Annotated in this window: 57 protein-coding genes (1 of these 57 running past the window's edge); 38 read left to right on the top strand and 19 right to left on the bottom strand. The window is 66.3% G+C overall.

Annotated elements, in window-relative coordinates; all coding sequences use genetic code 11:
- The first annotated feature begins 274 nt into the window (after positions 1–274).
- The 3 genes from L284_RS47075 to L284_RS45850 are packed head-to-tail and all read left to right on the top strand — an operon-like array spanning position 275 to position 1,313.
- Positions 275–544: a hypothetical protein gene (locus L284_RS47075; RefSeq protein WP_152524786.1), complete on the top strand. Its 270-nt coding sequence runs from the start codon at positions 275–277 to the stop codon at positions 542–544.
- Between the two features lie 20 nt (positions 545–564).
- Entirely contained in the window at positions 565–1,047 is a 483-nt protein-coding gene (locus tag L284_RS47080) for a class I SAM-dependent methyltransferase (protein WP_160172164.1), read from the top strand.
- Positions 1,044–1,313 (top strand): hypothetical protein, encoded by a 270-nt coding sequence (locus tag L284_RS45850; RefSeq protein ID WP_021236173.1) that lies wholly within the window; start codon positions 1,044–1,046, stop codon positions 1,311–1,313. The genes L284_RS47080 and L284_RS45850 overlap by 4 nt, the downstream gene beginning before the upstream one ends.
- 100 nt (positions 1,314–1,413) lie before the next feature.
- Here L284_RS45850 and L284_RS45855 read toward each other — a convergent pair whose 3' ends face one another.
- Both L284_RS45855 and L284_RS47790 read right to left on the bottom strand, forming a co-directional pair.
- Complete coding sequence (locus L284_RS45855) at positions 1,414–2,058, bottom strand: alpha/beta hydrolase (protein WP_021236174.1); 645 nt, start codon at positions 2,056–2,058, stop codon at positions 1,414–1,416.
- A 135-nt stretch (positions 2,059–2,193) separates the two neighbouring features.
- Positions 2,194–4,983: a PAS domain-containing hybrid sensor histidine kinase/response regulator gene (locus tag L284_RS47790; RefSeq protein ID WP_081674261.1), complete on the bottom strand. Its 2,790-nt coding sequence runs from the start codon at positions 4,981–4,983 to the stop codon at positions 2,194–2,196.
- A gap of 307 nt (positions 4,984–5,290) precedes the next feature.
- On the opposite strand from L284_RS47790, the gene L284_RS45860 reads away from it, so the two are divergent.
- The 12 genes from L284_RS45860 (at position 5,291) to L284_RS45905 (ending at position 16,313) form a co-directional block, all read left to right on the top strand.
- On the top strand, positions 5,291–5,476 hold the full coding sequence (locus L284_RS45860) for a hypothetical protein (RefSeq protein ID WP_021236176.1): 186 nt from the start codon (positions 5,291–5,293) through the stop codon (positions 5,474–5,476).
- Between the two features lie 227 nt (positions 5,477–5,703).
- Positions 5,704–6,942 carry an OpgC domain-containing protein gene (gene opgC, locus L284_RS47085; RefSeq protein WP_021236177.1) on the top strand — a complete coding sequence of 413 codons (1,239 nt, stop codon included), beginning with the start codon at positions 5,704–5,706 and terminating at the stop codon, positions 6,940–6,942.
- 164 nt (positions 6,943–7,106) lie between these two features.
- Positions 7,107–8,042, top strand: coding sequence for a glycosyltransferase family 2 protein (locus tag L284_RS0125085; RefSeq protein ID WP_021236178.1), 936 nt, complete (start codon positions 7,107–7,109; stop codon positions 8,040–8,042).
- Entirely contained in the window at positions 8,032–9,528 is a 1,497-nt protein-coding gene (locus L284_RS45865; protein WP_152524788.1) for a lipopolysaccharide biosynthesis protein, read from the top strand. The genes L284_RS0125085 and L284_RS45865 overlap by 11 nt, the downstream gene beginning before the upstream one ends.
- A 95-nt stretch (positions 9,529–9,623) precedes the next feature.
- Positions 9,624–9,968, top strand: coding sequence for a DUF2322 family protein (locus L284_RS45870; protein WP_021236180.1), 345 nt, complete (start codon positions 9,624–9,626; stop codon positions 9,966–9,968).
- A gap of 487 nt (positions 9,969–10,455) precedes the next feature.
- Positions 10,456–11,256, top strand: a complete 801-nt coding sequence (locus L284_RS45875; protein ID WP_021236181.1) for a hypothetical protein — start codon at positions 10,456–10,458, stop codon at positions 11,254–11,256.
- A gap of 9 nt (positions 11,257–11,265) precedes the next feature.
- Complete coding sequence (locus L284_RS45880; RefSeq protein WP_021236182.1) at positions 11,266–12,279, top strand: 2-hydroxyacid dehydrogenase; 1,014 nt, start codon at positions 11,266–11,268, stop codon at positions 12,277–12,279.
- Positions 12,276–12,944 carry a hypothetical protein gene (locus tag L284_RS45885; protein WP_021236183.1) on the top strand — a complete coding sequence of 223 codons (669 nt, stop codon included), beginning with the start codon at positions 12,276–12,278 and terminating at the stop codon, positions 12,942–12,944. Before L284_RS45880 ends, L284_RS45885 begins: the two co-directional genes overlap by 4 nt.
- Positions 12,945–12,996: 52 nt before the next feature.
- Positions 12,997–13,974, top strand: a complete 978-nt coding sequence (locus L284_RS45890; protein WP_040714414.1) for a L,D-transpeptidase — start codon at positions 12,997–12,999, stop codon at positions 13,972–13,974.
- A gap of 93 nt (positions 13,975–14,067) precedes the next feature.
- On the top strand, positions 14,068–15,060 hold the full coding sequence (locus L284_RS45895) for an NAD(P)/FAD-dependent oxidoreductase (RefSeq protein WP_021236185.1): 993 nt from the start codon (positions 14,068–14,070) through the stop codon (positions 15,058–15,060).
- The gene (locus L284_RS45900) at positions 15,057–15,644 is read left to right on the top strand and encodes a PRC-barrel domain-containing protein (RefSeq protein ID WP_021236186.1); all 588 of its coding nucleotides are present in this window, start codon (positions 15,057–15,059) and stop codon (positions 15,642–15,644) included. Before L284_RS45895 ends, L284_RS45900 begins: the two co-directional genes overlap by 4 nt.
- A gap of 168 nt (positions 15,645–15,812) precedes the next feature.
- Entirely contained in the window at positions 15,813–16,313 is a 501-nt protein-coding gene (locus L284_RS45905) for a hypothetical protein (protein ID WP_021236187.1), read from the top strand.
- Here L284_RS45905 and L284_RS45910 read toward each other — a convergent pair.
- Positions 16,304–16,561 carry a hypothetical protein gene (locus L284_RS45910; RefSeq protein ID WP_021236188.1) on the bottom strand — a complete coding sequence of 86 codons (258 nt, stop codon included), beginning with the start codon at positions 16,559–16,561 and terminating at the stop codon, positions 16,304–16,306. The genes L284_RS45905 and L284_RS45910 overlap by 10 nt on opposite strands.
- 177 nt (positions 16,562–16,738) lie before the next feature.
- Between L284_RS45910 and L284_RS45915 the strand changes: the two genes are divergently transcribed.
- Positions 16,739–17,407, top strand: coding sequence for a DUF488 domain-containing protein (locus L284_RS45915; protein WP_021236189.1), 669 nt, complete (start codon positions 16,739–16,741; stop codon positions 17,405–17,407).
- Between the two features lie 75 nt (positions 17,408–17,482).
- Here the strand turns inward: L284_RS45915 and L284_RS45920 are convergent, their stop codons facing one another.
- A complete protein-coding gene (locus L284_RS45920) occupies positions 17,483–17,884 on the bottom strand; it encodes a hypothetical protein (RefSeq protein ID WP_021236190.1) in 402 nt (133 codons plus the stop codon).
- A gap of 119 nt (positions 17,885–18,003) precedes the next feature.
- On the opposite strand from L284_RS45920, the gene L284_RS0125090 reads away from it, so the two are divergent.
- Both L284_RS0125090 and L284_RS45925 read left to right on the top strand, forming a co-directional pair.
- Entirely contained in the window at positions 18,004–18,765 is a 762-nt protein-coding gene (locus L284_RS0125090; RefSeq protein WP_021236191.1) for a Crp/Fnr family transcriptional regulator, read from the top strand.
- A 180-nt stretch (positions 18,766–18,945) separates the two neighbouring features.
- Positions 18,946–21,519: an HWE histidine kinase domain-containing protein gene (locus L284_RS45925; protein WP_021236192.1), complete on the top strand. Its 2,574-nt coding sequence runs from the start codon at positions 18,946–18,948 to the stop codon at positions 21,517–21,519.
- On the opposite strand, the gene L284_RS45930 is transcribed toward L284_RS45925, so the two are convergent.
- Positions 21,516–21,935, bottom strand: coding sequence for a ribonuclease HI (locus L284_RS45930; RefSeq protein ID WP_021236193.1), 420 nt, complete (start codon positions 21,933–21,935; stop codon positions 21,516–21,518). The two genes, L284_RS45925 and L284_RS45930, sit on opposite strands and share 4 nt — an antisense overlap.
- Positions 21,936–22,028: 93 nt before the next feature.
- On the opposite strand from L284_RS45930, the gene L284_RS48480 reads away from it, so the two are divergent.
- On the top strand, positions 22,029–22,205 hold the full coding sequence (locus L284_RS48480) for a hypothetical protein (RefSeq protein WP_021236194.1): 177 nt from the start codon (positions 22,029–22,031) through the stop codon (positions 22,203–22,205).
- A gap of 33 nt (positions 22,206–22,238) precedes the next feature.
- Here L284_RS48480 and L284_RS45935 read toward each other — a convergent pair whose 3' ends face one another.
- The gene (locus tag L284_RS45935) at positions 22,239–23,444 is read right to left on the bottom strand and encodes an MFS transporter (protein WP_031343270.1); all 1,206 of its coding nucleotides are present in this window, start codon (positions 23,442–23,444) and stop codon (positions 22,239–22,241) included.
- 92 nt (positions 23,445–23,536) lie between these two features.
- Here L284_RS45935 and L284_RS45940 point away from each other — a divergent pair, with 92 nt between their 5' ends.
- From L284_RS45940 to L284_RS45950, 3 genes are all read left to right on the top strand, one after another.
- Complete coding sequence (locus L284_RS45940; protein ID WP_021236196.1) at positions 23,537–24,313, top strand: AraC family transcriptional regulator; 777 nt, start codon at positions 23,537–23,539, stop codon at positions 24,311–24,313.
- A gap of 129 nt (positions 24,314–24,442) precedes the next feature.
- Positions 24,443–24,817, top strand: a complete 375-nt coding sequence (locus L284_RS45945; RefSeq protein ID WP_021236197.1) for a hypothetical protein — start codon at positions 24,443–24,445, stop codon at positions 24,815–24,817.
- 87 nt (positions 24,818–24,904) lie between these two features.
- Positions 24,905–25,087 (top strand): hypothetical protein, encoded by a 183-nt coding sequence (locus L284_RS45950; RefSeq protein WP_021236198.1) that lies wholly within the window; start codon positions 24,905–24,907, stop codon positions 25,085–25,087.
- Here L284_RS45950 and L284_RS45955 read toward each other — a convergent pair.
- The 7 genes from L284_RS45955 to L284_RS45985 all read right to left on the bottom strand — a co-directional run bounded on the left by L284_RS45955 (position 25,084) and on the right by L284_RS45985 (position 31,552).
- Complete coding sequence (locus L284_RS45955) at positions 25,084–25,635, bottom strand: DUF924 family protein (RefSeq protein ID WP_031343271.1); 552 nt, start codon at positions 25,633–25,635, stop codon at positions 25,084–25,086. The genes L284_RS45950 and L284_RS45955 overlap by 4 nt on opposite strands.
- A 24-nt stretch (positions 25,636–25,659) precedes the next feature.
- Entirely contained in the window at positions 25,660–26,700 is a 1,041-nt protein-coding gene (locus L284_RS45960; RefSeq protein WP_021236200.1) for a c-type cytochrome, read from the bottom strand.
- Complete coding sequence (locus tag L284_RS45965) at positions 26,697–27,317, bottom strand: cytochrome c oxidase assembly protein (RefSeq protein WP_021236201.1); 621 nt, start codon at positions 27,315–27,317, stop codon at positions 26,697–26,699. The genes L284_RS45960 and L284_RS45965 overlap by 4 nt, the downstream gene beginning before the upstream one ends.
- Positions 27,314–27,694, bottom strand: coding sequence for a membrane protein (locus L284_RS45970; protein WP_021236202.1), 381 nt, complete (start codon positions 27,692–27,694; stop codon positions 27,314–27,316). The genes L284_RS45965 and L284_RS45970 overlap by 4 nt, the downstream gene beginning before the upstream one ends.
- Positions 27,691–30,213 carry a cytochrome c oxidase subunit I gene (gene ctaD / locus L284_RS45975; RefSeq protein ID WP_021236203.1) on the bottom strand — a complete coding sequence of 841 codons (2,523 nt, stop codon included), beginning with the start codon at positions 30,211–30,213 and terminating at the stop codon, positions 27,691–27,693. Before ctaD ends, L284_RS45970 begins: the two co-directional genes overlap by 4 nt.
- Complete coding sequence (gene coxB / locus L284_RS45980) at positions 30,210–31,181, bottom strand: cytochrome c oxidase subunit II (RefSeq protein WP_021236204.1); 972 nt, start codon at positions 31,179–31,181, stop codon at positions 30,210–30,212. The genes ctaD and coxB overlap by 4 nt, the downstream gene beginning before the upstream one ends.
- A 137-nt stretch (positions 31,182–31,318) precedes the next feature.
- The gene (locus tag L284_RS45985) at positions 31,319–31,552 is read right to left on the bottom strand and encodes a hypothetical protein (RefSeq protein WP_021236205.1); all 234 of its coding nucleotides are present in this window, start codon (positions 31,550–31,552) and stop codon (positions 31,319–31,321) included.
- Positions 31,553–31,769: 217 nt separating this feature from the next.
- Here L284_RS45985 and L284_RS48325 point away from each other — a divergent pair, with 217 nt between their 5' ends.
- The gene (locus L284_RS48325) at positions 31,770–31,943 is read left to right on the top strand and encodes a hypothetical protein (RefSeq protein WP_021236206.1); all 174 of its coding nucleotides are present in this window, start codon (positions 31,770–31,772) and stop codon (positions 31,941–31,943) included.
- Positions 31,944–32,119: 176 nt separating this feature from the next.
- Here the strand turns inward: L284_RS48325 and L284_RS45990 are convergent, their stop codons facing one another.
- Complete coding sequence (locus L284_RS45990; RefSeq protein WP_021236207.1) at positions 32,120–32,542, bottom strand: DUF3597 family protein; 423 nt, start codon at positions 32,540–32,542, stop codon at positions 32,120–32,122.
- 120 nt (positions 32,543–32,662) lie between these two features.
- Here L284_RS45990 and L284_RS45995 point away from each other — a divergent pair, with 120 nt between their 5' ends.
- The 3 genes from L284_RS45995 (at position 32,663) to L284_RS46005 (ending at position 34,257) form a co-directional block, all read left to right on the top strand.
- Positions 32,663–33,244: a DUF4142 domain-containing protein gene (locus L284_RS45995; protein WP_031343273.1), complete on the top strand. Its 582-nt coding sequence runs from the start codon at positions 32,663–32,665 to the stop codon at positions 33,242–33,244.
- Between the two features lie 147 nt (positions 33,245–33,391).
- A complete protein-coding gene (locus L284_RS46000; RefSeq protein ID WP_021236209.1) occupies positions 33,392–33,796 on the top strand; it encodes an acyl-CoA thioesterase in 405 nt (134 codons plus the stop codon).
- 53 nt (positions 33,797–33,849) lie between these two features.
- Positions 33,850–34,257: a hypothetical protein gene (locus L284_RS46005; RefSeq protein WP_021236210.1), complete on the top strand. Its 408-nt coding sequence runs from the start codon at positions 33,850–33,852 to the stop codon at positions 34,255–34,257.
- A 20-nt stretch (positions 34,258–34,277) separates the two neighbouring features.
- On the opposite strand, the gene L284_RS46010 is transcribed toward L284_RS46005, so the two are convergent.
- The 5 genes from L284_RS46010 to L284_RS46030 form a co-directional block, all read right to left on the bottom strand.
- A complete protein-coding gene (locus tag L284_RS46010; RefSeq protein ID WP_021236211.1) occupies positions 34,278–36,128 on the bottom strand; it encodes an acetyl-CoA hydrolase/transferase C-terminal domain-containing protein in 1,851 nt (616 codons plus the stop codon).
- Positions 36,115–38,259: a 3-hydroxyacyl-CoA dehydrogenase NAD-binding domain-containing protein gene (locus L284_RS46015; protein WP_052018466.1), complete on the bottom strand. Its 2,145-nt coding sequence runs from the start codon at positions 38,257–38,259 to the stop codon at positions 36,115–36,117. The genes L284_RS46010 and L284_RS46015 overlap by 14 nt, the downstream gene beginning before the upstream one ends.
- Positions 38,260–38,270: 11 nt before the next feature.
- Entirely contained in the window at positions 38,271–39,557 is a 1,287-nt protein-coding gene (locus L284_RS46020) for an acetyl-CoA C-acetyltransferase (RefSeq protein ID WP_021236213.1), read from the bottom strand.
- Positions 39,554–41,857 carry an acyl-CoA dehydrogenase gene (locus L284_RS46025; protein ID WP_021236214.1) on the bottom strand — a complete coding sequence of 768 codons (2,304 nt, stop codon included), beginning with the start codon at positions 41,855–41,857 and terminating at the stop codon, positions 39,554–39,556. Before L284_RS46025 ends, L284_RS46020 begins: the two co-directional genes overlap by 4 nt.
- A 108-nt stretch (positions 41,858–41,965) precedes the next feature.
- Positions 41,966–42,175 (bottom strand): hypervirulence associated TUDOR domain-containing protein, encoded by a 210-nt coding sequence (locus L284_RS46030; RefSeq protein ID WP_021236215.1) that lies wholly within the window; start codon positions 42,173–42,175, stop codon positions 41,966–41,968.
- Between the two features lie 179 nt (positions 42,176–42,354).
- Here L284_RS46030 and L284_RS46035 point away from each other — a divergent pair, with 179 nt between their 5' ends.
- From L284_RS46035 to L284_RS46090, 12 genes are all read left to right on the top strand, one after another.
- Positions 42,355–44,334, top strand: coding sequence for a methyl-accepting chemotaxis protein (locus L284_RS46035; protein WP_021236216.1), 1,980 nt, complete (start codon positions 42,355–42,357; stop codon positions 44,332–44,334).
- Positions 44,335–44,341: 7 nt separating this feature from the next.
- A complete protein-coding gene (locus tag L284_RS46040) occupies positions 44,342–45,751 on the top strand; it encodes a chemotaxis protein CheW (RefSeq protein ID WP_021236217.1) in 1,410 nt (469 codons plus the stop codon).
- Entirely contained in the window at positions 45,748–46,869 is a 1,122-nt protein-coding gene (cheB, locus tag L284_RS46045; protein WP_021236218.1) for a chemotaxis-specific protein-glutamate methyltransferase CheB, read from the top strand. The genes L284_RS46040 and cheB overlap by 4 nt, the downstream gene beginning before the upstream one ends.
- A complete protein-coding gene (locus L284_RS46050) occupies positions 46,866–47,714 on the top strand; it encodes a CheR family methyltransferase (protein WP_052018467.1) in 849 nt (282 codons plus the stop codon). The genes cheB and L284_RS46050 overlap by 4 nt, the downstream gene beginning before the upstream one ends.
- Positions 47,714–49,666, top strand: a complete 1,953-nt coding sequence (locus L284_RS46055; RefSeq protein ID WP_021236220.1) for a chemotaxis protein CheA — start codon at positions 47,714–47,716, stop codon at positions 49,664–49,666. Before L284_RS46050 ends, L284_RS46055 begins: the two co-directional genes overlap by 1 nt.
- Entirely contained in the window at positions 49,663–49,923 is a 261-nt protein-coding gene (locus L284_RS46060) for a hypothetical protein (RefSeq protein ID WP_021236221.1), read from the top strand. Before L284_RS46055 ends, L284_RS46060 begins: the two co-directional genes overlap by 4 nt.
- Positions 49,924–50,004: 81 nt before the next feature.
- Positions 50,005–50,388, top strand: coding sequence for a response regulator (locus L284_RS46065; protein ID WP_031343284.1), 384 nt, complete (start codon positions 50,005–50,007; stop codon positions 50,386–50,388).
- Positions 50,385–51,023 carry a chemotaxis protein CheX gene (locus tag L284_RS46070; protein WP_021236223.1) on the top strand — a complete coding sequence of 213 codons (639 nt, stop codon included), beginning with the start codon at positions 50,385–50,387 and terminating at the stop codon, positions 51,021–51,023. The genes L284_RS46065 and L284_RS46070 overlap by 4 nt, the downstream gene beginning before the upstream one ends.
- Positions 51,024–51,123: 100 nt before the next feature.
- On the top strand, positions 51,124–53,070 hold the full coding sequence (locus L284_RS46075; protein ID WP_235054617.1) for a hybrid sensor histidine kinase/response regulator: 1,947 nt from the start codon (positions 51,124–51,126) through the stop codon (positions 53,068–53,070).
- Positions 53,071–53,167: 97 nt separating this feature from the next.
- Positions 53,168–53,629, top strand: coding sequence for a pyridoxamine 5'-phosphate oxidase family protein (locus L284_RS46080; protein WP_021236225.1), 462 nt, complete (start codon positions 53,168–53,170; stop codon positions 53,627–53,629).
- 43 nt (positions 53,630–53,672) lie between these two features.
- Positions 53,673–54,236, top strand: coding sequence for a 3'-5' exonuclease (locus L284_RS46085; protein ID WP_021236226.1), 564 nt, complete (start codon positions 53,673–53,675; stop codon positions 54,234–54,236).
- A gap of 218 nt (positions 54,237–54,454) precedes the next feature.
- Positions 54,455–55,138, top strand: the 5' portion of a protein-coding gene (locus tag L284_RS46090; RefSeq protein WP_021236227.1) for an MFS transporter. The gene runs 546 nt beyond the window's last position; only the first 684 of its 1,230 coding nucleotides appear in the window; the start codon lies at positions 54,455–54,457; its stop codon lies beyond the right edge, outside the window.

Here is a 55,138-nt window from a genome sequence, read left to right on the forward strand (position 1 = left end):
ACGGGCGGACGCGTGTCCAGCCGGAGAACCCGGATGCGGCTGTCGGACGGGCATTCCTTCGCGAACGAGCAGCACTTCGCCGGCGATGCCCTTTCACGCCCTAGCGTCGTAAGCGCAAACCGGGTGGGCGTCGACGCGGGGTGGGACCGCCTTATGCAATTTCAATGATCCAGAGCAGATGACGATCTGGATTCATCACGCCCATCCGGTCGATCTCTGCGGCATCGACCTTTCTCGGAAAGTCGATGAAAACGCAGTGGCAAGGAGCTTTTTCATGGCCGAATCTTCCAACATCCCGGAGCCCGACCAAGACAATTCCGTGCTCTATGTCGGCCAGGATCGGGCCGGACATTGGCTAGTTCAGGAGAATCACGGCCGCCTGGAAGGCCGGTTCATCTCGGGACAATCCGCCTATCGCTTCGCTCGAAGCGAGGTTCACGCATTTCCGGGCGCCACCCTCGTCGTCACCAGGGAATGGATTGAGCCCATCATCCCCTTCGACCTTGCGCCCGTTGCTCGCGCAAGTTCCGAGCAGACGACGTGACGGGAGGAGAGGAGAAGCCGATGCTCTTTGCCATGTCCCTGCCGGGAAGAGCGCCTGCGCCGCTCGTTTCGGTCGTGCTTTCTGCATGCGAAGATCCCCGTTGGCCTCGGCTGAAGGCGAGGCTGCAGGCTTTGCGCTCGAAAGGCCGGAGATCGGTCCGCATCGTCGATGTGAATTGCGGCGACGGCGGCTTGCTGATTCGGGCTGCCAGCCATGCTCGATCCCTGGGCTTCCTGGCGATCGAAGCGGTCGGGCTGGACAGTAGCACATGCCATATCGAGGATGCGCGTCAAAGGGCACGATCTCTGGACGATCTGGCGATCGGCCTTCGTTTCGATGTCGGAGAGCCTGGGCCGCAACTGGAGGCAGAGGCGGAGTTTCCCGCAGATATCCTCCTGTTCGAGGCGCCGACACGCTTATCGCCAAGGCTGCGCGGTGCGGTGAGGCGTGCCGGGAATATTGCCCTGCGTATCAGCCCTTCTCAAAGGCAGGCGTGCACATGACGCGCCGCGATCTTCTCTGGAGAGGAGGGGGGGCGAGTCTGTTCGTCTGCGGCCCTACCGCTGCTCTACTCACGCCCAACGGCGCCGCTGGATTGCAGGAGATCATGACGCTGACCGGCATTGGGGTCACGATCCTGGGTCTGGTCTTGATCGTGCAGGGAAAGAAGGCGGCACTGGCGCTTCGGGTCGAGAGGAGTTCGCACCGCATGCTTCCAACGCTTATCCGCACGCGTCGACGGGAACGGCGCGCAAAGCGCCAAGGCTGACATCGCCTTTCAGGGACAGCTCCGATGAAGCACTTTCACGGCCTCGCCGGCAAGGTAAGCGGGCAAGTGGCTTGAAAGAGCTGCGCTACACGGCGTCGATTCAGGAGAGAACGCGCCGGACGAAGCTGATCGCCGCTTTCAAGCCATCCGGCGCTACACTGTGGTTGGTGCCTGGCGAGACATGGGTTTCCACCGTGACGCCGGCCTCCGCGAGCGCGGCTGCGGCCAGCTCTAGCGACCGGAAGGGCACGACCTCGTCCTCGGTGCCATGGATCAGCAGCACCGGCGGGCGGCTTGCGATTTCCGATTTCAGCCGTTCCGGGGCGACCAGCATGCCGGAGATACCGATGATGCCTGCGACGGCGTCCGCCCGCCGCAGCCCGACATGTAGCGCCATCATCGTCCCCTGGCTGAAACCAAGGAGGATCAAGCGGTCGCCGGTCAGGCCCAAGGCTTCCAACTCCGCGCTGACGAACGCATCGAGCCCTGACGCGGCCGCGTCGGCGCCGGCAGCGCGTTCGGCCATCGAGAACGTCTCGATGGCCCACCACTGGTGAGCGGCAGCCAGGGACGGGATCCGTCCAGGAGCGTTGGGGGCGACGAAGGCTGTCTCCGGAAGCGCGGGCTGCATCAAGGCAGCGAGCGAAATGAGGTCGTCGCCGTTCGACCCGTAGCCATGGATCAGGACGACGAGCGCATCAGGCTTGCCGCCGGACAACGGCGAGAGGCGAGGACCGTCGAGCAAGTTGATGGTTCCTTTGCGATTTGGGACAGCTGCATGGGCAGGGTACACCGTCGGTGGAATAGCGGAAGGGGTGCAGCGCTCCCCGTCGCACCGGATTCCGGGTGACTTGACTGACAGGATTACCTGCACGCCTTCTCAGAAGTCCAGGATCGCGCGCAGCTTTGCCGCAAGCTGGCCGACGGTGAAAGGTTTGCCGATCAGTTCGACGCCCGAATCCACGACCCCGTCGTGGACGACCGCGTTGCGGGTATAGCCGCTCGTATAGAGGACCTTCAGATCCGGCCGCCGCCGCAGTGCTTCTTCCGCAAGCTTGCGGCCGTTGATGTCGGGCATGACGATATCGGTGAAGAGCAGCGTGATCTCGGGGTGGCCGTCGAGCAGCCGCAAAGCCGCGAGGCCGCCGTCGGCTTCCAGCACGCGGTAGCCCAGGTCGGTCAGCGCATCGACGCTGAACTGACGGACGGCGGCTTCATCGTCGACCACCAGGACCACCTCCTGATCCCCGCCCGGCCGCAGGTCTTGCTGAGGCTCGGCAGCGGCATCGCAGGCATCCCCGGTGAATCGCGGCAGATAGAGCTTGATGATCGTGCCTTCACCCGGTGCCGAGCTGATCCTCACTTGGCCGCCGGATTGCCGGACGAAGCCGTAGACCTGGCTGAGGCCGAGCCCGGTGCCCTTGCCGACCTGCTTCGTTGTGAAGAACGGGTCGAACGCCTTGGCCTTCACTTCCGGCGACATGCCCGCTCCGGTGTCCGACACCGCGATCAGGACGTAGTCTCCCCCCGGTATGGCAGCGCTGTCCTGCTCCTGCATGGAGGCATTCCGGGTTTCGATCGTGAGCCTGCCGCCCTCCGGCATGGCATCGCGCGCATTCACCGCGAGATTGAGGATGGCGTTTTCCAACTGGTTGCGGTCGGCATGGGTACGCCACAGCCCAGCAGCCAATCTGGTTTCCAGGCGTACGTCGGCGCCGAGCGAGTGGCGGAGAAGCTCCGACATGTCGGGAACGAGCTGGTTCGCATCGACCACTTCCGGGTTCAGCGGTTGCTGGCGGGAGAAGGCCAGAAGCCGCTGCGTCAGAGTCGCGGCTCGCTGCGCGCCCTCGGCGGCCGCGTCGATGTAGCGCCGGATCTTGGGATCGCTGGCATCCACCCGGCGGCTCAGCAGATCGAGCGAACCGATCACCACCGCCAGCATGTTGTTGAAATCGTGAGCGATGCCCCCGGTCAGCTGCCCCACCGCCTCCATCTTCTGGGCCTGTCGCAAGGCTTCCTGGGCGGCCGATCGCTCGGCGACCTCGGCCGCGACGCGGGCCTCCAGCGTCTCGTTGAGTTCGCGCAGGGTGGCTTCGGTGCGCTTGAGTTCGGTGATGTCGACGAGGGTGCCGATGAAATGAAGCGGCGCGCCTGCATCCGTGAAGATCGTGCGCCCCCTGGCGGCAACCCAGCGGACCACCCCGTCTTCGATGCCGAGGGTGCGGTACTCGATATGGTAATGGCCCGCTCCCCCCGGCGCTATCGCGGCCGCCACAGCCGCTTCGGTCGCGGCGCGGTCGTCAGGATGGAGCCCGCGCAGGAAAGTGTCTTCGTAGGTCACGGAGGCTTTCGCCGAAAGTCCGAACAGCGCCTTGGTCCGCGCGTCCCAGCGCAGTTCGCCCGTGCGCAAGTCGAGATCCCAGGTGCCGATTGCCGCGGCCTCGGTGGCCAGTCGCGCCCGCTCCTCGCTTTGCCGGACGGCCGCTTCCCGCACGCGCCGCTCGGTAAGATCCTGCATGGCACCGATCATGCGCAGCGCCGTGCCGTCTTCGGCGCGAAGCAGGAAACCCCGGTCCAACACGTCGGCGTAAGCGCCGTCGGCCCGGCGGAAGCGGTACTCGGCCGTCCAAGCCGTACCGCCGCCGTAGATGACGGCATGGATGTCCTGGTCCACACGGTCGCGATCGTCCGGATGGATGTGATCGAGCCACCACTGCGCTCCGCTTTCGGCAAGCGCGTGACCGTACCGCCGTTCGAGCGCCTCGTTCCAGACCACATGGCCGTCGGCGATGCGCCAGTCCCAGACGGCGTCGTTGGTCGCACGCGATGCGAGACGGTAGCGTTCCTCGGTTTCGCGCAGTTCGGCTTCCGTCGATCGCCGCTCGGTTATGTCCACCGAAGAACCGATCAGCCCGACCACCTGGCCCTCTTCATCGCGGAACGGAGCCTTGGTCGAAAGCCAGATCGCCTCGCGGCCATCGGGATAGGAGACCTGCTCCTCGATCTGCACGACCTCTCCGCCCGCCATGATCGCGGCATCGCGTTCCATGATCCCGGCCGCTTCCGCCGAATTGCCCAGCGTTTCCAGGTCGGTCTTGCCGATGATCTCGGCCATCGGCTTGCCCACCAGTTCCGAGGCGCCGCGATTGGCGACCAGCATCCGCCCTTCACGGTCCTTGGCGTAGACCACGCCGGGCACGGCTTCGATGAACGCTTCGAGCAGGCGCATCGCGCGGTCCCGCTCTTCCATGAGGCTGTGGCGTTCGTCGATGTCGATGAGAACGCCGGGAAAGGTCACGGTGCCGCTCTGGGGGTCCTTGTCGACGCGGCCGTTGGCCTCGATCCAATGCCAGGTGCCATCGCGCCTTTTTACGCGGTAATGGTGGGCATAGGCGCCGCCACGCGCAAGGGCATCTTCGATCGCGGCCGAGAGGCCTTCGCGGTCGTCCGGGTGGACGGTCGCCACGATCTGCTCGAGGCCGAGGCCGGAACCGCCCAGCGCCGGATCGATGCCGAAAGCATCGGCGAACTGCCGGTCGAAGGTGAACTTGTCGGTCGTGACGTCCCAGAACCAGGTCCCGACGATCGCGCCTGCCGCCAGCGCGAGACGGACACGGTCGGTATCGGAGAGGCCTTCCACCTGAGGGGCGGCAGCATCGGCGCCGTTCATGCGGCGATCGTCTTCGTGTTTTTTGATCGTTTCATCTGCGCCATCGCCCCTGCCAGCGTCCACCCGCGCCATGCCGGAAGAACGCGCGCCTGATGTTCCGCTCTATTCCATTTGTCCGGAAGCTCAAGGCGCCAGAAACGCTCAGACGGACGCAAGGTTGCGGCATGAATCGGAGGGAGGCCGAGTGGCGGTGGGAAAAGCTACCTTTCAGTAGCCTTGCGGGATCATCCGAGCTTCTCATGCGTATCCTTCTTCCTGTCGCCGTGCCGCCCGCACATGCGATCTCCTCATAGCGGAATTTTCATTGATGAAGGCCGAAATCCGAGACTGTTTCGACAAGCATGCCCGCGTACAGATCGTCGTCCCCACGCGGCACAAGGCCTTTTCCTACCAGATCCTGGCCTGCCCGACACTTGCCAGGCACCTGGCGAATTTGCCGGGCCTGCCGATCTCCGTGATCTGCGAGCCGGAGAATGCCGGTTCCTTCTCCTGAAGCGGCTCGTGATGCTGGGTTTTAGGCCGGTCCTCTGAAACCGCTCCGGTCCGTCGAGCAGCCTCTTGCCGCTCCCGATCCGGACTGGCCGAGCGATGGTCCGTAGAGGCTCATCGCTTCTGGAAGAAGGCAAAAAAGAAGCGCGGCGTCACTCTTTTTAGAAAGCCCCCTGTCGGTCCATGCGGGATAATGTGCCGCCCGGACGACCGGACAGGGAGTATGCTGCGATGCCGCCAGGTCGAAAGATCCTGGGACTTGATATAGCTCGGACCATCGCGATCGCTCTGGCGATGCTCAATCATTCCTTCATCGCCACGAATGTCTGGAAGGATTTTTTCGAACCCAAGCCGCAAATTGCATTCGTGGTGAGACTCGCGACCCCCATGTTCATCATCCTGTTCGGCGCACTCCTGGAAGTCGTCTACAGGAACAGGGAACGCCGCGACGGTCTGCAATCGGTGACCGCCAGGTTGTTCGAACGGGCGCTGCTGTGCTGGCTGCTTTACGCCCTCACCCTTATACCATTGCTTTGGACGGGCAGGACCAGCGTGACGAGCGCGATCTTCGGCGCCTTGCTCGCGGGCAAAATCCCGCTGAGCGACATCCTGCGGTATTACACCATTCTGTTCTTCCTTGCCCCGCTCCTGCTTTTCGCGCGGAACCGCTGGGGACTTTTGCCGTTGCTGACAGCCTCCACCGCTTTCCTGCTGCTGCATCCCGTTCTGGTGCTTCTGCCCGCGCCGCCCCCCAATTTTGCCCATTATGCACCGGCGCGCCTTGCCGACCTGCTCCTGGGCCTGGGAGACGCGGTGGCGGGACCGTCCGTATTGCACAGCCTGTTCTTCGTCGCTGTCGGCATGTTCATCGGCTGGTTGCTGGGCGAGGACAGGTCGCCGGATGTGTCGGTGCGAAAAGGGGTGACGCGGCGGTTTCTCCTGCTCGGCGCTTCGCTGAGCTTCGGAGCTTTCGCCACCTTTTTCATGGGACCCGAGGAGGTGACCACCGAGACGGCGGCCGGCATGGTCCTCAGAAATGCCAACCATCCCTTCTACTTTTTCTGCGGAGCCCTAGGCACGACGGTCATCGTGGCGCTTTGCCGCTTCGTGCGAGCGGATCGACCCGGCCTTCGATATGCGACGTTTCTCGGCCGGCGTAGCCTGTTCACCTTCGCCGCAGGCAATGCTTTCCTCATTCTGGTAACGCAGGATTACGGCGCGGCGATCCCCCACCGCCTCTTGCTGAGCGGCCTGTTCTTCCTCACCGTGGTCGGTCTGGCCATGCTCTACGACATCATCATGCAGCCTGGCGCCGCCACGTCTCGGATCCGCCTGGTGAGAACGGCGTCACGCGGCTGGCAGGCGATGACGGCTCCGGTGAACCGCCTGCTTCGCGCCGGTGCCGCAAAGCTGACGGCGCTGGTGTCATGGGCGCCCATCTTTCCCCAGCCCGAGGTCCAGAAAAGCTGAGGTTCCTGCCGGGCTGAGCCATCATGACCACGGGTGTTAATTCGCACGGCGCGCCTTCAAGGACGGGCGCTCGTGCCAGGCAGAAGGAGGCTGGTGACTTTGTCGGCTTACGAATGGCATTTCGCTCCAGATCCTGTTTCGTTCGCGTGCCGGGGTCCGAAAGGATGACTGCGGCTCCGCGACCGAAACTTTCGGTGATCCTGGCCGCCTACAATTGCGCGGACTTCGTCGAACGCTCGATCCGTTCGGCTTTGGACCAGCAGGGCCTGTCGATCGAGATCGTTGCGGTGAACGATTGCTCGTCGGACGGCACTCTTGCGGTCTTGCAAGCCATCGCCCGGGAGGAGCCCCGGCTGCGGGTGATCGACAGCAGGAAAAACCTGGGCCCCTCGGGAGCCAGGAATCTCGCGTTCGATCATGCCGCCGGCGAATGGGGCGCCGTGCTGGACGCCGATGACGCGCTTCAGCCCGGCGCGCTCGGCCCCCTCGTGCAGATCGCCGAGGAACGCGAGGCGGACATCGTCGCGGGATCGATCCGGTTCTTCTCGCACCGAAGGCAGGAGATTTCCGGCGCCGTTTTCCGGGAGGATGCCCCGATAACCGCGCTTGGCCTCAAGGACTTCGTCGAGGCGGCACGGCCGCAGAACCGGGAACCCGACTACGGTTTGCTGAAGCCGCTGTTCCGCATCGGTTTCCTGAGAGAAAGGGCGCTCCGTTATCGAACAGACATCCGGCACGGCGAAGACTTCCATTTCATCGTCGATGCCCTTGGCGCAGGGGCCAGGTATATCCTGGCGAGAGAGATCTTGAGCTATATCTACACCACAAGGGAATCCGGGCTGAGCCGAACCCGCGTCGATTACAGCCGGATGATCGCGGAAACCGAGAAGCTTGCCCGCCAGGCGCCTTACTCCGAGGATCCGATGGTCGCGAAAGCGCTGACACGCCGGGCCGACGCTCTCAGAATGCACGAGTTGAACGTGCTGTACGGGGATGCCACGGGCCTTCCGTCAAAGCTCAAGGTGCTGGCGCGATCCCTGACAAGTTCAGCCGGTCAGCGCTGGCTGAAAACCAAGATTGCGAAGCGCGTTGTCCACTAATCCTTCCGCTCTGGATTCCGGTCTGACGCCGGGCGACCATTCCTCGATGCGTCGCAAGTCGGCGCAGGGGATCGCGATCAACATGAGCGCCCAGGCCGTTCGCTTTGGCCTGCAATTCGTCGTTTCGATCGTGATGGCGCGCCTGCTGGGACCGACCGAGTTCGGCATTCTCGCCATGGCCGCCCCCTTGCTGGCCTTCGTGGCGCTGTTCGCGGATCTGGGTCTGAGCCAGGCGACCGTTCAGCGTCCGCAGATCTCGCAGGCCCAGTTGAGCCTCATCTTCTGGACGAGCGCGCTGGTCAGTGTCACTTCCGGCATCATCGTTATGCTTGGCGCGCCGCTGGCGTCGCTGTTCTACCACGACGCCCGGGTCGCGCCGGTACTGATCGCGCTGGGTGCGATCCTGATGATGACCGGCTTCTACAATCAGCATGTCGCCATTCTCAACCGCCGGCTGGCGTTCGGCTCCCTGGTCGCAGTCGATCTGGGGTCCTACGTGCTCAGTTCGATCGCTGGCATCTCGGCTGCATTGATGGGCTTTTCCTATTGGTCGCTCGTCATCAGCCAGGCCACGCTCAGCACCACCGCGCTCGTGCTCGCCTGGTCGCTGGCGCGGTGGATACCGTCCAGGCCCGGCAAAGCGCCCGAAGCGCGGGAAATCCTGGGCTTCGGCGGCAACGTGACCTCGTTCAACATTTTCAACTACTTCGCGCGAAACCTCGACAATATCCTGATCGGGCGGCACCTTGGAGAGGTTCAGCTGGGCATCTACGATCGCGCCTACAAGCTGCTGCTGCTGCCGCTCAGCCAGATCACCGGCCCGATCGCCAAAGTGGCCACGCCTCTTCTCTCCCGGCTGAACGACGATCGCGAGAAGTACTCCAGGTCCTACCTGATGCTTCTGGAAACCATCCTGCTGCTGACATATCCCAGCATCGTCGTGACCGGCATTGCCAGCAAGCTGGTGATCTACACCGTGCTTGGTTCCAAGTGGTATGAAGTGGCGCCGATTTTCCAGGTGCTGGCGTTGGGGGCGCTGTTCGCTCCGATCAGCAACAGCACCGGCTGGCTGTTCACCACCCAGAACCGCACCCGCGAGATGAGAAACTACGGCCTTTTCAGCTCGATCGCCTTCGTCACCTCGTTTGTCGTTGGCCTGCCCTGGGGCATACAGGGCGTTGCCAATGCCTATATTGCCACCGGCTGCGTCCAGGGACCGCTGCTGTGGTATGCGGCGACCCGCAAGGGACCGATCACGCTCGGTGCCTTGCTGCGGGCTTTGGCGCCGTACGGGCTGTCCGTCGCCGTGACGGCCGGCGCGGTGTGGATCTCGGCCCGGTTCCTGAGCGTGGGATGGGTCAACGTCTTCCTGCTCCTGACAGCCGGATACCTGGTCTTCTGGGTAGTGATCGCCTTGACCCCGCGCGGCCGCGCGACGCTCGTGACTCTTCTCGGCGAGGCGCGAAGGCTGCTGAAGCGGCGGTAGCACATCGTCTGGCTCCGCTCGTGTTTCGGCTTCGTCCGGATTGATGCGGCGCCAGGATCGTGCGACAGCGCCCGGCCCTTTCTGGAGATATTGAAATGCCGGCCCCGATCCTGCCCAGCGCGACGTTCAAGGACAACCTCGCGCAATTGCCTTCCAACGAAGGCGTTGACCGGATCGAGCTTGTCGATCGCGAGGGGGCGATCGTCGCCGCGATCGAAAACCAGCCGGGCAAGCAAGGCTCGCTGGCGGTCTATCACTATCTGAAGGAGCAGTTCGGCGCACTGAACGGCGATGCGGCCAGGGCAGGTCTGGCCTTGTTCGCCGAGCATGTGGAAGATGCGCGGAACCGTCCCGGCGCCCATCCGAATATCGACCGCCTGTTCGAGATCGCCGCCGGTGCCGATGAACTTGCCGTGGTCATCATCGCTGCCAAGGTCTGAGCGGCGACCTTGCCCGACTGCGTCAGGCCTTTCCCGCCACCAACCGCGCTTCGGCGATCGCCTTGCGGGAACAGATCAGCGCCGCTTTGCGCGACCCGCTTATGGTATCCGGCCCAAGCAGGAAATGATCGGGGAAGGGCGAGTGCCCCTGTCGATCACACGTTTTTGTTTTCTAGGGCTCGCTGAAGGCGCTGGCTGACGATTCACTGTCCTCCGGGCGGGCGGCGGTGGCGGCTGCGCACCGCAGCATTGCCATGGGCAGGCGCTTTCCCAGCGCGGGAGGGGTGAGCATCGGCGTTCAGGCCAAGCTCCGACCGACCCGGAATAGCCGCTGGCGCGGGGCACAACGGGCCTGTCGTTCGGTTTGCGGCACCGCGCCGCTCCCCTTGCGGAAAATACAGCCGCACCCCGCGAACAGAAGGTTGGAAAATAACATAAATCATGGCAGACTGCGGCGGCTCGGCGAGCGGCTTCAGGGGAGAATGGCATGCGTCCGACGTTCACGCTCTTGGCAGGGGCGGCGCTGCTCGCCTCGCCATCGGTTCAGGCGCAGAAAGCGAGCGGCCTCGACGATCTGGTGGGCACACGCGCGGCAGGCGGAGAGACCGCGCTGCAATCGCGCGGCTGGGTGCATATCAAGACCGAAAAGGGGGATGATCGCCTCTGGAGCTACTGGTGGCAACCTGCGCGCAAAAGCTGTGTCAGCATCGCCGTGGTGGATGGCCGCTTCGACTCGATCGCGCCGACGACTCCGCCCGACTGCAACCAACAGGCAGGAAGCAAGGGCCCGAGCGGGTCGGCGGTAGCGGCCGGGGTGGGCATCGCCGCCATCATCGGCGCCATCGCCCTGGCGCACAAGGCGCACAATCACGAGGGCGGCCAGCACTACGCTGACGAGGCGTCGGAGGCGGCCTACGATCGCGGCTTCCGGGACGGTCTCTATTCGCAAACCTATCACAATTACGACCGATCCGAGCCCTATTCGCGCGGCTACGAGGCAGGCGTCAGTCAGAAGGGCCATGAAACCGCCCACCGCGACGGGCATCGCGCCGATGGGGCGGGTTATCGCCCATCCGTGGATCTGGGCGACCTTGTCGACGCCCGCGCCGCCGGAGCCGATGGCGAGATGCAGCGGCGGGGCTTCCGCAACGTGGGCGGCCTCAAGAGCGGCTTGTCCAGCTATACCTACTGGTTCAACGATCGCACCCGGCAATGCGTGCAGATGGGCGTGGCCGACGGACGGGTCCAGAATGTCACGGACGTCGGTTCCTATCAGGGTTGCCGGTAGGGGATCGTCATGCGCGTAACCATATTCGGCACCCGGACTTACGACCGGCAGTTCCTGACAGCCGCCAATGCGGCCCATGGTCACGATCTCAGTTTTCTGGAGACCGGGCTCGATTCCGCTACAGCCTCGCTGGCGGCAGGTAGCGAGGCGGTCTGCGCCTTCGTCAACGACAGCCTCGACGCGGACGTGATGGAGAAATTGGCAGGTCTGGGTACGCGCATCGTCGCCCTACGCTGCGCCGGGTACAACAACGTCGATCTGGATGCCGCGGCCCGGTTCGGGATCGCCATCACCCGCGTGCCCGCCTACTCTCCCCATGCCGTGGCGGAGTTCACGATCGGCCTGCTCCTGGCGCTGGACCGCAAGATCCACAGGGCGTGGTCCCGTGTGCGCGAGAACAACTATTCGCTCGACGGTCTGGTCGGGCGCAACCTGCATGGCCGCGTCATGGGCGTGGTAGGCACCGGCCAGATCGGCGCGCTCGTCGCCAGAACCCTCCGCGCGGGCTTCGGCTGCGACGTCCTGGCCAGCGATCCCTTTCCGGACCCGGAACTGGAGCGGCTCGGCGTCCGCTATGTGGAGGTGGACACGCTGCTGCGGGAAGTCGACGTCGTCAGCCTGCACTGCCCGCTCACGCCGGGCACCCGGCACATGATCAATGCCGCCACGCTGGCCGAGGCGCGCCAGGGCCTCGTCGTCATCAACACCAGCCGCGGCGCCCTGATCGATACGAAGGCGCTGATCGACGCGCTCAAGACGCGTTCCGTCGGCGGCGTCGCTCTGGACGTCTACGAGCAGGAAGCCGGCATCTTCTTCGACGATCTGTCGAACGAGATCATCGACGACGATCTGCTCCAGCGCCTGCTCACGTTTCCGAACGTGCTCGTCACCGGGCATCAGGCCTTCCTGACCGAGGAGGCGCTGGGCGCCATCGCGGAGACGACCCTGAACAGCCTCTCGGATTTCGAGAAGGGCCTGCCGCTGGCGCACGAGGTTGTCGCCGCCGCTCGGGCCGGCGCGTGAACTTCGTCCAGTGGCTGAATTCGCTGGACGAATTTCTCTACGAGCTGATGAGTTGGCTGGTCTTCTATCCGCTCACCTTGTGGCGGATACTGCGTCACCCCCTGACGACGATGCGCTATGCCGAGGATCAATTGCGCCTGGAGCAGGAATGCCAGTATCGCGCGACCGTCAGCCCGCCGGTCATGCTGATCCTGACGATCGTCCTCATCCAGGGCCTGGGCCTGGCCGTCGACGGCAGCAATGCGATCATCGGGCGCCGGCACGGCCTGGCCAGTCTGGTCGATGACAACACGACTCTGCTGTTCCTGCGCCTGGCCCTGTTCGGCACTTTCGCCCTGGTTCTGGCGGCGCGCAAAGTTCACAGGAGCGCGGAAGATCTCGACCGCGACACCCTGAAGCCCGCCTTCTATGCCCAGTGCTATGCGATCTCGCCTTTCGCGCTGCTGCTCGGTGGCGGCCTCAGCGCCGCCGCGCATTTTCGCGGCGAGGTGCAACTGGCCGGTCTCGCGGCCATTCTTGCGGCTTTTCTTTTCTACGGCATCGTCCAGATCCGCTGGTTTCGGCAGGCGCTTCGACAATCCGCATGGCGCTCGTTCCTCGATGCATCGATCGGCATGATCGTCAGCATCGCCGCGACCGTTACGATCGCACTGCTTTTCGCATGACCTTCGCTTCAGGAATTCACCCATGAGACATCCATCGGCAAGGCCTATGGCCATGGCAGCGGCTCTAACCCTGGCCGCCGTGGCCGCTGACTCGGCACCTGCGCAGGGTTCGAAGGTCAGCTCGGCCCCCGAACTGGCGCGGCAGATCGATGCGTTGAAGCCGGGACAATGGGTGTGGGCGCCGGCCATCGCGCCGCGCGGACCGGTGATGATCTATGTCGATCTGTCGAAGCAGATCGCCCTGGTCTATCGCAACGGCATCCGCATCGGCGCCTCCACGATTTCCTCGGGCAAGCAGGGACATGAAACGCCCACCGGCGTCTTCACGATCCTGCAGAAGGATGCCCATCACCGCTCCAGCACCTACAACAATGCCCCCATGCCGTTTCAGCAGCGGTTGACCTGGGACGGTGTGGCGCTTCATGCGGGGGGCCTTCCGGGCTACCCCGAGAGCCACGGCTGCGTCCATCTGCCCTATGAATTCGCACGCGCCCTGTTTTCCATCACCGACCTTGGCATCACCGTGATCGTGCAGGGCAGCGCCGCCGACCATGTCCGCACCAGCGACAACAGTCTGCTCGCACCGCTGGACGCCAGGGGACGGCCCGTCGCCGCCGTGCCGCTGACCGGGGAGGAATATCGCTGGACGCCGCAGGCCGCTCCGCAAGGTCCGCTCACGATCATCGTCTCGAAGCTCGACCAACGGATCGTCGTTCTGCGGGGCGGGGTGGAGATCGGACGGAGCGTCGCCCGGATCGAAGACGACGACCCCGGCTCGCATGTCATCAACCTCGTGATGCGGGACGGCAAGCCGCATTGGGTCTATGTGGGTCTGCCTGGACACGGGGCGGAAGACGGGCAGGAAGTGGACGAAGCCATCCTCAACCGGGTGCGCATGCCGAGACGGTTCTACGAACTGGTACGCGGCGCCCTGAAACCGGGCGCCACGATATTGGTCACCAATTCCCGCGTAGGTGCGAAGCCTCTGGAGCGGTTGACGATCATGGACGCTGTCGTTCCGCAACCTTAGGGCCGATCCACCGGCAGTGTGGCATGGATCATAGAATCGCTCTCCTTCCCCGTCCGGCCGGAACCTGGGCGCGGCATCTGCTTTGACGCCGGAATGGAAGAGCCTCTCGATTGTCTCGTCATCGGCGCGGGCCCGGCAGGGCTGACCGCGGCCATCTACCTTGCGCGGTTCCACTTGAGCATTCGGATCGTCGATGCTGGCAAGAGTCGGGCCGCCCTCATCCCGCGAACCCGCAACCATGCAGGCTATCCCGGCGGCATCGCCGGAACCGAGCTTCTCGCCCGCATGCGCGAGCAGGCCCGGGAGTTCGGCGCCGAAGTGATCGAGGATCTCGTCCAGACGCTGCAGCGGGAAGAGGAGGGCTTCGTGGCGCGCAGCCAGGATCGCGAATGGCGCGCGCGATCCGTCCTGCTGGCGACGGGGGTGGTCAACAACCGTCCGCGGATCGCGCCCGAAATCCACGATGCCGCGCTGGCAAGAGGACTGCTGCGCTATTGTCCGATCTGCGACGGCTATGAAGTGACCGACCGCCGGATAGCCGTGCTGGGCACGCAGACGCGCGGTTTCAACGAAGCGCTGTTCCTGCGAATGTATACGGATGACGTGACTCTCCTGGCACCGGAGGGCGCGCACGATCTCAGCGAAGAGGAACGCCTGGCGCTGGACGAGGCGGGCATCGCCGTGAGGGACGGCCCCTGCTTACCCTTGCGGATGGACGGGGACAGGATCGTCACCTGCTGCTCGGGCGAGGATATGGCCTTCGACGTCGTCTATCCGGCGCTCGGTTCGATCATCCGTTCGGAGCTTGCGATCATGCTCGGCGCCGAGGGAACGCCCGATGGCTGCCTGGTGGTGGACGACCACCAGAGGACATCCATTGCCGGACTCTATGCCGCCGGCGACGTTGCCAAAGGGCTCGACCAGATCAGCCATGCGATGGGAGAAGCCGGCGTCGCCGCGACCACGATCCGCAACGATCTGGCGCGGACGAGGCCGCTGCTGCGCGCATCCTCAAGCGGCGGGGGCGCGAGGTCTGCCGCTGCGAAATCTCCTGAAACGACCACGATCCCGGCGGGGTGCCCATGAACGCTATCGCCTCCATTCTCGCACCGGTCGCGACCATGATCGCCGCCATGATGACGGCCGCCAACCTCGGCGCCCGCGTGACGGGATGGGGCTTCGTGGTTTTCACCGCCGGTTCGATCGCGTGGTCCGTGGTCGGCATAACGACGGGGCAGACGAACCTGCTCATCTCCAACGGCTTCCTGACGCTGGTGAACGTCGTGGGGATCTGGCGTTGGCTGGGCCGGCAGGCCAAGTATGAGGAAGGCGCCCGCTCCGCCAGTGCCGCCAGCAGCCGGGCCTCGGTGTCGACCCTGTTCACCGCCAGCGGCATTGCCGGCATGGCGGTCGATGACGAGGAGGGGGGGCAGGTCGGCCGCGCGGTAGAGGCGCTCATCGAGTGCAGGAATGGCGCGATCAGCTATCTCGTGATCTCTTCGGGCGGGCTGGCCGGAATCGACGAGGAATTGCGGGCCGTACCGCAGGACCGGTTGCGCTTCCAGCGCGATCGCATCCGGCTAAGCATGCCGGGTTCGGCCTTCCTCGCGCTGCCGGTACTCGGCGCGGGCGATTGGCCGGCCTCGGCCAATGCGATCGAGTCCGCCTGAAGGTCCGGCTGGCAGTGGGGCCAAATCGGGGCTAGTCGCTATGGAGCATTGGAGCGGTTGCCGATCCGATTGCATCGGATCGACCACTCTACTTTCTGGTTTGACGCATTTTCCGAGTCATCAGGTGATTCCACCTGATTAGGAAGTGCTCCAGCGCTGGAGACGAATATGGCCCTTATCGAACCTCGCACCGCCCTGGGTCTCGCTTCGGTGTTGTTGACGCTCGCCGCCGCGCCCGTTGCCTCATCGCCGTCGCTTGCGGATGGCGGGAAGGCACGGGAAAGGACGCAGGCTACGACGCGCATCCTCGATGGGCGCAGCGCAAGCCGTATTCTGGCGAACAAGGGCCTCACTCTGCAATGGATCGACTGGGGGCGCCGGGGAAACGCACGCGTCAGCCGCGAGGGCGGCCTGTGGAAGCTGCGGGGACGACAGGAACAGACGAACGGGCCGGGCCGCCTCGCGATGGACGGCACGATCGAGGAGATCGGCACCGACTATTTCGTCTTTCGCGGCCGGATCAGCATCACCGATACGCCGGATGCCGGGCGCAGCTGCTCGGTGGACAAGACCTGGCGTTTCGCGATCACCCAGAACCGCAGCTATTATCGGCTACGGGAATTCGAATGGTGCGACGACCTGACGGATTACGTCGACCTTTACTTCTGATCGGTCGCGTCTGGCCGCGAACGCGCGTACTCAGCCGTTTCGGCAGGACCTTCCTGCTGCCCGGCACCGGGATCGACCTGCCCCGGACCGGGCCGGTCCCAGACGCCGATCGAAAGCCAGAGGATGCCGATCGCGACGGCAAACACGCCGAAGATCGCGCAGAGGATGTACGGCAGGATTTTCGGTGCACCCGCTACATGCCGGGTTCCCAGGCCCTGGTAGGATTCGTTGGATTCGGTCTGCTGCATGATACATCTTCCACGGCGGAGGCTGTCCTATGGTGATCCAACGCAGCCTCCGGCCTGCCGGTTTCATTTATCATCTCCGCCGGGGAAATTCCGCGTCCGCAGGGAACACCGCCATGTTCCCACCCTTGTTCTTCCGTGAAAGGAGACGGCGTCATTCCAGAAGACGAGATTTCGGGCATGGCCCAGGGAAGCGTCCCGCCGGTGTTCACCATCGGGCATTCTACGCGGTCGATCCCCGCTTTCGTGGAGCTGCTTCGCGCGGGCGGCGTGGAACAGGTAGTCGATATCCGCAAGGTGCCACGTTCACGCGCGAATCCGCAATATAACGGCGATGTCATGTCAAGCGAGCTGGCGCCGTTCCAGATCGCCTATCGCCGCACCGAAGCGCTCGGCGGCCTGCGCAGGAAATCGCCCGTTCCGCCCGAGACGAACGGCCTTTGGCGCAACCAGAGCTTTCACAATTATGCCGATTATGCGCTGTCCGAACCGTTCCGGCTGGGCCTGTCGGAACTGCTCGACATGGCCGCCGATCGCCGCACCGCGATCATGTGCGCAGAGGCGGTCTGGTGGCGTTGCCATCGCCGGATCGTGGCCGACTACCTCATACGCGCAGGCCGGCGCGTGTTCCACCTCATGGGCGAGAAACAGATCGTGGAAGCGGCGCTCACCCCCGGCGGGCAGCCTTGCGCCGATGGCCTGCACTATCCGGCCGAGGGCGCAGCGAAGGACCAGGCCGACAAGCCGGCGCCGTCCGCAGCCATTCCGCTCTGCAAGCACGAGCGGGAGGCGGCCGGGGAAAACGCTCGCCATGCGCGGGCAAGGCGCGGCGACACCCCGCCAGGCTGAGTTTCGGAACCTGCCATCGGTCCGGCGGCGTTCCGGGGCCGGGTCGAGATCATCCGTCCTGTCCTCCCCGCCCTGTTACTTCGGAGAATCCGCGTTCAGCCCCTTGCGCTGCTCGGTTCCGCCCCGCCCGTCCACCGGCGCGGTCTGGATGTGCCAGATATTGTAGCCGATGAAGATCGCGGCGATGATCGCGAGAACGAGTACCACCACGAAAATGCCGGCTTTACCCTTGCGGCGGGTGCTGGGTTGGTCGGCATTCTTGTTCCTCTTGTCGATCATCGAAATTCTCCTGGTATGCGGTATCGCTGAAAAGTTCTGGCAGCGCTCGCCCTGGAGAAAGAAGCGGCGCCGCTCGCGCAGGTTCCATCCCGTTTTCTCGGCGTCGATACTCTTGGGATTTATTATCCTGCGCTGTTTTTTGTCTCGCAGATCTACCTGCGTCCGAAAAATCGGCAGTTCCGCTTCGGTCTGGCCCAAGCGACCGTCATACACGCCCAGCCGAAGTAAAAACCCGGTTCGGCCTAACGCAGGTGAATGTCCGAAGTGTGCCGGAATGGAACTCTGTTCATTCGCCGTAAACGATTCGGGAAGATCTCATGCAGTTCGCACAACAGCAGTCGGTCCTTCCTCAAGAGCGTCAGCAAGGCCGCCGACAGGACAATTTTCTTCTGGAGTTTGCAGGCCTGCAGAGGCTGCGGACTTATCGGCCGCGTCAGATGGTCCTCAATCAGGGCGATTGCACGGCCCATATCCTCATCATCGTCAACGGCTGGGCGGAACAGACCATCCAGCTTGCGGACGGGCGGCGGCAGATCGTCGCGTTCGGATTGCCGGGCGACCTTTGCTGCAGCGATCTCAGCTCCCGCTCCCGGGTGGAGCAGTCGATCATGGCGCTCACCAGCCTGACGGTCGCGATCGTCGGCAAGCTGGAGTTCCGCACTTTGCTGACCGGCAATGCGCGGCTGTCCCGCAGCTTCTGGCGCAACCAGATGCTCTCACTGTCGATCCAGCGCCGATGGACCGCCATCCTGGGTCAAATGGACGCACGGGAGCGCGTCGCGCATCTCCTGTGCGAGCTCTATCTGCGGCAGGAGAAGATCGGCGCGGCGGTTCAGGGCGCCTGTTCGTGTCCCCTGACCCAGACCCAGGTGGCGGAAGCCTGCGGATTGACGCAGGTCCATACCAACCGGGTGATCCAGGACTTGCGCCGCCGGGGTCTCATCGAACTGAGAACCAAGCGCCTCGTGATTCCCTCTTTGAAGGAGATGATGGCGGTGGCCCAGTTCGACGGATCCTATCTCGATCTGGGGGATCCGGAGCCTACCCTCGCGGAGACCCGTGCAAGTCAGCCCGCCTGACCGCAGCCGGATCCGCCGCTTCCCGCCCCGTCGGGAGGCGAATGCCACACATTCGTGCGGGCTTAGAAACCTGCGCCGCTCTCGTTCGTTTAATGTCGAATTGTAGCGCCGCCGGGGGCATAACGCCCCCGCAATCCGGCAGATGGACGAAGATCAAGAGGCGGCGTGACGAATACTGGTATGACGGTCGATCTGACCAACTGCGATCGCGAACCCATCCATCTGCTCGGGGCCATCCAGCCCGTGGGCTTTCTGATAGCGCTGAGCACCGACTGGGTGATTTCGCGCGTCTCGGCGAATATCGCAGAGCTGCTGGGCGCGGAGCCGGAGGCGATGGTCGGCCAGCCTTTCGCTGAATTCATTTCCCCCTCGCTGATCCATGATCTGCGCAACCGCATGGCCTATCTCGTTTCGCCGGACTCGGTGGAGCGCATGTTCGGCGTGCAACTGGCGGAAGGCGGCCGGTACTACGATGTCGCGCTCCATCTTTCCGAGGGGCAGATCATCCTGGAGTTCGAGCCCGGTTCCCAGACCAGCGGGGATACCACCGGCATGGTCCGTGCGATGATGGCGCGGCTGGACACGCGGCCCGATCTCGCCTCGTTCTACCGCGAAGGCGCGCGGCAGGTCCGCGCCCTGCTGGGGTACGACCGCGTCATGGTCTACAAGTTCGCGCCCGACGGTGCCGGCGAAGTGGTGGCGGAAGCGTGCAAGGCCGGGATCGGGTCGTTCAAGGGCCTGCACTATCCCGCCAGCGACATTCCCCGCCAGGCGCGAGAACTCTACAAGCGCAACCTGCTGCGCGTCATTCACGACGTGGAAGCCGTTCCCATCGCCATCGTCCCGCAGCGAGATGCCATGGGCCGGTCGCTCGACCTCTCGCTTTCCGTGCTGAGATCGGTCTCGCCGATCCACCTCGAGTATCTGAAGAACATGGGGGTGAGGGCCTCGCTCTCGATCTCCATCGTCGTGGACGGCGAGCTATGGGGTCTCTTCGCCTGCCACCATTACTCCCCAATCTCGCCGACGTTCGAGCGCCGCTCCGTCAGCGACCTTTTCGCGCAGATGTTCTCCCTGCGCCTGGAAAGCCGCGAGCGGCGGGAAATGGCCGAGTACGAGCGGCGTGCGCGCGACATCTCCGACCAGTTGCTGAGCGCCGTGGCGTCGGACGAGACGCTGCTCAAGGATCCGGACTGGCTGGCCGACATCCTGATGAGCGCGATCCCCGCCGACGGGGTGGGCGTGTGGATCAACGGCAATTACGCCTTCTCGGGAACGACCCCGCCCAGCGAGGACTTCCGCGCCATCGTCCGCGCCTTGAACGCTACGGCCGCGGGCAAGGTGTTCACGACGGACAATATCGGTTCCCTCGTAAAGGGCGCGGAGAGCTTCGCCAAGGAAGCGTCCGGCTTGCTGGCCATTCCGATTTCGCGCTCGCCCCGCGATTATGTCGTGCTGTTCCGCTCGGAAATGCGGCAATCGGTGCGCTGGGCCGGGGATCCGCACAAGCCGGTCGAGTATGGCCCCAACGGTCCGCGCCTGACGCCGCGTGAAAGTTTCGCGGAATGGAACGAGCAGGTCGAAGGCCGTTCCCGCCCGTTCCTCCAGCCGGAATTGCGGGTGGCGGAGACGCTGCGGGCGACACTGATCGAGGTCGTGCTGCGCCTGGCCGACGAAGCGGCGGCGCAGCGCCAGCAGGCGAACGCCCGTCAGGAACTGCTGATTGCCGAACTCAACCACCGGGTTCGCAACATCCTCGGCGTGATCCGGGGCCTGGTGCGGCAATCGCAGCCGGACGAGGAAGCGGTGCGCGAATTCGTGGAAGTGGTGGATGGTCGCATCCATTCGCTGGCCCGCGCGCATAACCAGATCACCGACGACCATTGGGGACCGGCGCCGCTACAGGCGCTGATCGACGCGGAATCGGCCGCTTTCGCGGCGCACAAGGAAAGTTCGATCCACTACGAAGGGCCGCCGATCCTGCTCAATCCGCAGGCCTATTCTTCGATGGCGCTGGTGGTTCACGAACTCGTCACCAACTCGACGAAGTACGGCAGCCTGTCCGGCGACGGTATCGTCGAAATCGCATGGAAGCGCGCCGACAACGACGATCTTGTCCTGACCTGGACCGAAAGCGGCGGACCGCCGGTCAAGCAGCCGACACGCAAAGGCTTCGGAACGACCATCATCAAGCGATCGGTGCCTTACGACCTCGGCGGCTCGGCCGATATCGAGTACGATCCGGCCGGCGTGCGCGCCACGTTCCGCATTCCGGCGCGTCACCTTTCCGAACAGCGCAGCTTCAAGGGCACCAGCATCACCCTGCCGACCCCGCGCCGGATCTCGCACGGGCCGGCGGTGTCGAAGGCACCGATCAGGCATGATCTGCTGGCGGGCATGTCGGTGCTGATCGTCGAGGACAGCCTCATCATCGCGCTCGACGCCGAAGACATTCTGGGCCGGTTCGGAGCGGAGATCGAGACGGCGTCGAGCGCGGAAGGCGCGCATGGCACCCTGGACGCGCGCATGCCGGATCTCGCGATCCTCGATATCAACCTGGGCGACCAGACCAGCTTCGGCGTGGCCGATCGCCTGGCGGACGCGGGCGTTCCGTTCTTCTTCGCGACGGGATACGGCGAACAGGCCCAGCTTCCCGACCAGCACCGCTCCCGTATCGTCGTCCAGAAGCCTTACACCTCGCACAACCTTGCCCGCGCGGTAGAGGATCTCCTGGGATTGGCGCCCCCCGCCTAGCGCGGATGGCGCCGGGCCAGGGCGATCCCGGCGAGGTTCTGCTCCCGCTTTATCCAGCGGATGCGCCCCGGCGGCGCATCCCGGCACAGGTCCAGGAATGCCGCTTCATGCCGGTCGAGCGCGCTTCCCCGCTTCAGCGCCGCGTTCGCCTGGCGCACGACGGGCAGGGCATCGCCGATGAGTTCGATGTCCCGGAATCCGAGCGAGGTTGCCAGGTCGAGCGCTTTGACCAGCGCCGTCCACTCGGCGTCGTGGTTGGTGCCGTGGCCGAGGTCCGCGAAGACGTGCGCTTCGCCGCGTATCACGGCGGCGGCTTCGATCGCGCCGGGGTTGGGGCGGCATCCGCCGTCGAAGAACACTTTGATCCGGGGTCGCGACATGGCGCGCTTGTGGTCCAGATTCGCGCGGGACGCCATAGAGCGTTTGGCCACCGGGTGCGGCACGATGTCCCGGGCACGGCGCGTGACGCCGGAGCCCCGGCGGGTTAGGGCCGGCCTTGGAGATGACCTATGTTCGCGATCGGCTGCCTTGCCCTGATTGTTCTTCCCCTCGCCGGGCTTGCGCTTGGCGGCTTTCTGGCAGGGCCGGAGGGCGCGAAATGGGGCGCGATCGCGGGCTTCGCGATCGCGCTGGCCCTCAGCGGAGTGACGACTTACGCTCTGGTCGCGGCGGCACGGCGGCGGTAGCCTATTTGTCCTCCAGGCGCGGCAGGAAAGCGGTCAGCAGGCCGACAGGCGCGGCAGGAAAGCGGTCAGCAGGCCGATCACGGGAAGAAAGGCGCAGATCCGGTAGACCGTCTCGATGCTCGTGTGGTCTGCCAGCCAGCCGAGCCCGGCGGCGCCCAGGCCTCCCATGCCGAACGAGAAGCCGAAGAACAGGCCCGAGATCATGCCGACTTTGCCGGGTACCAGTTCCTGCGCGAACACGACGATGGCGGGGAAGGCGGAGGCCAGGATCAGGCCGATCGCCACGGTGAGTGGGCCGGTCCAGAACAGGCTGGCATAAGGAAGCAGGAGGGTGAAGGGCAGTGCGCCCAGGATCGAAAACCAGATCACGTACTTGCGCCCGAACCGGTCGCCCAGCGGGCCGCCCATGATGGTTCCGACCGCGACGGCCGCCAGGAAGGCGAAGAGGTGGAACTGCGCATTCTGCACCGAAAGGCCGAACCGCTGGATCAGGTAGAAGGTGAAGTAGCTGGTCAGGCTGGCGAGATAGACGTACTTCGAGAAGATCAGCGCCAGCAGGATCGCGATGCCGCGCGCCGCCTGGCCCTTGGGCAGAGCGATGGCCTGCGCGCCCTTGCCGCCCGATGCCAGGCGGGACAGGCCATGGCTGCGATACCAGGCCGCCACGTTCCACAGCACCGCACCGGAAAGCAGCGCCAGCAGGGCGAAGAACGCCAGGCTCGACTGGCCCCACCGCACGACCACCAGAGCGGCGGCCAGCGGACCCAGCGCCTGACCGGCATTGCCGCCGACCTGGAACAGCGATTGCGCCAGCCCGTGCCGTCCGCCCGCCGCCATTCTCGCGACGCGCGAGGATTCGGGATGGAATACCGAGGATCCCATGCCCAGCAGCGCCGCGCCCACCAGCACCAGTCCGTAGCTGTGCGCGGCGGAGAGGACGGTCAGGCCGGCCAGCGAAAACAGCGTGCCTCCCGGCAGCGCGAGCGGCGTCGGTCGCTTGTCCGCATAGAGGCCGATGAGCGGCTGAAGGATGGAGGCGGTGATCTGGTAGGCGAGCGTCACCAGCCCGATCTGGCCGAAGCTCAGCCCTAGATCGGTCTTCAACGCGGGGTAGATCGCGGGCAGCAGCGACTGCATCATGTCATTGAGGAGATGGCAGAAACTGATCGCGACGATCACGCCGAACACCGTTCCATCGACAGCCCGGTTGCCGGGCCTCTGAGCCGCGCTCGCTGACATTTTGCCTATCTCCTGCATCGGACTTGCCCCGTAATCGCTTTCTCTACGTCCCGCTTCGGATTATGGGTCATTCATTCATGCAGGTGGGACATATGATCCAGCACCGTCATCCCGACGATTACGAGAACGTGCCGCGCGCGGTGGTCGGCATCGGCAACGATTATCCTACCTCGTTCGAACTGGCGGAACACAGCCACCGGCGCGGCCAGTTCCTCTACGCGGCGCGGGGTGTCGTGGCCGTCAGCACGCCCGGCGGGGCCTGGGTGGCACCGGTCGAACGCGGCGTGTGGATCCCCGCCGGCACGCCGCATTCGGTGCGCATGGTCGGCGCGGTGCAGACGCGCAGCGTGCTGATCGACCAGTCCGCAAGTGCCAGACTGGCGGAGACCTGCCGCGTCGTCGCCGTTTCTCCGCTGCTGCGCCAGTTGCTCGTCGCTGCGGCCGAAGTTCCCGCCGAATACGACGAGGGCGGGCGCGACGGGCTGGTGATGGACTTGCTCGTGGCCGAGATCTGCCAGGCGCCGGTCATTCCGATCCTCGTGCCGTTTCCGCGCCATGCCGCACTGGCGCAGCGCTGCCATCGCTTTCTGGAAAGCCCGCGTGCCGGGGAAACGATCGACGATTGGTCTCACGCCCTGGCGATGAATCGCCGCCGCTTCACCCGCCTGTTCCGGCGCGAGACCGGCATGAGCTTCGCCGAATGGCGGCAACAGGCCTGCCTCTCCGTGGCGCTGCCCCGGCTGGCGAGCGGGGATTCGGTGACCGCCATCGCGCTGGACCTGGGCTACGACGGGCCGGGCAATTTCTCGACGATGTTCAAGCGCCTGGTGGGAGTGACGCCTAGCCGCTATCGCGGACAGCCATTGTAGATTACTTTATCCTGGATTAACTTTTTGAAGTGGCGCCATCGATGGCGATGGCGCCGTTGTCAGTCCTTGAGGCTTGCTGCATGCGCACCTGCGCTATCTCGGGACTTGGGGAATCAGAAAGGCGGGGCGATGGCCAGGAAACTGGAGGACGACAAGACCGACGAAGGCCAGCGAGAACCGATTTCGCAGCACCACCTCACCCAATTGGCCGAACATATCTGCGAATGCCGAAATCTTCGTAACGAACTGTTCGGCGTGGATTTCTTCGGCGATCCGGCCTGGGATATCCTCATGGATCTCTACGCGGCCCAGGGCGGCGGCCGCCCTTTGCGTTTACCGGGACCGGGACCGAAAATCACGCAGCGTTGGCAGCAGATCCTCGAACTGGAAGGGCTCGTATGGCTGCGCCGCGGGGGCGCCGGGGCGAAGGATGAACTGGGCCTCACCGAAAAAGGCGCCGCCCTGATGCAGGACTATCTCCAGCGCGCGGCCTGCATCGCCTGATTACCCTGAGGATCATTCGTATTTGTACTTGTGAACTCCCGCCGATCCCTTAGCTTGATATCGGGATGAGGGGAGAGACGGTTTGGTATGGCACTCACCAACCAGGAGCAGCTTGTTCTTGAACTCCGCAGCATCGCGGCTCTGCTTCAGGAGGCGGTAGGTCGTCTGGACGCCTGCGGCCAGGATCTGGCGGCGATCCACGTCCAGACCGCGCTCGACGTGCTGCGCGACAAGGGCGCCGATGACGACTGGAGCATGCTGCGCAACTAGGCGCTTCGGTTTGCCAGATAGTTCGCTTCGGCCGGGGTCGATTTCCGCCCAAGCGCGGAATTGCGTGCCGGGAACCGACCGAACCTGGCGATTTCGGCGCTATGGCCGGTGGCGAAGCCGAGAAGTTCCTCGGCGAAATCGCGCAAGGCTTCGAAGCGCTCCACGCTGATCGCCTGAACGGCGGGATCTTCGGCATGCATCAGCGGCATGTAGAAGAACTGCCTTTGCGAGAAGCACAGGACCTCGTCCATTTTCGACGCGATCCCGTCGATGGCGAGGCGCTGGGCCTTCTCGTCGCTCGCGAAAGCCCCGGCTGAGCCGCGATGGATATGGCGGGAGAACTGGTCGAGCACCAGGATCAGCGCCAGCCGGCCGCGCGGTGTTTCCGCCCAGCCGTCAAGCGCACCGCGCGATGCTTGGGCATGAAGCTCCCGGAAGCGCTCCGTAACCAGGGGATCGAGCCTTTCGGCGGCTTCGAACCAGTCCTGCGGGGTGAGTTCGCGAAACCAGAAATCCAGTACCTCATCCTGATGGTCGCGGTCGGTCATGGTCTCTCTGCCTTTCGTCATGTCCTAGCGTGCCGGAGCAGCCGCTGCCTGGGCAAGAGCGTCGATGTCCGCTTCGGGGATGCGGCGGGCGATGGTCGCCATGGGATCGCGGGGCTTGCGGGCGTCCACGACGGTTTCATCCCCGCGCCATTGCCGCAAGCGGGCGGCGAGGTATTCCGGGCGCTGGCCCGACAGAAGGGGCGCGGCTTTGCCGGGAGCATGGCACTGGCGGCAGGCGGGAAGCTGCTCGCCGCGCAGCCCCTCGGCCACGATCGGGTGGCTGGCGGGCAATGCGGAGTCCGTCAGCCCGGGCTGGCTGGCGAAGTGACGCGCGGCCTCGCGCATTTCCGCTTCGCTCAGGCCCGTGGCGGCGGCCTGCATGACGGCGCTGCGGCGCTTTCCCGCGGCGAAATCTTGCAGGCTCTTGAGGATGTAGTTCGGCTTCTGGCCGGCGATCACGGGTATGTCGGTTTGGCCGCGCCCGCGCCCGTCGACACCGTGGCAGCCCGTGCAGCGGGCCAGGGAATCGCCACCGGCCGCGCTGCCCGCCAAGCGTTGCGGCCCGACCAGACGGCTGTATTCGGCAGCGCCCATGGCCGGGAGGCGGCGCAGGAAGCCGACCATGCGGCCGACCTCGTCGTCCCGGCCTTCGGCGGCCCAGGCGGGCATGCCGGTATATTTCACGCCGTGACGGACGATCCAGAACAGCTCGCGGTCGCTATAGTCGCCGACGGTCTTCGCGAGATCCGGAGCGGGCGGGCTCGCCGCCTGCATTACCGGCGAACGCGGCACTCCGGGCGCGCCGTGGCAGACCTCGCAGGACTGATGGAAATGACCGGCGGCACTGACGAGGGCGCGGTCTTCGCGCACATGTTCGGGCGTCTGGAACGCGCTGTAGGTGCGGGCCGAGTTCTGCATGGTCCAGTGGAGGAACCAGTCGGTTATTGCCCAGTGGCCGGACGAAGCGGCGATCGGGAACAACCCGGACCAGGCGAACGCCATGCCGAGGGCGGCCAGGGCGAGCGCGCCCAGGATCAGGCGCTTGAGAGTCAGTTTCACGGTCATGGCGCGGTTTCCGGTTCGGCTTTCAGCAGGCCCGCCAACAGGGCGAGACCGCCCAGCAGGTAACTGAGCCCGCCGATCACCAGCATGACGACGCCGCCGAGCTGCTGGTCGGCCAGGACATCGAGCCCGAACGGTGCGGTGTGGTGGTGCCCTGCCATCCCCGAGGCATAAAGCGGCCGGGGCGCAAGGCCTATCAGCACGCCCAGCAAGGTCATGTGCATCGAGGTCAACAGCAGCGCGCCGATACCGGCGGCGCGGTTCGGCGCGTGGATCGCCGCGCTCCAGAGGAGCAGCCCGGCGGCCAGGAATGTCAGGTGCTCGGCAGCGGCGAGAAGCGGGAGAGTATCGGCGGCGCGGCGCAAGGCCGGAAGATGCCAGGACCACACGGCCACCAGTTCCAGCATCATCATCGCCATGGGCGTCACCGCGCGGGGCCAGCGCCGCGCGGGATCGAGAGTGCTACCGATAAGCCCGAAGGCGAGCAATGGCGCGGCCACGGCCACCGCGACCATGTGGCCGGTCATGTGGCCGGTCATGCCCATGCCGGAAACAGCATAGCCCAGCAGCAGGAGCACCCCGGCTACGAGGATCGCAGTCCTGCTCGTCGTCCGATTCATCGACAATCTCCGATGAAGACGACCGGCAGCGCGGTGAACAGCACCCCTACGAAGCTCAGGCCCGCCAGCAGCAGCGTGGACTTCGCCAGGAAGCGCAGCCGGTCGATTTCGGTGCCTTCATCGTGGGGCGGGGAGTCTCCGCGCATGCCGGTCTGGCGGTGGGCGATCCAGCCCGAGAGCAGGATGATCGCCAGCGCCAGCACCGTGCCGGCAACGAAGAGCGTGGGAAACTTGGCGAAAGCGCCCTCCTTGGCGCAGGAGATCGCTGCCCAGAGATAGGAGAACAGGAAATGCCCCGCCCAGACGGTGGGCGGGATGATGAGGGTCCAAAGCGTAACGTTGAGCCGCTCGTGCCACTTGCGCCGTTCGTCGCTCATGCCACCTCCGGGAACAGGCCGATCGTGGCATAGGCGGCAACGACGGTCAGGGCGAAGAAGTGCATGTAGACAGTCACGTTGCGGATGTCGGCATCGTGATGGGGCGTCATCCGGCCGGCCAGGCTGCGGGCGAGGACGTAGGCCTGCATGATCGCGGCGACGGCGGCGTGGAGGCAGGTCCAGATCGCCAGCGTCCAGACGATCGCCGGATAGCTGTGGGCGGTCGGGTCCATGCCGGAAAGCCATGGCCCCGCCAGCCCGGCCGGCACGCCGGCGATACTGGTCGCCAGACCGCCGACCAGCAACAGGCGGGCCGTGCCCACTCCGCCGCGCGTATGGATCTCGCGCGCGGCAACGGTCATGAGCCAGCCCGCGAGGCCAAGGGCCAAGGCGACCATGGGCCATGTCATGCCCGGTGCGGCGGTCATCCCCGCCGGGGGGAAGGCCTCGTGCCGGGTCCAGAAGAAGTAGTAGCCGAAGACCAGCCCGGAAAAAGCGGTGGCATCGGCCATCATGGTGATGAACATCGCCCACCATCCGGGCGAGGCGCTGCCGGAGATGTAGAGCGGCAGTTCCATGCCGTGGCCGATCGGCTTGCAGGGCTTCTCGGGGATTTCCGCCGTTCCCGTCCAGAGCCACCAGAGCACCATGGCCAGAGTGACCACGCCGCAGACCAGCGCCGGCCAGTAGAGGTGATAAGTGGTCAGGATGAATACGCCGCCCAGCGCCAGCGCGGTGAGCATCGGCTTCCATCCCGGTCCGCCGAGACGGATGACCGAGACGGGGCGAGCGTCGAGTACGGACGTGATGATGGTCTCGCGCCGGCCTTCCTCGGCATCGGGCAGGAAGTAGCGGCCTTCGTCCACCTTGCGGACGAAGTCCTGCTGGTCCCAGATCGGATAGCGGCTCTCGATCAGCGGGATCGAGCGGATGCCCCAATTCTCGTCCTCCGGCAGGGCGAGCCATTCCAGCGTTCCGGCCTGCCAGGGATTGCGCGGCGCCCGCTTGCGCCAGGGCGAGCGGCAGAGATCGAAGACGATCACGGCGACGCCGGCGGCGATGATGAAGGAGCCGATGGTGGAGGCAAGGTTCAGCCCGCCCAGGCCAAGCTCCTCGGGATAGGTGAAGACGCGGCGCGGCATGCCCTCCAGGCCCGAGAGATGCATGGGGAAGAAGCACAGGTTGGCCCCCACGAAGATCAGCCAGAAGGCGATCCTTCCCAGCCGGTCGGACAGTTTCTTGCCGGTCACCAGCGGCCAGTAGTAATAGAGCCCGGCGAACAGCGGCATCAGCGTGCCGCCGATCAGCACGTAGTGCAGGTGGGCGACGACGAAGTAGGTATCGTGCGCCTGCCAGTCGAACGGGGCGAGGGCCACCATCACGCCGGTCAACCCGCCGATCACGAAGATCGCCAGGCTTCCGGTCGCGTAGAGCAGCGGCGTCGACCAGACCACGCGTCCCGCCCAGAGGGTGACGATGAAGACGAAGATCTGCACGGCCGTCGGGATCGCCACCGCCTCCGACGCGGCCGAGAAGAAGCCGAGGCTGATCTTCGGCAGGCCGGTGGCGAACATGTGGTGGACCCAGAGGCCGAACGACAGGAATGCCGTACCCACCGCCGCCAGCACGATCCACGGATAGCCGAGCAGGTGGCGCCGCGCGAACGTGGGCACCAGCATGGCGAAGAGCGCGATCGAGGGCAGGAAGACGATATAGACTTCGGGATGGCCGAAGATCCAGAACAGGTGCTGCCACAACAGCGGGTCGCCGCCGCGCGCGGCGTCGAAGAAGGGCCAGTCGAGCAGGCGCTCCATCTCGAACAGCACGTCGCCTGCGATCAGGGGCGGGAAGGCGAAGAGGATCATCACCGCCACCACCAGGATATACCAGGCGTAGAGCGGCATGAGGTTGAGCCGCATGCCGGGCGGGCGGCACTTGAGCACGCCAACGATCAGTTCCACGGCGGCGGCGACGGACGACACCTCTATGAAGGAGAGGCCGAGCATCCAGATGTCGGCGCCCAGGCCGGAGAGGTCGGTGCGCGTCGTCAGCGGCGGGTACATGAACCAGCCCCCGTCCGGTGCGGCGTCGAAGAAGATCGAGCCCGAGACGAACACGCCGCCCAGCAGGAACGACCAGTAGCCGAAGGCGGAAAGTCTCGGAAACGGCAGGTCGCGTGCGCCGAGAAGCTGCGGCAGCAGGATGATCGAGACCGCCTCGAACATCGGCACCGCGAAGAGGAACATCATCACCGAGCCGTGCAGGGTGAAGAGCTGGTTGAAGGTGCCGGGGCCGACAAGGTCGTTGTCCGGCGCCGCCAGCTGTGTACGCATGATCAGCGCCAGCACGCCCGCGAAAAGCATGAAGCCGAAGGCGGTCAGCACGTACCACTTGCCGACCTGGTTGTTGTTGGTGTCGCTCCAGCGCAGAAACAGCCCCTTGGGCGGCTCCCATACGGCGCGCAGCCGCTGTTCCTGGGCGGCGCGCAGGGCGGGATCGTCCTGATCGTGCAGGCTCATCGTCCCTCCTCCGGGCTCGTTCGTTTCAGCCAGCGGGCGAGCGCAAGGGCTTCGTCCTCGCTGAGATGGGCATAGGCGGGCATGCGCGCGCCGGGTTTGAAGCGGTGCGGGTCGCGAATGAACGCGGCGGTGTTCTCGGGCGTGGGGGCGAGGATGCCGGCGCCGAGGGTCAGGCGCTCGCCGAAGCGGGTGAGATCGGGACCGATGTCGCGCGTGCCATTGTCCGCGACGGCGTGGCAGCTCGCGCAGCCCTCCCGGGCGAAAAGCGCCGCGCCGCGGTCCTGCGGGCGGGGCGGCGCGGTGCGCGCGGCGGCCAGCCAGGCATCGAAGGCGGCGGGCTCCATGGCGATTACGTCGAACGCCATCAGCGCGTGGCTCAGCCCGCAGAACTCAGCGCAAACTCCGCGATAGGTGCCGGGCTTGTCGGCCTTGACCACCAGCCGATTGGTCCGGCCGGGTATCATGTCCATCTTGCCCGCCAGACCAGGTATCCAGAAGCTGTGTACCACGTCCGTGGCGGCGAGTTCGAACACCACGGTTCGGCCGACCGGCAGGCGCACTTCGTTGGCGGAAAACAGGGGAGGGGCTCCGGGCGGTCGGTAGGCCACGCGCCACCAGAACTGTTCGCCTTCCACGCGGATGCGCAGATCGCCCGCTTCGGCCGGAAGCGGGCGCATTGCCGGCAGCGCCCAAAGCAGCAGCGCGGTGAGCACCACCGTCGGGATGATCGCACCCAGCCAGAGCACCAGGCGCATCCCGCCCTTGTGGGACAGCCTGCCTTCCGGCGCACGCGCCGCAGCCACGTAGATCGCCGCGACAGCCAGCGCGATGGCCGCGGCGCCGATCGTCAGCACGACGGTCAGGCCGAGCGTCGAACGCGCCTCCAGCCCGAACGGGGCCAGTGCCGACTGATGTCTGTTGCAGCCGGTCAGAACCAGTGCCGAAACGGCAAGGACACCTCCGGCCATGAACTTTCGCAAGACGCCATTCCCCCTGACACGTGCGGGACCAACGCGTCAGGGGCGGCTCGGTTCACCCCGAAAGGGCGATTGCACCGTTACAAATAATTGCTGCGCTCGTCCGCGGACTTCCCCGCCCGAGCGGGTCAGGGCTGCTGCGGCTTGTCGCGGTCGGCTCCCGCGCCTCCGGTCGCCTGCGTATTCGCGCCGGGGTTCAGGCGCTCGTCCTCCTTGGGCTCGCGTTCCGCTTCCCCGGCGTGGGCCGGATCCATTTGCGGCACACCCTGGGGCGGCTTGCCGCTACGGTTGGTCCAGCGCCCGTCAGGCGTGGAGGCAGTTCCGGTGACGTTGCGGGAATCTTCGGGTTCGTATTCGGCCATGTCCTCTCTCCTTCCCTTCTAGAAGACGCGAACTGCGTGCCGCGTTCCCGAGCAGGTGAGCCGGCCAGCTGCGCGGCGCATGCAAGGTCGCTTGAACCCTATGGTGTGCGGGGGCGTTCGCTTGGCCAGATCCTGTCGAAGAAGAGGAGGTAGCGCGCCTGTCGTTCAAGGCCCTCGCGCGCGGAAATCGGACCCTGCCGAACCGTCCACCAACGCCATGATCGCCGTGCTCAAGGGGGCTTTCGCCGAGCGCGACGTGGACGTCACCGAGGCCATCCTCGCGGCCGCCCTGCGCGAGAAGATCCTTGCCCACGACATCCCGGTGCTCGCGGGGCCATCGCCAAGCGCATGCCTCGCCGGGCTGCTGACGCGGTCATCCTGTTTGAGGTGAGGGCTCCCGTTCATGAAACAGGCCGGCAAAGTGCGCGTCTGGCACTTTGCCGGCCTGACCCAAACCGCGGGACACTGCGGTTTCCCCTACTGGGGGGGAAGCAGTAGCTTTAAATCGGCTCCCCGCATTAACCGAGGTTAGCTTTGCTAATCCGGCATCTTGGCGGGATTGGAGGCTTATTGGCGGAGGCTGTCAGGAACCACGCCGCCGTTCTTGGCAAGGCTGTCCATCACGGCGCGGTGCAGAGCGATGTTCTGCTCCGCCGACCCGTCCGCCGCGACATGGACGCCGAGTTCGTCCGCCAGTTCCTTGCGCGCCGCAAGGCTGGAATCGAGATCGAGCAGTTTCAGCAGATCGACGATCGACCTCTGATAGTTGCCGCCGCCGTCGCCCTTCAGCGAAGCCATTTCCTGGAGCACCTGGCCGACGTCGACGGTTTCGGTCGCCTGCTGCGGTGCCGGTGTGGAGGCCGCAGGAGCCGGGGCAGGCGCGGCTTGTGTCGGGGCCTGCGTCGGGGCCGGTGATGGGGCGGGCGCGGGGGCGGCTTTCGCCTTGTTGCGATGGAGGACCTTGTCGAAGATGTTTCCGAGGATTCCCATTATCGTGCTCCTGACAGGACGAGACGCTCCGCGATCCGTGCGACCGGGAGCAGTCTGTCCGGGAACGCGCGGCGTATAAGTTGGTTCACGAATGAGCGTAGCGAGGAAGAGGAATTCACCATGAAGCATCGGGTACTTTTCGCCGTCTCATTTGCAGCATTGGCGCTTGCGGCCTGCAAGAAGGAGGCCCCAGCCTCCGACGAAGTTTCCACGGCACCGGCCTCGGGCGCGGTCGCCGGTGCGTATCCGGGTGCGGACGGCGTCATGCCCACCGCCACGCAAAGCCCGGACCAGGCTTTTGCCAACACCGCTGCCGCCAGCGACGCCTACGAGATCGAGACCTCCAAGCTCGCCGTCGCCAAGGGACAGTCTGCCGAGGTGAAGCGTTTCGCGGAGAAGATGATCGAGGCGCACACCCAGTCCACCCAGAAGCTGAAGGGCGTCACCGACAAGCTCTCGCCTTCGATCACCCCTGACGCGGGCCTCACCGAGGCGCAGGAGCAGAAGCTCGATACGCTCAGGAACCTGTCGGGCGCCGACTTCGACAAGGCTTATGCCTCGGCCCAAGTCGACGCCCACCAGATGACGCTGGACAAGCTGAAGGACTATGCGGCGAACGGCGATTCCGCGCCGCTCAAGGCCTTCGCGAAGGAGATGGTGCCGGCGGTTACGGCGCACCTCAACATGGCCAAGTCGCTCTGAGCCCGAGCCATACCATGTGGCTCCGACAGTCTGGATCGCCGCCTTGCGCGGCGGTTCGGGCTGTCGCGGTCCCGCCACAATCGGCGTCTATCCGGACCCTTCGAGATTTGTCTGCTGCGCGCGCCGCAGTTCTGCTAGAGTCATCCCGTGAGCACCGCGATTCCCCACGACTTCCGCATCGGCGTCGATGCTGCCGACATCGACTTCATGGGTCATGTCAACAATGCCAGCTACCTCAAATGGGTGCAGGACGCCGTGCTGGACCATTGGCGCGCCATTGCGCCCACCGAAGTCGTCGGCCAACATCTGTGGGTCGCGCTCAAGCACGAGATCACCTACCGCAAGCCCACGTTCCTGGGTGACGACGTGATCGCCACCGTCCTCCTGGAAAAGGTCCAGGGTGCGCGGGCCTTCTATGAAACGATCATCAAGCGCGGCGAGGACGTCCTGGCCGAGGTCAAATCCAGCTGGTGCTGCCTCGATGCCGACACGCTGAAGCCGGCCAGACTGGCGCGGGACGTGATCGACCATTTCTTCGGCCGGGAATCCTGATCCCATGGACGGCGGCCCTTGGGCCATCTGTCCACTCGTGGTATCAACCGGCCATGTTTCTCGCCGCCATTCTGCTTTCGGCAGCTACGCCCCTGGCACCTTCGTCGATAAAGGCACGGTCCGACCGGCCGATCGGCGAGGTGGCCGCCTGCGTGGAAACCGAGTTCGACGATGTCGGGGTGAGTGAAAACCTCTCGGTGGATTCCGGGCGCAAGGTCAATTTCCGCCTCGCGAAAGAAGCCGACGCCCCAAGCCGCCCGCTCATGTCGTTCGAGGCGCGGCACGACGGAACCTTGGTCCTCTACGGCTTCGGAGACTGGCGCGACGCGATCGAGCCCATGTGGAAGACCCTGGCGCGCGAATGCTTTCCCGAGCTTCAGGGCGCCGTGGCCAAGGCGCGACCGGGCGGCGCGACCGGGCGGCCCGACGGGGTGAACGGGCAAGGCCGTATGAGGCGCTGACGCGTCGTTCGCGATCTCTCTCACGGCAAAGCGCGTAGAGCGCCGAGAATCAGCGTCCGGTAGGTTCTCTCCCGAAGACCCTGCACATCGCCGAGTCCCATGCGCGCCAGAGCTTCCTTTTCATCCGGTGTCGCGGCCGGGCCGCGCATGGCGCGCGCGGCCAGGGCGGCAAGCGTACCCGGTTTGCCGTCGCTTTCGGCAAGGTGCTGCAAGGCGGGCAGCAGGCGCTGCTCGACGGGGGTGAAGTCGGTGCCGAAGGGATAGGCGGGGAAGGCCGCCTTGCTTATGGCCCCGGCGATCCGCTCGGGCAGGTTGCCGCGCCATTCCGGGGGGATGCGCCATTCCGGGTCGATCTTCCCGGCCCTTCGCGCGGCATCCAGCAGGTCGTCCTGGAAGCGGCTGTCGGCAATGGCGAGCAGGCGCCCTATCACCCTCTCGTCGCTCATGCCGCGAAGGTCGGCCACGCCATATTCGGTCACGACGATGTCGCGCAGATGGCGCGGGATCGTCTCATGGCCATAGCTCCAGACCAGGTTCGATTGCAGTACGCCTTCGTGCAGGCGTGTGGCAGGCAGGGTGATGATGGAGCGGGCGCCCTCCAGCTCCATGGCCTGCGCGACGAAATTGTACTGGCCGCCGACCCCGCTGACCACGCGGCCGTCCTCCAGCCCGTCCGATACCGTGGCGCCGAGCAGGGTCACCATCATCGCGCTGTTGACGAAGCGGGCGTCTACGCGCGCGGCGCGCTTGCCCTCCTCGTCTCCATAAAGCGCGTTGACGTAGGATATCCCGCGCATCTGGATGCGCCCGCGCGCTGCCTCGTCCATATCGCGCAAGGCGGCGTAGAAGGCGCGCGGGCCGACGAAGAACCCGCCGTGGAGTACTGCGCCGTGCACCTCGCGCTTGACCACTCCGGCGCGGATCAGTTCCACGAAGCCATCCACCAGCATCTCGGTGGGAGCATAGAGCCCCCGGCCGAACGCACCGGTCTCGACCGGCGGGCGAACCTGGCCTGCAACCAGCAGGGCATCGATGGCGCTGCGGAAGTGCTGCGGACGCTGCTCGCGCAGGATCAGCGCGTGGGCCACGGCATCGCCGATCTCGCCGATGCCGATCTGCAACGATCCGCCATCCTTGACCAGCGAGGCGACATGGACGCCGATGGCGTGCTGCGCCGCGCTGACCGGCTGCTTCGGCGGTCCGAACAGCGGGAACCGGGTTTCCGCGCTGTCGAGGATCATGGCGAAGGCATCGCCGGGCAGGTCGGCCGGCCCGGTCATGAACGGCAGTTCGTCGTTGACCTGGCCGATCAGCAGGAAGCCGGCCTTGCCCGTTTCGCGGGCGTGCAGCAGGTCGAGCGTCATGTCGCTGTTGCAGCTCAGGCTAAAGCGGTCCCCACGCCGCGCGACGATCTGGGCGATGACGTTCACGCCCTGGTCCAGCAGGGTGCGCACGGCATGGGTGTAGTTCGCGGAAATATAGCTGCGCTGCGCGTCGGGATTGCCCAGGCGGCTGCCGGCCTGGAAGAAGAATTCGTTGACCTCGACGTTCGGCGGCATGTCGCCCGCGCGCTGGGCTGCGGCATAGGCGAATTCGGGATAGCCGCCCATGGTCCGCGCGAAGACCGGTTCCAGGAAGCGGCGTTCCAGGTCGGACTTGAGCGGGGGCGGCTCGAGGGTCAGCGCCGTGAAGATCTGGAGCCGGATCGCCGGATCGCATCGCGCCCGTTCGAACAAGGCGTTGGCGACATGGGGCGACTTGCCGAGCCCGAGCGGCAGTCCCAGCACGATCCTGCCGCCGGTGTGGGCGATGATGCGATCCGCGATCTCATGAGGATCGGAAAGGCAGGTCGTCACTTCAGGGCGTCTCATGCGCGATGGGGCCATCCTCCTCGAACCGGCCCCCTTCGGACCAACCTGCATCGGGTTCGAAGCGCGGCCCATGCCTGCGCGCGAGGTCGTTCAAGGCCGAGACTATCTCCCCCGCGCCTCGCTGGCGCGCATAGTGGATCGGCCCGCCGCGAAACGGCGCAAAGCCGGTGCCGAAGATCATCGCCGCGTCGATCACCTCGGGATCGTCGGTCACACCTTCGCGAAGGACGGCGACGGCGGTGTTGACCATGGGCAGGATCAACCGATCCGCCAGATCCATGTTGGAGGTCTCCGCCGCACGCTTGGCGGTATGGCCCTTCACCGCCTTGCCGTCTTTCCAGACGTAGATGCCCTTGCCCGTCTTCTTGCCGAGTTCGCGGGCTTTCACTTTGTCCCTCAGCCACTGAGGCGCATCCGGTATAGGCCAATCGAGTTCCCGCTTCAGCATTTCGGCCACCGCAAGCCCGATATCGAGGCCGACCTGATCGGCCAGTTCCAGCGGGCCGACCGGCATGCCGAAATCGGTCGCGGCCTTGTCGATGATCTCGGGCGGGACGCCTTCGTCCATCAGGGTGAGCGCTTCCGCCAGGTAGGGCGTGAGCACGCGGTTGACGATGAAGCCTGGCGCGCTTCCCGCCGCTGCGGGCAGCTTGCCGATATGGCCGACGAAGGCGCGCGCCCGGGCCGCGACTTTCTCGTCGGTGCCGTCATGGGTCACGACTTCGACGAGATCGAGCCGGGAAACCGGATTGAAGAAGTGGATGCCGATCAGGCGCTCGGGACGTTCCAGTCCTTCGCGCAGTTCCTTCAGCGGGATCGACGAGGTGTTCGTGGCGAGGATCGCGCCCGGCTTCATGCGCGGCTCGGCATCGGCGTAGAGCTTGCGTTTCAGCTCGGCTTTTTCGGGCGCGGCCTCGACGACGAGATCGGCGCTGGTGACGCCGAGGGCCGCCGTGTCGGGGATCAGGCGGTCGAGCGCGTCGCGGATCTTCAGGCGGTCGCCGTGCGCGATCTTCTCGTAGAGCGCGGCGGCACGGCCCACGGCGGCACCGATCGCCTCGGCACTGACGTCGGACAGGCTGGTGCGCAGGCCTTTCCAGGCGCACCAGGCGGCGATGTCGCCGCCCATGGCTCCTGCGCCGATGACATGGACTTGCGCGATCCCCGCGTCCTTGCCCGCGAGATCCTTGAGTTTCTGGCGCAGGAAGAACACGCGGATCAGATTCTGCGCCGCATCGGTGAGCATGAGGCGTGCGAAGGAGGCGATTTCGGCCTGCTTCATCGCGTCCAGGTCGCCGCCATGTTCTTCCCAGAGGTCGATCAGCGCGTAGGGCGCCGGATAATGCCGGGACGGTGCGCGGTCTTCCGCCTGGGCGCGCATCTGCCGCGCGGCCAGCCGGCGGGCGGGGGCGCTATCCTTGATCCGGCCGACCAGGCCCTGGTGCGCTTGGTCCAGATCGCCGCGCACGGCTGCTGCGATCGCCGCTTCGACATGACGTTCCGGCACTACGGCATCGACAAGGCCCATGCGCTTCGCCTGCCGGTCGTGGATCGACTTGCCGGTGAGCATGAAGCTCATGGCCTCGATCGGATCGCAAAGATGGGTGAAGCGCGCCGTTCCGCCGAGGCCGGGGTGAAGGCCGATCTGCACTTCGGGAAAGCCGAAACGCGTTCCGTCCACCGCGTTGCGCTGGTTACAGGCGAGGGCGATTTCCAGCCCGCCGCCCAGGGCATAGCCGTGCATGATGGCGATGGTGGGAATGGTCAGCGCCGCCAGCCGGTCCACAACGCCGTGCGCCGCCGCGATTCTTTCGCGGATCGCCGCCTCGTCGTCGACGTCCCGGAACTCCGCGATATCCGCCCCCGCGAGGAAGCCGTCGCGCTTGGCGGAGCGGATCACCAGCGCCTTGGGCATGCGCTGCTCGATCAGGTCCAGGATCCGGGAGAATTCCTCCAGCACCGCCTGCGACAGCGTATTGGTGCCGCTGCCCTGCTGGTCGATCACGGCCCAGAACACGCCGTCCTGATCGCGCGAGGTGCGCCAGTGCGTGAATTCGCCGGGCTCAACTCGGGATACGGGGCCGAGCGTCAGGTCGCGGTCGGCCAGATAGGTCCAGGCGGGATCGTTCATCGTGGCCTCCTTCAAGCGCGTTCGATCAGCATGGCGCCGCCCTGGCCGCCGCCGATGCATTCGGTGGCGATGCCGCGGTGGCTGCCGAGCCGCTCCATGGCCTGCACCAGGTGGAGCGCGATGCGCGCACCGCTGGCGCCGACCGGGTGGCCGAGCGAGATCGCTCCGCCGTCCACGTTGATCCGCGCGGGATCGATCGTGCCTGCAGCGCCGTCCAGCCCGAGCACTTCGCGGCAGAAACCCTCGTCCTGCCAGGCGGCAAGGCAAGCCAGCACTTGCACGGCGAAGGCCTCGTTGAGTTCCCAGAGATCGACCGATTCCAGCGAGAGTTCGTTGCGCTTGAGCAGTTCGGTGGAGGCGAGCACCGGGCCCAGGCCCATGATCGAAGGATCGAGCGCCGACCACTGGCTGTCGACGATGCGCGCGCGGGGCTTGAGGCCGTGCCGCTCCACCGCCGCTTCCGATGCCAGGATCGTCCAGCAGGCGCCGTCGGTGATCTGCGAGCTGTTGCCGGCGGTGACCTTTCCGTAGGGGCGCTCGAAGACCGGTTTGAGCTTCGCCAGCTTTGCCGTGTCGCTATCCGGCCGCACGCCGTCGTCATGGTCGTGGACGGTGCCGTCCCGTGCGAAGGCCGGTTCGAGTTCGCCGTCCAGCCAGCCTTCGGCATGCGCTTTCGCGAGCCGCTTGTGGCTTTCCACGGCATAACGGTCCGCCGCCTCGCGCGAGATCGAAAAGAGGTGCGCGAGGATTTCTGCGGTTTGGCCCATGCCGAGGTCGGTGATCGGATCCGTCAGCCCGCGCTCCAGGCCGACGATCGGCTTCAGAAAGTCGGGCCGGAACCGGCTTGCCGCCTTGAACGCGCCGAGCGGCCCGGCCTTGTTGCCCTGCATCTGCGCCAGCCATTCCACCGCGTCGTGCCGCAGCACCAGCGGCGCATGGCTCAGCGCTTCCGCGCCGCCTGCCAGGATCAGGTCGCTGCCGCCGTCCGCTATATAGCGATAGGCGGTGTCCATTGCCTGCATGCCGGAGCCGCAGTTGATCTGCACCGTGAAGGCACTGGTCTGCGTTCCGCAGCCAAGCCGCAAGGCGGCGACGCGGGCGGGGTTGGCCTCGTCCGCGATGACGTTGACGCAGCCCAGGATCACCTGGTCGAAATCGGTGGGGGCGAAAGGCTGGCGCAGCAGCAGCGGGCGGCCGCATTGCACCGCAAGATCGACCGGAGTGAACGGGCCGGGGCCGCCGCGCACTTTCAGGAACGGGGTGCGGGCGCCGTCGACGATATAGACCGGGCGGCTCATTCGGCGGGCTCGGTGATGCGGGTGTCCCCAGCGTTTCCGATGCCGGCCGGGTTGTCGCCGGTTCGCTGCCCGCCGCTGCGGGCGAGATCGTCCGCAGCGAAATCGTCCACCGCGATCACTTCCGCCACGGCCGCGTCGGCGGCGCGCAGGCTGTCCAGTTCCTCCGCCGATATCAGCCCCTGCTCGCGGGCCTTTTCGGGATCGCGGACCCGCGCCTTGCGCAGGCGGTCATGGAGCGGCTGGGTGGCCACGGTCTGACGGAAGGCTTCGGTGAGGCGGCCGACCGCCTCGTCGGCGCCGCCGATGTAGACGTTGTCGATCAGGCGGTCGCGCGCCGGGCAGGGTTCCATCAGGATCTCCGCGCACTGGCGAATGGTGCGATCCGACGGGCCGTTGCGGCGGCGTCCGAAAGGCTGGATGAACAGGCGCAGCATCCAGCCGACCGGGCGAGCCGGGAAGTTGGCGATGATCTCCGCGAAGCGCTGCTCGATCGTGGCGAAGCCGCTCTCCATGCACCAGGCGAGCAGGGGCAGATCGTCGTCCTGCCGGCCCTCGTCCTCCCAGCGCTTGAGCGCCCCGGACAACAGGTAGAGTTCGGACAGGACGTCGCCCAGCCGCGCCGAGAGCAGTTCGCGCCGCTTGAGTTCGCCGCCCAGCGTCAGGAACGAGATGTCCGAAGCGAAGGCGAAGGCGGCGGCATAGCGGCTCATCTGGCGATAATAGCGCGTGGCCTTCCCGGCCCGTGGCGCGGGCGCGAAGGCGCCGCCGCTCCAGTTCCGCACGAAAGCGCGGATCGCCGTCTTGAGCGCATGGCCGACGTGCTTCCACAGCACCTGGTCGAAATTCGCCAGCGCCCGCCCGCGATTGGCATCGCCCACGGCGCGGATTTCCTCCAGCAGGTAGGGATGCGAGCGGATCGCGCCTTGCCCGAACACCATCAGGCTGCGCGTGAGGATGTTCGCCCCTTCCACCGTGATGCCAACCGGGATCGCCCGGTACTGGCTGCCGAGGTAATTGCGCGGACCTTCGATGATGGCCTTGCCGCCATGGACGTCCATGGCGTCGTTGATGACGACGCGCATGCGCTCGGTGGCATGGAGCTTGAGGATCGAGGAAATGACGGCGGGGTGGTTGCCCTGGTCGAGACCCGCACAGGTCAGCCGCCGCGCGCCGTCCAGCAGATAGGCATTGGCGGCGATCCGGGCGAGGCGCTCCTGGATGCCTTCGAACTTGCCGATCGGCAGGTTGAACTGCGAACGCACACGCGCATAGGCGCCGGTCGTATGCGCCGCGAAAGCGCCCGCCGCCGCCGAGAGCGAGGGCAGCGAGATTCCGCGTCCCGCCGCCAGCGCGCTCATGAGCATCTTCCACCCCTGGCCGACGCGCTCCGGCCCGCCGATCACGTTTTCGAGCGGGATGAACACGTCGCGGCCTTCGTTGGGGCCGTTCTGGAACGTCTGCATGGAGGGGATGTGCCGGCGGCCGATGGTGACACCGGGCAGGTCGGTGGGGACGAGCGCCACGGTAATGCCGATCTCGTCCTGTCCGCCCAGCAGGTGTTCCGGATCGCGCAGCTTGAAGGCGAGGCCGAGGATCGTCGCGACCGGGCCGAGCGTGATGTAGCGTTTGTGCCAGTTGAGGCGGATGCCGAGCACCTCCTCGCCCTGCCATTCTCCGCGGCAGACCACGCCTTCGTCGGTCATGGCGGCAGCATCCGAACCGGCTTCCGGGCTGGTGAGGCCGAAAGCGGGAACCTCGCGGCCATCGGCCAGGCGAGGCAGCCAGTGTTCCTGCTGCGCCTCGGTGCCGAAGCGCAGGATCAGTTCGCCCGGACCCAGCGAGTTCGGCACCATGGCCGTGACCGCGGTCGAGACCGATCGCGTGGCGATCTTGCGCACGATCTCGCTATGCGCGAAGTTCGAGAAGCCAAGGCCGCCGTGTTCCTTCGGGATGATGATGCCGAAGAACTTCTCGCGCTTGAGGTAGTCCCAGGCTTCCGGCGGCAGGTCGTGCGTCTCCCAGGTCATGCGCCAGTCGTCGATCATGGCGCAGAGCGTATCGACGGGGCCATCCAGGAAAGCGCGTTCCTCTTCGGTCAATCGGGCGGGCGGGACGGCAAGCAGTTGCTCCCAATCGGGGTTGCCGGTGAACAGCGCCGCATCCCACCATGTGTTGCCGGCGTCGATCGCCTCGTTCTCGGTGGCGGAGAGTGCCGGTAGCGCCGGCTGGACGAGGGACAGGACCGGGCGGGTGAGGATTTCGCGGCGGGCGGTCGTGATGAATTGCGGTGCGGGCGGCATCTAACGGGCTCCTTCTCCTGCCCGGCACAACGCCTGTCGCCGCGAAATTGCTCCCGATCTATTCCTGCAAGGGGATTTGGCGCCAGATCCGGCGCTCCTGCCGCGTCCCTATTTGCGCCGGAGTTCCTCGGGCTTGTGCGCCGCCTTCTTGCCGGATTTGGCGCTCTTGACGATGTACTGCGGATCGTCCGGCGTCGCGGCGACCTTGTGCTTCATGATGTGCGTCTCGGAGGTCTGCTTCTTTTCCACGGTGCCGTGGGTCTTGCCCTGGCTGGTGTTCCACTCGACCTTGTCGCCCTTCTTGAACTCTTTGGTCATTCGCTGCCTCGCCTGATGCCTGCGATCCGCAAACGCCGGGCGGGGCGGCCGCGTTCCGCCCGCCGATGCGGTTCTCCCCTGCCGGACGTGAGAGGGCAGGCGCAGCGCGCTTGATGGCGGCCCCGTTTTGCGCATATGCCGTGAGCATCACGAGCGGCTCTTCTCCTGCGAGGTCTTTCATGTCCCTAGTCAAGAAATCGGCGCTCGCCGCCCGCAAGACCGCTGCCAAGGCCGGTGTGGAGACCGCGGAGACGGCCCGAGCTGCCGCGCCGAGTCCCGCTCCGGTGCGCGCCCGCAGGCGGCCCGTCACCGCGATGGACCGGTTGGACGAGGCGACGCAGGAACTGGCCAGCGGCCTGGCCGAGGCGGCGAGTGCCGCGGCGCAGCTTCAGCAAGCGACCGACCATATCTCGGTCTCGGCGGAGGAAGCCGCCGGCGCGGCGCAGGAGTCGCTGGGGCTGATCGCCAGCCTGCGCGACAATTTTCGCGAATCCAGCGAGCGGGCCGCGGCCTCCCGGAACCATGTCGAACGCGTGCAGGCCGGCTTCGCCGAAGCGGCGGCACAGATCGAGGCTTCGGTCGCGGCGATCGTGCTCAACGGCGAACGGCAACTTGGCTCGGTGGCTCTGGTGGAGAAGCTCGAATCCACGGCAGCGGCGATCGTCACCATCGGCACCACGGTGGCGGATCTGTCGGAGCAGACCGGCATGCTGGCACTCAATGCCGCGATCGAGGCGGCACGGGCCGGCGACGTGGGGCGCGGCTTCGCCATCATTGCCGACGAAGTGCGCGAACTGGCCGACGATGCCGAGCGCAACGCCGCCGAAATCCGTGAACTGGGTGACGGGATCGCCGCAGAGACCCGGCAAGTGGCGGATCGTATCCGCCGCTCTTCCGCTGTCGCGGTCGAGCAAGTCGAGGGCGGCCGGGCGCTCGTCCAGGATCTGCAACAGGCGCGGGAGCGGCTGAACCTGCTGGCGAAGGGCGCGCGCGACATCGCGCAGGCGGCGATCGAGGCGGACCAGGGCGCGACCGAGGCCGAGAAGGGCGCCGAGCAGATCGCCGCCGCGGCGGAGCAGCAGTCGGCGGCTTCGGCGCAGGCACGGCAGGCGGTCGAGCAGCAGGCGGTGTCGCTGGACCAGAGCCGGCAGACCGCCGAGGAGCTTTCGGTACTGGCGGAGGGCCTGTCCGGTGGGCGTGACGGCGGGATGGACGCGGAAGGCGCGGCGGAGCAGATTGCTGCTGCCGCCGAGGAACTTTCCGCAACGGTGCAAGAGCTGTCGGGCGCGGCCGGGCAGATCCTGGTGGCGGTCGAGCAGATCTCCCGCGGCGCGCAGATCCAGGGCGCCGCCACGCTCCAGGCTAGCGCCGCCATGGGGCAGATCGAGAATGCCGCCCTGGCCGCGCAGACGCGCGCGGAGGAGGCCAGCGAGGGAATGCAGGCGGTCATCGCCACCGCCGACGCCGCTAGCGTGCAAGTGGCCGCTCTGGTGGCCGGCGTGGCGAATGCGGTAGACGAAACGCGGGCGGTGCTTTCTGCTTTGGTCAGGGTGGGCGACACCGGCCGCCGCATCGAGACGATCGGAGACGGGCTGGCGCTGGTGGCGCTCCAGACCAATATGCTGGCCGTCAACGGCGCTGTCGAAGCCACACGCAGCGGCAGCGCGGGCGCGGGTTTCTCGACGGTGACCGCCGACATCCGCAAGCTGTCGCGCCAGGCCGCAGCGAACGCGCAGGACGTCAAGGCTTCGGTGCGGGCCATCCAGGACCAGCTGGCCCTGGTGCGCGGCGACCTCGAGCAGATCGCCGGAGCAGGTGAGACGGAGGCGGGGCGGAATCGCGCGATGATCGAACGTTTCGCCGTGATGAGCCGCAGCCTTTCCGAAGCCGGCAGCGGCAATGCGGTGATCCGCGATGGCGCGCAGGTGATCCTGCGCTCCGTCCGGGAAATTCGCAGCGGCAGCGAGCAAATCGCCTCGGCCGCCGAACTGGCCTCGGGAGCGGCCCGCCAGGCCAGCGTCGCCGCGCGGCAACAGGCGCAAGGCGCAGAGGAACTGGCCGCCGCTATCGAGGATATCGCGGCGCTCGCGGCCTCGCTCGGCGGTGAGGCGGCTTCCGGCAAGACCGGACCTGCCGCGTTTGCCAACAGCGCGGCCTGAGCGGCCGGTGACCGCGCAGGCGTTGGCCGAAGCAGGGGAAAAGGTGCTCGCCTTCGTCGTGGGCGAGCGGCGCATGGCGGTTCCCGCGCGTCAGGTGCGCGAGGTTGCCGGCCTGCCTCCGCTGACGCGGGTGCCGTTCGGCGCGGCGAACCTGCTCGGCCTCGGCAACTTCCGGGGCCGTGTCCTGCCGGTTCTGGCGCTGGAGCGTCAGGCGGGCAACCCATGCTCGCGCGCGCTTCTGCTTGGCGGCGAGCGGCCCGTGGCACTTGCCGTGAATGCGGTGCTCGGGCTTGCGGAGGCGGATCGGGCCGAGGACGAAAGGCTGGATATCGACGCAGTGCTGGCGGACGCCTTCCCGGAGCGGGCTCGCAAGGCAGCGGCCCCGGCCGGGACACGCCTCGCCGGGACACGCCTCGCCGCACAGGGTGCCAGGGAGGAGCCGGTCGAGGACGAGCGCGTGGCGCTGCTGGTGATGGATCTCGCAGGGCAGCGGTTCGCACTGCCCGCCGATCAGGTGGAGGAAGTCCTTGCCCGCACCGCAGAAGTGGCGGCGATTCCCGGCGCCCATCCCAGCGCGCTGGGGGCGATGGAGCATCGCGGCGGCGTGGTTCCACTGTTCTCCCTCGCGGGGCTGCTCGGTTTGGGCGATGCGCAATCATGCGGACGGGGGCAGGTCGCCGTGGTGCGGATCGGCAGCGGGCTGGTGGGGCTGGTGGTCGAGCGAGTCCGCGCCGTCCTCCCTGTCGCGCACTCGCGGCTGGAGCCTGTGCCCGGGGTGCTGCTGCGCGGCGCATCGGAAGCGGCGATCCAGGCGATCTGTCGCCCCGGCTCGGGAGAGCGGCTGATCGGCGTACTCGATGCCGATCATCTGCTGGCATCCGGCGCGGACGGGCTTGCTGCGGGAGCAGTGTCCGAACCGGCGCCTCGGCCAAGGCAGCGGGAAGATGCAGGCCAACCTTATCTGATGCTGCGGGCGGGCCGTCACCGGCTCGCCATGCCGCTGGGTTCGGTGGAGAGCGTGACCCTGCCGCAGAGCCTGGCATCCATCCCGGATGCACCTCACTGGCTGGCCGGCATGGTCAATCTGCGAGGAACAGCCGTGCCCGTGATCGACCTCTCTGCGCGGCTTGGCGAAGGGACTGGCGGCGCGGGCAGGCGCCTTGTCGTCTCCCGCCGTGACGGCGATGCGGTAGGCCTTTTGGTCGACCGGGTCGAAGGGCTCATTGCGTTGTCTCCCGAAGTCATCGAGCATGCCGATGCGGGCGGCGAAGCGGACTTCACTTTCGACGGCTATGCCCGCCTCCCCGGCGGCCATGGCGGATTCGAACGCATTGCCCTGCTGGTCTCCCCCTGGACCCTGATCGATGCGGCCCATCTGGAACTGATGGCCCGTGCCCAGGGCAAGGCCCGCGCATGACGCAGATCCGGCTGCTGATCGTCGACGATTCCGCGCTCATGCGCAAATTGCTCACCCAGCTTTTCAGCGAGGACGGCGGCTTCGAGATCGCGATCGCCCGCGACGGACACGAGGCACTGGCGATGCTGACGGCCTTCGCGCCCGACGTGGTGACGATGGACATCCACATGCCGCAGATGGACGGCCTTTCCTGCCTCGATCGGATCATGGTGGAGCGGCCTTGCCCGGTGGTCATGGTCTCGGCCCTGACGCAGGAAGGCGCCGACGAGACGTTGGAGGCGCTGTCGCTGGGCGCGGTGGACTTCGTGGCGAAGCCGGAAGGGCCGATCTCGCTCGAGCTGGACCGCATCGCCGACCCGCTGGTCGAGAAGGTCCGCGCGGCGGCTTCCGCGCGCGTGCCCCGTTTTCTGCGCCTGACGGATCGCGTCCGGGCGCGGGCGGCGAAAGGCGCGGGCCGAGCGGCTCCTGCGCCGATTTCGGCACGGCCCGCATCGCGCGCGACCATCCGGCCCGCCGGTTCATCCGCCGGCCCGCCGATCGAGGATGTCGCCGCCGTGATCGTGGGCGCTTCCACCGGAGGCCCGCCCGCGCTCGACGCGCTTCTCGAGCCCCTTCCCGCCGACTTTCCCTGGCCGATCGTCATCGCCCAGCACATGCCGGCCAGCTTCACCGGCCCACTTGCGCATCGCCTCGATCGGCAATGCGCGCTTTCGGTCCGCGAAGTGACGGTGGCCGAGCCGCTGCAGGGCGGCACCGTCTATATAGGCCGGGGCGATGCCGACCTGATCCTGTCCCGGCGGCGCGGCGAACCGGTCGTGATGGCGGCCCCCGCCCGCGCCGAACTGCACTGGCATCCCAGCACCGACCGTCTCGTCGATTCCGCCCGCGAGGTGCTCGGGGCGGGGGCTCTGGTCGGCGTGCTGCTCACCGGCATGGGCAACGACGGCGCGCAGGCCATGGCGCGGCTGCGACGGGAGGGCGGCCGTACCATCGCGCAGGACGCCGACAGCGCAGTGGTGTGGGGCATGCCTGGAGCTCTGGTGGGGCTGGACGGTGCGGATCTGGTGCTGCCGATGGATCGCATTGCCGGACAGCTTCTCGAATGGACCGGCGCATGACCGAGATCGGAACCGGCGTCACTCCCGGCTCGGGCGTGGATGAGCGGGACATCGCGCGGGTCAGCGAACTGCTTCGCGGCTGGACGGGCATGACGTTCCTCCGCAACAAGACCTTTTACATCGAACGCCGCCTGCTGGAACGCATGCGCCGGACCGGTGCCGCCGACATCCGGGCCTACTTCGCGCGCCTGCTGTCCGACGAGGATGAGCGCCAGCAGCTGATCAATGCGGTCACCATCAACGAGACCTATTTCTTCCGCGAGGAGCACCAGTTCGCCGCTCTCGCCAATACGATCCTGCCGGACCTGGCGCGCACGCGCAGCCCCGGCGACCGCATTCGCATCTGGTCGATGCCCTGCGCCACGGGAGAGGAAGCCTATTCGATCGCGATCTGGCTGCTGGAATTCTGGCCCCTGGTGGATGCCTATCATATCGAGATCGTCGGTTCGGACATCGATACCGCCGCGCTCGCCGCCGCGCGTGAAGGAGATTACGGAAGGCGGGCCGTGGCACGGATGCCGGAGGCGCTGCGCACGGCCTACTTCGATCATGACGGAACGCAGTACCGCCTGATCCCCGACTTGCGCGAATCGGTGCGCTTCGCCCCCGCCAACCTGATCGACGCGCGGGAGATGGCCGCGCAAGGGCATTTCGATGTGATCTTCTGCCGCAACCTGTTGATCTACTTCGATGAGGAGGGGCGGCAGAAGGCGGCGGAGAACCTGCACCGGGCGCTCCATCCCGGCGGCTACTTGTGCCTTGGCCATAGCGAATCGATGACCCGCATCGACGATCGCTTCAATCTGGTTCGCCTTGACGACGCGATCGTCTATCGTCGCGCATGATGGATGACTTGCTCGAACAGTTCCTGATCGAAGGACGGGATCTCGTCGCGCAGGCGCATGGCGATCTGGCGGCGCTCGGGCGCGAGCCGCAGCGGCGGGACCGGCTCGACAGCCTGTTCCGCGCCGTCCACACGCTCAAGGGCTCGGTCGCCCTGTTCGACATGGCCCCGGCGGAGCGCCTGCTGCATCGGGCCGAGACCCGGCTGGACCAGACACGGCGCGGCGATGCGCCGCTGATCGCGCGCGACTTCGAAGGCCTGATTGCCGTGATCGACCAGATCGACCGCTGGATCGACGATATCGAGCGCCATGGCCGGCTCCCGGATGCAGCCGAAAGCCAGGGCGCGGAGATACTCGCCGCGCTGGATCATGAGGAACGTCAGGCCCCGGCCACCCATGATGCGGGTGGCCTGCCGGACTGGGCCGAAGCGGCGTTGGCGCGCGCGCCACTGGACGTGCGGCATCCGGCGCGAACCGCATTCCGCTACAGTCCCGATCCCGAATGCTTCTTTCGCGGCGAGGACCCGCTCGCCCTGGCGCGCTCGGTGCCGGGCCTGCTGGCGCTGAACCTGCTGCCGACGGAAGAAATCCCGGCACTGGAAGACGTCGAACCGTTCCGCTGCGTCCTGCATATCGAAGGTCTTTCCTCTACGGGGATCGACGCGGTTCGAACCGCTTTTCGCATGGTGCCCGATCAGATCGCTCTTGCGGCGCTGGAGGCAGACGGAGAGGGCGAGCATCGCGAAGGCAGGACCGAGGCGGACGGTACGCAGCTGGAAACGGCGGAGACCAACGGCGCGATGCGCGTTTCCTCCGCGAAGCTGGACGCACTTGCCGCCGAAGTGGGGCAACTCGCCGCCGCGCTCAATGCCCTGGAGGCCGCGACGGAGCGCGCCGGGGCCTTCGACCGGGATTTCGCGGCGGAACTTCGCCGGGTACATGGCGCGCTGTCGCGTTCGCTCGGGACGCTGTCCGCCACGGTTTCCGAGGTTCGACGCGTGCCGATTGAGCCGGTGGTCCGGCGTCTTCCGCGTCTTGCGCGCGAACTGGCCGCTTCGCTGGGCAAGGACTTGCGCTTCGAGCTGGCGGGCGAGGGGCTGGAAGTGGACAAGCAGGTGGCCGATGCCATTTTCGAGCCGCTGCTCCACCTCCTGCGCAATGCCATCGACCACGGCATCGAAGCTCCAGAAGTCCGCGTGCAATCGGGCAAGTCGGCGTCCGGGGCAGTCGGCCTTGGCTTCTCGCGCAGCGGCGATCACCTGTCGATCGTGCTGAGTGATGACGGCAGGGGCATGGATCCCGATGCGATCCGGCGCGCGGCCGTGGCGAAGGGCTTGCTGGACGGGGCGGAAGCGGCCGGACTGACGGACCGCCAGGCTCTGCGACTGGTCTTCGCGCCCGGCTTCTCCACCTCGCAGGCGGTAACGGAAGTTTCGGGTCGCGGCGTCGGCATGGATGCCGTGCAGCGTGCGGTCGAGCGCCTGCAGGGCACGATCGAGATCGAGAGCACCGTAGGCCAGGGAACGCGGATCGGCATCCGCCTGCCGCTGAACGCGATCCTGACGCGGCTCGTCACCGTCTGTGCCGGCGGAGAGCGCTACGGCTTGCGGATGGACCAGATCGACGAGACCTTGCGTCTCGATCCGGCGACGATCGAAGAGGTCGGCCACGGGCGGGCCTGCACGATCCGCGATCGTACCGTGCCGGTGGTCTCGCTGGCCGCCCTGCTCGGCCATGCCAGCGACGTCGGCGAGGAAAGCGGCCGTCTGGTGGTGACCGGAGCGACGGGGCAGCGGGTCGCGCTCAGCGTCGACACCGTGGACGAGCGGATCGATGCGGCTGTGCGCGAACGCTCCGGTCTGCTGGCGTCGATGCCGGCGATCGGCGGCACGGCCATCGATGCCGACGGCGGCGTGCTGCTGGTGCTCGACCTGCCGGAACTCCTGGCATGAGCGTGATCGTGGAAGGCGGCACGATCCGGCTTGTCGGTCTTTGCCCCGTCGAGGATGCGGAGCCGCTGCTTTCCGCCTTGCAGGACGATCCGACACGCGCGGTGGATGTCTCGGGCCTGGAGAGCGCGCATTTCGCCGTGATCCAGCTGCTCACTCTTTTCGCAGCGACGGTGGAGGGGGAATTTCCAGACCCTTTTCTTCGGACCTTGTGTCTCCAGAGCTTGGCGACCGGAGCAGGGCGTGCCAATCCGGTGTAACGAAAGTTATACCCGGTTGCAGGCCGCCGCCCTATAGGTCGGCGAAACCGCCCTCGGGGGCACAAACGAGGAGCATTTTCCGTGTCGGTTACCGTGATGATCGTGGATGACAGCAAGCTTGCGCGGATCGTCGCGGCCAAGGCGCTCACGCAGCTTCAGCCCGAATGGGGCAAGGTGGAAGCCGGAAGCGCGCGGGAAGCGCTGGACGTCATCGACGCTCAGGCCGTCGACATCGCTCTGATCGATTTCAACATGAGCGAGACGGATGGGCTGGAACTTGCGGCCGAGTTGCGCGCTATGCGCCCCGACATGCCGATCGCGATCATAACCGCCAACATCCAGGACGAGATCATCGCCCGTGCCCGCGAAGTGGGCGCGGCGTTCATCGCCAAGCCCGTCACCGGCGAAGGGCTGTCCGGTTTCCTGTCCGGTGCGGCGCTCAAGTTGAAAACCACGCGGGCATGATCCCGGAGCAGATCGCCCTTACCGAACTGGAACGCGATGCGCTGACGGAGATCGTCAATATCGGCGTAAGCCGCGCCGCTTCCAGCTTGCGCAAGATGATCGGCGAGCAGGTGTTGCTGTCCGTCCCGTCGATCGAAGTGGTGAGCCATCACCGCGCCGCGCGCCTTATCAGCGAACGGGAAGTGGCTGATCTCATCGCCGTGCGGCAGGACTTCACGGGGCCGTTTTCCGGCCGCGCCCTGCTGATCTTCCCGGAGACCAACAGCCTCGAACTGGTCCGCGCCGTTACCGGCGGCGAACTCAGCGCCGCCGAAGTGGTGGAGATGGAGCAGGAGGCACTCGCCGAGACCGGCAATGTGATCCTCAACTCCTGCCTGGCGACGATGGCGAACATGCTCAAGCGTTCGCTGACGATGACGATCCCGGAAGTGCTGCGCGGCGATGGCGCCAAGCTGTTCGAGGTGGACGAAGCCGGTTCGGAGGAAGGGCTGGTGCTGTTCCTCTACATCGACTTCGCGGTACGCATGCGCGACATCCGCGGATATATCGCCATGTTGATGGACATCCCTTCGCTGGCGACGCTCAAGGAACTGCTGGACGAATTCATCGCTTCCGTCGTGGGCGACGATGCCTGAGGCCGATGCAGGCCCGCCACCGGGTGCGCAGGCCGCGCCGGCTCAGGCCCCACTTCCTAACGCGGACCGCGCTGCCGGAAGCGCACTGAACGACAATCAATTGCGCGCCGTACTTGCCGCCGCCGGTGCCAGCGGATCGTGGGACTGGGACATCGCCGGCGACCGCCTGTTCGTCGATATAAGCTTCGCCGAGCTTTACGGATTGCCCGAAGCCGACCTGTCGCAGGGTTTTCCCACGGCCACCTTCTTCCGCGCGATCCATCCCGAGGACCGCGCGCGCATCCGCATCGCAGTAGCCGGCATGCTGGCGGGATCGTCGCTGTTCTCCAAGGAATTCCGCGTCTGCACGCCTGACGGCAAAGTGCTGTGGATGCACGGGCGCGGGCAAAGCCATCTCGATGCGGACGACGAACCGGTACGCTTTACCGGCCTGCTGGTCGACGTAACCGAGCGCAAGCGCACCGAGGAACGCCTTCGCATCGCGCAGAGCGCCGGCGGAGTCGGCACTTTCGAATATAGCGACGGCTTCGCGACGGTTTCAGTCTCCACGGAGTTCTGCTCGCTGCTGGGGCTTCATCCGGCCGACCGCCTGCCGGTGCGCACCATCAATGCGGTCGTCAGCGAAGGCTATCTTCCGTTGATCCCGGAAGGCGTCCAGGAAGCATTGCCGGATACGCTCTCCGGTGAGTTTCTCATCCGCCGGGGCGAGGACGGCGAGCTTCGCTGGATCGCCCGCCGGGGCGAAGTGCAGCGCGATGCGGAGGGCAGCGGCTATCGTCTGCTCGGCGTGATCTACGATGTCACGACGGCCAAGCGGCAGGAATCGGCGCTGCGCGAACTGGCCGAGACGCTGGAGCAGCGCGTCGCCGCCGAAGTCGCAGAGCGGCGCCATGCCGAGGAAGCGTTGCGACAGGCCCAGAAGATGGAAGCCGTGGGCCAGTTGACCGGAGGCATCGCCCACGATTTCAATAATCTCCTGACGATCATCATCGGCAGCATCGACATGGCAACGCGCCGGGTGGCGCCATCGGCCGATCCACGAGTACGGCGCTCGCTGGAACAGGCGATGAAGGGGGCCGAACGCGCCGCCGCGCTGACGCACCGCCTGCTGGCGTTCTCCCGCCGCCAGCCGCTGGACCCCAGGGCCGTGAACGTGCGCGATCTTTTGGAGGGCATGTCCGACCTGCTGTCCCGCACGATCGCGGAATCGATCGCCATCACCATCGAGGCGCGGGGAAGCGGGCAAGCCGTGTGGATGGTGGAAGCCGATCCGCACCAGCTGGAAAACGCCATCCTGAACCTTGCCGTCAATGCCCGCGATGCCATGCCCGGAGGCGGAACGCTCAGCATCTCGGCGCGCAACGCGACGTTCACAGGCGGCGAAGGCGACATGCCGGCGGGCGACTATGTGGCGATCGAGGTGGCGGACGACGGCATCGGCATGGACGAGGACACGCTCGCCAAGGTCTTCGATCCGTTCTTCACCACCAAGGACGTGGGCAAGGGCACCGGGCTTGGCCTGTCGATGGTCTATGGCTTTGCCAAGCAGTCTGGCGGCGGGATCGATATCGCATCGCAGCCGGGCGCGGGGACCCGCGTGGTCCTTCACCTGCCGCGTTGCCACGGCGGCCCTGCGGAAGATCACGCCTACCACCCGGCTGCGGCGGAACATGGCCGCCCGTCCGAGACGATCCTGGTCGTCGAGGACGACGACGACGTGCGCCGCTACGCCGTGAATGCGCTTTGCGACCTCGGCTACCGCGTGCTGGAGGCGCCTGACGGGCACGCCGCCATCGACTTGTTGCGCGGCGCCGAGAAGAAGGTCGATCTGCTGGTGACCGACGTGGTGATGCCGCGCATGTCGGGCAGCGAGCTGGCCCGGTACGCGCGCGAGGCGATGTCGGGGCTGGGCGTGCTCTACGTCTCGGGCTATCCCCACGATGCCATCATGCACGAGGGCAGGCTGGGCGAGGGGGTGGATCTTCTGTCCAAGCCCTTCACCATGCAGGCGCTGGCGGCAAAGGTCCGCGAACTGCTCGATCGGTGAAACCGCCGCTTGCCCGACGACAGGCGCGATTGGTCTCGGCGGCGGGAGCCTCAGCGGCCATCGCGTGTTGCTTCGGCAACCTCCAAGGAGAACAGCGATGACCAGCAAGACCCTTGCCGACCTGGCCGAGAAGATGAAAGACATCGATTTCACGATGCTTTCCACCCACGGTCCCGGCGGCACGATCGCCGCGCGGCCGATGAGCAACAACCGCGAAGTCGACTATGACGGCGATTCGTGGTTTTTCACCACCGAGGACACCTCGATGGTCTCCGAGATCGCCAGCGATCCGCGCGTGGGGCTGAGCTTCCAGGGCAAGGCGGGCATCCTGGGCATGCGCCCGTTCTTCATCGCAGTGGAGGGCAAGGCGGAACTCGTGCGCGACAAAGGCCAGTTCGCGGAGCACTGGACCAAGGATCTCGATCGCTGGTTCGAGCAGGGGGTGGATACCCCGGGGCTCGTGCTGATCCGCGTCGGTGCCGAACGCGCGCACTACTGGGACGGCGAGGACGAAGGCGAAGTGATCGTCGATCGCGGCTCCTATGTCGGCGGCCCCTGACGCTGCCGGGCCGTTCCCGCCCCCTACGGAGCGCTGAGCGGCCATGCGGGTTTTCCTCGATTTCGAAGCCTCCTCTCTCGCGAAGCGCAGCTATCCCATCGAGGTGGCCTGGGTCTTCGCGGACGGACGGGCCGAGAGCCACCTGATCCGTCCCCCACCGGAATGGACGGATTGGGACGAGGAGGCCGAAGCGATCCATGGCCTCGCCCGCACCCTGTTGGAGCAGGAGGGCGAGCCGCATGACCAGGTTGCGGCGCGGATGGTCGAGGAACTGTCCGGCCATGACCTCTTTGCCAGCGCGCCCTCGTGGGATGCCAAGTGGCTCAATGCGCTGCTGCGCACGGCCGGCTATCCCAAGCACCGCCTGCGCCTGCGCAAGACCTCCGAAATGATCGCGCAGGATGTCTCGGCCTTGCTGGGCGATGGCCTTGAACCGGAAGACCACCGGCAGGCGGTGGAGCGAATCCTGGCGGACATCGACAAGGCACGCCCGAAGGTTCCAGCCCATCGGGCGCTTCCCGACGCGCAAGCGGAGCGCGGCCGATGGCTTGCGGCACGGCAAGGCGCCGAAGCGTTGCTGGCGGGTTCTTCGTCGTCCCGGGCTTGACCCGGGACCGCCGGCCGAGCCGCGCCTTGCTCGCGAGCAGGCGCCTCAAGGATTGCCAGCGATCCCGGATCAAGTCCGGGACGATTGTCCTGCTCGCTCGCGACTGCCCGGCATTTGCCAACCCCGCATGTCCGGCTATCATGGGCTTCATGACGCCGGAAAATAACGCAAGGCGCGGAGATGCTCCGGGTCGTCGAAGTCCACTCTCCAGGCGATCCATGGCGATCGCGGCGTTCTCCACGGTGGTCGAGTGGTACGATTTCACGCTCTATCTCTACCTTGCGACGGTGCTGTCCCGGGTCTTCTTCGGCGGGGGCGCGGGTTCGCTTTCCGTTACGCTGGGGGGCTTCGCGGTCGCCTACCTGATGCGGCCGCTGGGCGCGGCGGTGTTCGGCCATGTAGGAGACCGGTTTGGACGGCGGCGCATGATGCTGCTGTCGATGGCACTGATGACCACGGCCATGCTCGCCACGGCCGCCATGCCGACTTACGCGCAGATCGGCGCCGCCTCGGGCTGGCTGCTGCTCCTGCTGCGCTGCGTGATGGCGTTCTCGGTGGGCGGCGAATATACCGGCGTCGTCGCCTACTTGCTGGAAGGCGCACACCGCCGGCGGCGCGGTCTGGTGACTTCATCCGCCGCGGCAGCGAGCGAGATCGGCGGGCTGCTGGCCGCAGCAGCGGCAGCGCTCACGGTCGCCGCCATGGCCCCGGCCGAGCTGGACGATTGGGGCTGGAGACTGCCGTTCCTCTTCGGTGCGCTGCTGGCGGGAGCCGTGCTGCTGGCCCGCGCGAGGCTGGAGGAATCGCCCGAGTTCGAGCGGCAGATCGCAGCCCGGACCGTGCCGGAGCGACCCTTGCGCCAGGTTCTGATGCGGCACCGCATGGCGATCGCTCGCGGCTTC

The sequence above is a fragment of the Novosphingobium lindaniclasticum LE124 genome (genome assembly GCF_000445125.1).
Taxonomy (GTDB): Bacteria; Pseudomonadota; Alphaproteobacteria; order Sphingomonadales; family Sphingomonadaceae; genus Novosphingobium; species Novosphingobium lindaniclasticum.

Bases quoted from the DNA above. Each gene is read 5' to 3' on its own strand.
- L284_RS47080 (WP_160172164.1), top strand. From the start codon at position 565: ATGCTCTTTGCCATGTCCCTGCCGGGAAGAGCGCCTGCGCCGCTCGTT.
- L284_RS48480 (WP_021236194.1), top strand. From the start codon at position 22,029: ATGTTCGCGATCGGCTGCCTTGCCCTGATTGTTCTTCCCCTCGCCGGG.
- L284_RS45950 (WP_021236198.1), top strand. From the start codon at position 24,905: ATGGCACTCACCAACCAGGAGCAGCTTGTTCTTGAACTCCGCAGCATC.
- L284_RS45995 (WP_031343273.1), top strand. From the start codon at position 32,663: ATGAAGCATCGGGTACTTTTCGCCGTCTCATTTGCAGCATTGGCGCTT.
- L284_RS0125090 (WP_021236191.1), top strand. From the start codon at position 18,004: ATGCAGTTCGCACAACAGCAGTCGGTCCTTCCTCAAGAGCGTCAGCAA.
- cheB (WP_021236218.1), top strand. From the start codon at position 45,748: ATGACGCAGATCCGGCTGCTGATCGTCGACGATTCCGCGCTCATGCGC.
- L284_RS45960 (WP_021236200.1), bottom strand. From the start codon at position 26,700: ATGACCGTGAAACTGACTCTCAAGCGCCTGATCCTGGGCGCGCTCGCC.
- L284_RS46060 (WP_021236221.1), top strand. From the start codon at position 49,663: ATGAGCGTGATCGTGGAAGGCGGCACGATCCGGCTTGTCGGTCTTTGC.
- L284_RS46010 (WP_021236211.1), bottom strand. From the start codon at position 36,128: ATGAGACGCCCTGAAGTGACGACCTGCCTTTCCGATCCTCATGAGATC.
- L284_RS45965 (WP_021236201.1), bottom strand. From the start codon at position 27,317: ATGAATCGGACGACGAGCAGGACTGCGATCCTCGTAGCCGGGGTGCTC.
- L284_RS45930 (WP_021236193.1), bottom strand. From the start codon at position 21,935: ATGGCGTCCCGCGCGAATCTGGACCACAAGCGCGCCATGTCGCGACCC.
- L284_RS45850 (WP_021236173.1), top strand. From the start codon at position 1,044: ATGACGCGCCGCGATCTTCTCTGGAGAGGAGGGGGGGCGAGTCTGTTC.
- L284_RS0125085 (WP_021236178.1), top strand. From the start codon at position 7,107: ATGACTGCGGCTCCGCGACCGAAACTTTCGGTGATCCTGGCCGCCTAC.
- L284_RS46070 (WP_021236223.1), top strand. From the start codon at position 50,385: ATGATCCCGGAGCAGATCGCCCTTACCGAACTGGAACGCGATGCGCTG.
- L284_RS46050 (WP_052018467.1), top strand. From the start codon at position 46,866: ATGACCGAGATCGGAACCGGCGTCACTCCCGGCTCGGGCGTGGATGAG.
- L284_RS45910 (WP_021236188.1), bottom strand. From the start codon at position 16,561: ATGCAGCAGACCGAATCCAACGAATCCTACCAGGGCCTGGGAACCCGG.
- L284_RS45905 (WP_021236187.1), top strand. From the start codon at position 15,813: ATGGCCCTTATCGAACCTCGCACCGCCCTGGGTCTCGCTTCGGTGTTG.
- L284_RS45915 (WP_021236189.1), top strand. From the start codon at position 16,739: ATGGCCCAGGGAAGCGTCCCGCCGGTGTTCACCATCGGGCATTCTACG.
- L284_RS45955 (WP_031343271.1), bottom strand. From the start codon at position 25,635: ATGACCGACCGCGACCATCAGGATGAGGTACTGGATTTCTGGTTTCGC.
- L284_RS45875 (WP_021236181.1), top strand. From the start codon at position 10,456: ATGCGTCCGACGTTCACGCTCTTGGCAGGGGCGGCGCTGCTCGCCTCG.
- L284_RS47075 (WP_152524786.1), top strand. From the start codon at position 275: ATGGCCGAATCTTCCAACATCCCGGAGCCCGACCAAGACAATTCCGTG.
- L284_RS45880 (WP_021236182.1), top strand. From the start codon at position 11,266: ATGCGCGTAACCATATTCGGCACCCGGACTTACGACCGGCAGTTCCTG.
- L284_RS45945 (WP_021236197.1), top strand. From the start codon at position 24,443: ATGGCCAGGAAACTGGAGGACGACAAGACCGACGAAGGCCAGCGAGAA.
- L284_RS45895 (WP_021236185.1), top strand. From the start codon at position 14,068: ATGGAAGAGCCTCTCGATTGTCTCGTCATCGGCGCGGGCCCGGCAGGG.
- L284_RS47790 (WP_081674261.1), bottom strand. From the start codon at position 4,983: ATGAACGGCGCCGATGCTGCCGCCCCTCAGGTGGAAGGCCTCTCCGAT.
- opgC (WP_021236177.1), top strand. From the start codon at position 5,704: ATGCCGCCAGGTCGAAAGATCCTGGGACTTGATATAGCTCGGACCATC.
- L284_RS46080 (WP_021236225.1), top strand. From the start codon at position 53,168: ATGACCAGCAAGACCCTTGCCGACCTGGCCGAGAAGATGAAAGACATC.
- L284_RS45985 (WP_021236205.1), bottom strand. From the start codon at position 31,552: ATGGCCGAATACGAACCCGAAGATTCCCGCAACGTCACCGGAACTGCC.
- L284_RS45990 (WP_021236207.1), bottom strand. From the start codon at position 32,542: ATGGGAATCCTCGGAAACATCTTCGACAAGGTCCTCCATCGCAACAAG.
- L284_RS46055 (WP_021236220.1), top strand. From the start codon at position 47,714: ATGGATGACTTGCTCGAACAGTTCCTGATCGAAGGACGGGATCTCGTC.
- L284_RS45870 (WP_021236180.1), top strand. From the start codon at position 9,624: ATGCCGGCCCCGATCCTGCCCAGCGCGACGTTCAAGGACAACCTCGCG.
- L284_RS46085 (WP_021236226.1), top strand. From the start codon at position 53,673: ATGCGGGTTTTCCTCGATTTCGAAGCCTCCTCTCTCGCGAAGCGCAGC.
- L284_RS46025 (WP_021236214.1), bottom strand. From the start codon at position 41,857: ATGCCGCCCGCACCGCAATTCATCACGACCGCCCGCCGCGAAATCCTC.
- L284_RS46015 (WP_052018466.1), bottom strand. From the start codon at position 38,259: ATGAACGATCCCGCCTGGACCTATCTGGCCGACCGCGACCTGACGCTC.
- L284_RS46030 (WP_021236215.1), bottom strand. From the start codon at position 42,175: ATGACCAAAGAGTTCAAGAAGGGCGACAAGGTCGAGTGGAACACCAGC.
- L284_RS45970 (WP_021236202.1), bottom strand. From the start codon at position 27,694: ATGAGCGACGAACGGCGCAAGTGGCACGAGCGGCTCAACGTTACGCTT.
- L284_RS46035 (WP_021236216.1), top strand. From the start codon at position 42,355: ATGTCCCTAGTCAAGAAATCGGCGCTCGCCGCCCGCAAGACCGCTGCC.
- L284_RS48325 (WP_021236206.1), top strand. From the start codon at position 31,770: ATGATCGCCGTGCTCAAGGGGGCTTTCGCCGAGCGCGACGTGGACGTC.
- L284_RS45860 (WP_021236176.1), top strand. From the start codon at position 5,291: ATGAAGGCCGAAATCCGAGACTGTTTCGACAAGCATGCCCGCGTACAG.
- coxB (WP_021236204.1), bottom strand. From the start codon at position 31,181: ATGGCCGGAGGTGTCCTTGCCGTTTCGGCACTGGTTCTGACCGGCTGC.
- L284_RS46005 (WP_021236210.1), top strand. From the start codon at position 33,850: ATGTTTCTCGCCGCCATTCTGCTTTCGGCAGCTACGCCCCTGGCACCT.
- ctaD (WP_021236203.1), bottom strand. From the start codon at position 30,213: ATGAGCCTGCACGATCAGGACGATCCCGCCCTGCGCGCCGCCCAGGAA.
- L284_RS45940 (WP_021236196.1), top strand. From the start codon at position 23,537: ATGATCCAGCACCGTCATCCCGACGATTACGAGAACGTGCCGCGCGCG.
- L284_RS45890 (WP_040714414.1), top strand. From the start codon at position 12,997: ATGGCAGCGGCTCTAACCCTGGCCGCCGTGGCCGCTGACTCGGCACCT.
- L284_RS45900 (WP_021236186.1), top strand. From the start codon at position 15,057: ATGAACGCTATCGCCTCCATTCTCGCACCGGTCGCGACCATGATCGCC.
- L284_RS45935 (WP_031343270.1), bottom strand. From the start codon at position 23,444: ATGTCAGCGAGCGCGGCTCAGAGGCCCGGCAACCGGGCTGTCGATGGA.
- L284_RS45925 (WP_021236192.1), top strand. From the start codon at position 18,946: ATGACGGTCGATCTGACCAACTGCGATCGCGAACCCATCCATCTGCTC.
- L284_RS46020 (WP_021236213.1), bottom strand. From the start codon at position 39,557: ATGAGCCGCCCGGTCTATATCGTCGACGGCGCCCGCACCCCGTTCCTG.